Source organism: Paenibacillus sp. PsM32, assembly GCF_030433815.1.
Classification (GTDB): Bacteria; Bacillota; Bacilli; order Paenibacillales; family Paenibacillaceae; genus Saccharibacillus; species Saccharibacillus kyungheensis.
Genome location: NZ_JARUWY010000005.1, coordinates 173,015 through 230,685, shown reverse-complemented (window position 1 = coordinate 230,685; position 57,671 = coordinate 173,015). Strand labels below are relative to the sequence as shown.

The window sequence follows — 57,671 nt, the reverse complement described above, 5'->3', positions numbered from 1 at the left end:
TGCAGGAGCGGGCTGGGAAGATCAGCGTGTGATTGATGGATTTGCTACATCGAAAGATGTTTACTTTGATTACCTTACGCAAATTATGATGTCCACATGGTCAGAAGGCAGAGTATGTGTTACCGGTGATGCGGCTTGGTGTGTGACTCCTATAGGCGGTGGCGGATCATCGCTCGCATTGATCGGCGGATATGTTCTTGCGGCATTCCTATCACAACCTGAATCCAATGAAGCAGACGGAATAGCTATTTGTCTAAACAAGTATGAACAATGGATGCGCCCTATTGTAGATAAAGCACAGCATTTGCCTCCTGGAGCTCCTGATCTATTTTATCCTAAAACCAAACTTGGAGTCGGCACAATGCAGACCCTTGTACGAATCGCTAGTATGGGTCCTATTCGCAAACTTGCTTCCCGTATCGGTCATGTAGCCCGTACTGACCAACAACTGCCTGATATCAGACTTGTACAGACAACAATATAAGTATTTTATTTAGAAAATTCTCTGCACACATAAAATGGATATTATAATTGTATTGACCTGATGTTTAGCCTTCTTCATGTACAGGTTATCTCCTATAAAAGATACAGAACTTTGCTTTCTGTCCAATCTCTTATAGGAGAATAATGTTGTATATAATCAAAGTTTAGAATTTTTCTTGAGGTACTCCGGTTATTTTTTCGATTATTTGAGGATCTAATTTTAATTCTATCATTTTCCTCATCAAATTATCTCTTTCAGTCCATATTCCAAATGCTTTCCCATTTATAAATCCATCGTCTCTGGCTTCTTCAATATCTTTTGAAACATCCATATACTCACTAGTTAATTCACCGCACCACGAAGATTGCTCTTGATCATACATAATTTTCGCTTCTACCTGAATATCCTCAGCATATAAAATGATTTTTTTCTCCATCGATAAGTTCAAAATAGTTCATATCAAAAGCAGGGATTCTTATTCTATTAGGATTAGGGTTATTAAAATCTGTACATATCTTTTTCATATTGTTCTCCTTCATTTGCCGGATGTGTACTTAGCCATTTGATCATAAAGTCAAAAAGTTCTATCGAGTATCTATGTTTATGAGTACAATATGGCAATTCATTTCTAATCTTTTCTATATTACTCTCAATATCGACTGATTCGATAAAATATACCAGCCCCGGACAAAAGTCATTTAATGCTTTAAAATATCGTTTGTGCGGTTCAATAAATTGCAAATTCAATTCAAACCCTCTTCTTAACCGAGTAGAATCACCTGCTTTGCGTTGTCTGAGATTAGCTTCATCCGTATAAAGAACAAAATAGGTATCTGGAAATCCTAACTTCTGTTGCTTTATCAAAGGACGATAAAAATGCTCTACAAAGTCCAAACTTTGCCCATCAAATAAAGTAAAATCAAAAGACCAGTTATACCAGAATGGTTGAAACAGATCGATATCAATAATAACTTGTGTATGTAATTCCTTCTCCAGCGCAATATTCCATCGATCCAGTTGTCGCTCAAAAAACCATTCAGGATATGCTCGTTCTGGCTTTTCCCACCAAACCGCAACTTCAGGAATATGAAAAGCTTTGTTTGCTCTAGCAAGTGCAGTCGAAGTAGCCGTTTTTCCTACGGCACTTGCGCCTTCAATACTTATAATCGTCATAACCTATCCTTTCTACGATTTTTTAACATGCTTGGATGCAATAAAATCATAATAAACTATAATACAATCATATATAGCTCGATATTCATTCTACAAGATAAGTACAAAAAAGAACTGATCATTGAAGATCAATTCTTTTGTATAAAGCATAGATACAATAACTATATCGCTATCTTTCCTTTTCTATTCATGATAGAAAGCCAATACTTCCTGATTGACCTTCTAATCAACTCGTCCACTGCTTATATCCCATAACTGAAAAATGGTTATTTGTGCTATTCACAATAATGCGAAAATTTTTATAATCGTTTTTAGATAATTTCAAATGTTTTTTCTGGATTTTGGAATAAGGTTGGAATGGTGTTACAAATACAGGTTCCCATCCTTTGTCTGTCTGAGCTTCTAGACTAAAAATAACGACTTCTTTGTTTTGACCTTCGAAAGGAAAAATAGTAAATTGTACATCTGTTATTCCTTCCGCATTGATATTATCCAAAATACGTGGTGTAGAACTAGCCACGAATGTATAAATAATATAATAATCCAGGTCAGGTACAGGATCTCCTGGTTGTGGTGGTTCTGGTATAATGATCGGTGCTGCTTGCGTACTACTAGAAGGCGTTTCTGCAAAAGCAGTAGACGATTGACCCGCCAAAGCCCCTACAGATGCGAGACTTAATGTTAAAGGAATAACTAAAAGATTTTTTAAGAAATGATTAGAAATTTTCATCATATCTTCCTCTCGTTATTATTATTGACTTACTGTGCATCTATCTGCTTCTATATTGCTGATCATCCTCCTTGTTTTATTTGAATATAATTAACCTATTTAGTTAATTTATTCCATTTGAAATATATCATATTTAGAAATAAATGGATATAAAAAATAAAGAAATAAAGGTTATTTATTTCTGACTGAGATTCACAGCACATCACAAAAAAAAGATCGCTCATAGAGCGACCTTTTTGTATTATTTCCCCACTGAAGCAATAAACTTCTCCAATGCTGTAGTATCAGCAATATTATGATTACATTCTTCATGATCTATGCAAATATACTGACCTACAGAAGCAATATTATCTGGTGATCCACTTGCTTTGATTTTCACATTAAAAAATCCCAGCTCACGATGTCGATTACAAAACATACAGAATCCTTTTTTGTTCATCGAAGTCATCTGTCCTTCAATCCCCACCATCTGATCTTGATACGGATATACGATATACAGACGGTTTGTAGCAATATCTGTCCATCTTAAATACGTAGTATGTGTATAATCAATCATTTCTAGATTAGGTGTTTTTAGCTTTTTGGCTTTGGGAAATAGCTTCTGAATTTGCTTCAATGATACTTGTGGAAATGGAATCACATAAGCATCCAGTTCATCCAGATAATTTTCCAGATCATGCGTTGCTTCATACGTAGACAACTGTTCTAACAGACTTTTTTGTTCTGGAGTCAAATGTTCAAAAGCTTGTATAACGTTCATAACAGTAGTTTCTCTGACTGTTTCTAACACTTTGCGATCGCCAACGCTACGCATCGTTTTCAACAGAAAGTCTGCCTGTTTTTTAATAAAATTTAATTGATCATTCTGAATAAATGGTGTTTGCATTGCTTTCAGCCCCTTATATTTATTAAATCATTCATAAGGTGCAAAGCCTACGTATACCCACATACGTTAAAAACCGGGCGATATCATTACATTTATCGCGCCCTACACAAAGATATGCGCCCCGTTTAGGCTTTGCGTAAGGCCTTTGTAGTGAACGAGCAATCTAGCACTGCTACCAACATTGCCACGGTATGACCCCCAATTCAATAGTATATGAAAAGTATAGCAGTAATTTGAATTTATTGACAAGCTATCGTCTAGCCTTGTTTTCAATTTACCTTCGTTTTTAATGATTTAATAATTGCTCTATCCACTCTTCTAATTGCTTCTTATTGCGTATAATCACAACGTTTTGATGTTCTTTGACTTGCTTCAATTTTTCTAGTGTTTTAACTCGATTTCTTTTCCTATAATTCCATACCCATTTGATAAATCCAATATCAAGCTTTTCCGGGCAATCTTTATTAAGATCAGGTCTTGTTCTGCCATGATACTGTATTCTTCGCTTCATAATCCGATACATACATAACCATCTAGGCATATCCAAAAAGACAATAACATCGGCTCGCCCGATCCGTATATCTAATGTTCTAGAGTAATTTCCATCTATAATCCATCGATCTGTCAGCGCAAATTCTGTGACTTTCTGATCCCATGCTTCCTGCTCGGTTGATTGCCAGTTCGCTTGCCAGTAATAACGGTCTAGATGAATAATAGGTAATTGTAATATTTTATGTAGCTTTTGCGAAAGAGTCGACTTTCCCGAACCTGAACAACCGATCACTATCACCCGATCCATGATATCTCCTCCTTTTTCCAGATATTGATTTTATGTTGGAAAATTAATGATATTCATAGCGCTCATATCACTTTGTTACAATTCAAATGTTTCTATAATCAGTTGTGCCACCGTATCTGCGGATAGATTACTGTTATTGATTCGTACATAATGTTCATATCATTTAATTATGAGATAAAATGTGTTAAATACCACCATACTACTTTGTGATAGCCCATTAACTTAGAAGGGATTTCTTCTAAGCTGTGAATACTATATTTATTCAAATATTCATAATCACGATCATAAATGTAATACGTTCCATCTAAAGGTATTTCATTTCTATATTTGTATAAAGCAACTACATATTTTGAATCATCATTACTATCGTCATTCGCCAAATCATTTCTAGTTATTTCTTCTATATGAGTTATCGATCTTATTGTATTTTTAACTTGAGTAGTGACATGAGGACCAGACTCTTGTGGATAAAAAGCTATTGTTATACAACTCGTAACACATACCACTATTATAATTTTAACGATATTCTTCCATATTTTTTTGTGCACGATGAACATGGAAGCGACAACTATTATAATATTCACAATAAAAGTTGCAGGAACAGTTAAAATTCTTCCCAGACCTGTATATGGAAACCATTTAATTAAGAGCATAGTCCAAATAACAGTGGGCAACAGTAATAATAAAAAATACCATAATGGTTTTAATTTTTTCATTAGTATTCTCCAATTTTATGATGTAGTCTTTTAGTTAATCTGATTTAGAAAATGTTATTCATATCCCCTTGTGGGATTAGTCAACCTTTTATATTACAATTTCACCTAGATAGTTTACAAATATTAAATTTTCTTTTGGAGAAACGCTCCATTTAATTATTTTTTCAATAAAAGAAGGTGTAATGATATCATCTTTCCAAACCGGTGTAAGCACTCTCTGATAACCAGTACGACTCTGCGCAATTCCTGCAAATTCTAATCCTTGTATAACAATAAAAGGTTTTGTTTTTTGTATTTTAGTCTGACCTACTTCATATACAACGATAAACTTTTTATCTTCTGAAATAATATGTACATTAACCTTACCTGCATCCTCCCAATCTGGCTTTACATACCAATAGAAAACGCGATTTAAGCAAGTAATTTTTCTTTTACTCTTTCTATTCATTCCCATTTGTTCACCTCCTTAACGATATATAATAATATTTAATATTGTTGAGAACATATTCGGCTTGATCTAAATCAAAAGAAAATAACAGTGCAACGTATAATGTACTTTTGATCAAGTATACAACTTAGATTTTCCCTGTCTAATATAGTATAGAGTTGGACATATTTTTTTCTCCTTCAAGCCATTATAATATAACCAATAAATGAATGATTAAAAGCGCTGATCAATCAACCATTTATCATTTACTTTAATAATTGCATAGCTTACTTGATCTGTATCTCCATTTTCCCATGTTCTTGTAACACGTATATTGACAAGATCCTTATCGATTTGATCTATTTTATCGATATTGCATTCCGCCAAATCTAACGTGCTCTGATTAATTTCAAAGTAACTATTCTTCATTTCTTCGATTGTTTTGCTATCGCTCGTATCTCCCGAACATAACGAATACGCTTGCTTAATAAAATCATTTGTCGCAACATTACTCCATTTATGTATATCATTAAAATCGTGAAAATAATTAGCAATCGTATAGTCTAATCCTGGAATAGTAGCACTTTGATTCCGACCATCGATTTTCACTACTGATTGAGCATCTACACTACAGGAACATAACAAAAGTAATATGATAAGCAGAACAGCAACCTTTAGAACATTCATCTTACACCTCTTTTATTGTTTTTCTATCTATTCTTACTCATTAACTTGTTATACTGTTCCCACTCAAAATAAAAAGGGCCGATAGGTATAGTTCGATTATCTGGCTCTAGCTTAAAATCTCTCCATACGATTAAATCTGCTTCTTTTTCTATCAAAACGGAGATAAATCCGCATTCTTCATCCCCACACCAGGGACAGACTAATAGTGGATATCTATAATATAGATCAGGATGCATCTGTTCTAATAACAAATAATCTAAGATTTGCTTTTGATACTCTTCACCTCCCCATCCTAACGCGGGAATCCTATCATATTGTTTTAGCATAGTATACAGAGATTGGCCATCGATTACAAAATCAATAAAAGTCACATTTTTATTTCCCTCTTGCTGAGGATCGAACTCATCGTATCGCTGTGTACTTTGTAGCTGTAAATGATTGATATTGTGCATAGATTCTCCTTATTATGTATTTCTTTATTTAGTATATCAGCCCTTTTACCAGTTCAACATGCTCTTTTTTGTACAAATAAGATATAAGACACTTTTCTATCTATTTATTCGATCTCTAATCTTAACCAAATCAATGAACTAAAGGAGAATCATTATGCAGCTTACAGGGAATACGATATTGATCACCGGTGGAAGTGCAGGAATTGGACTTGCTTTTGCAGAGCGTTTTTTGAAAGCAGGTAATAAAGTGATTATCTGTGGACGACGTGAAGAGGTTCTGCAACAAGCAGAGCAACAATATCCAACATTAATTACACGTGTATGCGATGTGGAAAATGAAGCTGAACGGATTCAACTATTGGATTGGGCCACAACTCACTATCCAGAAGTAAATGTGCTCGTTAATAATGCAGGTATTCAGCAACGCTTAAATATATTAACAGCAGATGCTAAGAACCATTGGAGTGATTTTAGCAAAGAAATCACGATCAATATTGAAGCACCTATTCACCTTTCGATGTTGTTTGCTCCTTATTTTGTGACTCAACAAAATGCTGCTATTGTTAATGTTACTTCGGGATTAGCTTTTACACCATTTGTGATTGCTCCTATCTATTCAGCAACCAAAGCAGCACTCCATTCATTTACGATGAGTCTTCGATACCAGTTAGAAGATACATCGATTGAAGTGATCGAAATTGCACCTCCTGCTGTAAATACAGATTTAGGTGGAGCCGGACAACATACTCAAGGCGAGCCGTTAGATGCTTTTGCAGATGGTATATTTGAAGGATTAGCGGCAGGTAAACAAGAAATTGGTTACGGTTCTTCGGTAGATCGCCTACGAATGTCACGCGATGATATCGATAAATACACCAAGCAAATGTACGAGATGACTAAAGGCTTTTTGAAATCATAAAATTTTTATAGTCCTAAACGTAGTACAATTACGCAATAATCATTCCAATAAAGCCCATACTATTAAATCCAATCATATTTTGTTCTTTGTAGTACTCAAAAAAGAGTCCCTCTGTAGTTTATACAAAGGGACTCTTTTTATTTTGTTTTACTTGTAGTAGTTCTTATTTAATTATAATAATTTATGCTTATTTAGATCATTACTTGTATGATATTTTGGATGTATCGTTATTGGGTATACCCATTTCTTAATCAATCATCATGCTATACTTGCTACGCTAACTTATGAATGAATACTTTTATTTTTCTCATAAAAACGCGCATTATGAGAAGACACGCCTGCCATATGAGAAGCATCCGGTTCTAGATACAATTTGGCTGCATTGACCGCAAGTACAGCATCATTAAATGCTCCAGCGATCAGTCTAACTTTGCTTCCATATGTGATACAATCTCCTGCACCAAATACGCCTTGAATATTTGTACGCATACGTGCGTCTACAGATACTCCGTAATCTTCCCGTTCTAGGCCCCATTCCATCAGATTACCGAAATTACGATCGTATCCATGATTGACGATAACTTCATCTACTTCAATGTGTTGCAGTTCGTCCGTATGCATATGTGCAATTTCAACATATTCGATCTTATCTTGTGCACCATGTAGATGAGCAATGCGATAAGGGGTGTGTACATGGGCAAAAGATTTCATCTGAGCAACAGGGTGTTCATGCCCTCCAAATTCATCCCGTCGATGAACAACAGTCACCTCCTTCGCTAATCCAGCCAATTCATTTGCCCAATCTACTGCCGAGTCTCCACCACCAGAGATCAATACCCGTTTACCGGCAAAGCGAGAAAGATCGGTTACTGTATAGTGTAGATTAGTCAACTCATACTGATTCGCGCCTTGAATATCTAGCTTCTGGATCTGAGTCATTCCTCTACCGATACATAATACAATCGTGCGTGTATAATGACGTTCACCGGTTCTGGATGTCAGCATTAATACACCATCTTCAAGACGTTCCAGATGAGCAATTTCCTGACCAAAGACAATTGTAGGTTCAAATGTTTGAGCTTGTTTCTCCAAAGATTGTATAATCTGCTCACAACGGGTAGGCTCAATTCCACCCACATCCCAGACTAACTTTTCAGGATACGTACGCATAAATCCACCAAGTTCATGCTTAGCTTCAATAATCTTCGTACGCATCGCCCGCATGCCACTGTAAAAAGCAGCATACATTCCCGCTGGGCCGCCACCAATAATCGTAATATCGTAAATATCGAGCGGTTGAGTATTCATCTTATTTCACCAACTTTTCGACAACATTATTCATTAACAATACTGAACCAACAGGGCCTACTCCATGGACAAAATCACTTGTTTTCAACGGGAAAACATGATCGTTTTTGACAGCAGTTAGACTTGCCCATACTTTGTTTTCTTTTAACCTTTTCATCGATTCGGTATTATCGTGATCTTTCAAAATCCGATCTTCGACAAAAATATAATCAGGATTCATATCAGGTAAAGCTTCGAGTGATATTGGAGAAAACCAATCGGTCGAGTCTTTGATCGCTTCAGGGCTATGTAGACCTAGCGTTTGATAAAAGAATGCACTACTGTTCGCAGCTTTGGGCCCCATTACACGATAACGTTCGGATTCAACACGCAAGATCAATACCGTTTTATCACCAATCGCTTGTTGAATTTGCTCTCTAGCTTGTTTGGCTTTGGCATCGAATGTGGCTAATACCTGTTGAGACACTTCTGTTTTATCGAAAATAGCTGCCAGATCAGGCATGGCTGTTTTCATTTCACTATCTGCATTAATCGCTACAGTTGGTGCAATTTTGGATAATTCTTCGTACGTACCCGGCTCCATACCAACACCAATGCCTACGATTAGATCAGGAGATAATGATAATAATTGCTCATAGTTGTATTGATATTGCTCTGCTTGAATCATTTGCACGCCATTCTTTTCAAAATAAGGTGCACGATAATCCGGCTCTACCTCAGGTACAAAAATAACCATCTGTGGCGGAACACCCATTTCAATCAAATACTCTGCATAGATCGAACTAAGCACCAGTACATTTTTGGGATGCTGTGGAATCGTAACTTCTCCGAAATAATCTTTGACTATTTTGGTAGCTGTATCTTGCTCAGTGGCTTTTGCTGTATTAGCTTCTGTATTCGAACCGCTAGCACAAGCGGATAACAACAAGCTGCATATCATAACTAGTATTCCCCAACTTAACAACCGACGCGACATATCTGTATCTCTCCTTATATGATAATGATTATTATTATCATATAGTATCAGACAACAACTCTTCCTTACATGGGGAATCGTGCGTATTGATTTGAATTATTGTGCACTCTTTTATAACTCACCTGTCAAATTAGTCACAATTTCATCTAATATCATCTTATATCCTGTGATACCGCGTCCTTCTACCCAGAGACGTGTATCCATATCGAACACTTGATGTTGTTGAACAGCCTTTAACTGTTGCCATACATCACTTTCTAGCAATTTTTGCATACTCTCATCGGTACTGAACTGCTCTATCATCCTTTTCTCTATAAACAGATAATCAGGATTGGCTGACAATAACAGCTCTAATGTACAAGGATTGAACCATGACTTGCCTTCTTGTAATACTTCGGGTGCACTCAATTCCAATTGACTATATAGTAACTTTGCTACACCAACAGCATCTACACCAAGATAACGATAACCGTAAGGCTCTATTCGCAAAACCATAATCGTCGCTTGCGCATCAATGATCGGTTGAAGCTTTTGTCTGGCGATCTCGATCTCTTGTTCTAAATGGAATTGAATCTGCTCTGCTTCTGCTTGCTTGTGAAATATAGAAGACAATTGTTGCAGTAACGTTAGCACATCAATACTCAAGTTCGTAATAAAAGGGGCTATCGCACGTAACTGTTGTCTCACTTCTTCAGACCATACATTACCGATCAGCAATTCTGGATTTAGTTGCTGAATCTGCCCAATATCTTGTTCATACTGTGCCATCTCTACGATCTTTACACCATGTGCTTCAAATTGTTGCAATTGATGAGGTGCTAACAGAAGCGGCGTTACCATCACTGCATAAGGGATAATACCGAGATTGATCATGATATCGGCGCACGTTGCAGAAAGGCATACTATTTTACGAGACGATAGACTTCCTGCATACAGACTTGGCGATACACCGACAACCTGCTTGAATCGTCGGCTAAAATAATGCGTATCTTCAAAACCAGACTGTTTGGCAATGTCTTGCGAATTGGTCTGGGTAAAGATCAATTGTTCTTGCGCACGATACATACGGAACGAAGCCAGATAATCAAGCGGTGGCTTCCCATATCGTTCACTAAATTTACGCGAGTAATACCAGGGGCTTACTCCGGCAATTTCTGCTAACTGCTTACGGGTGATCACTTGATCATAATGAGTATGCATATATTCAGCAGAACGGATAATGCCTTGCGTTAGCGTTTGCTGATCATCAGTTATATGATGTTGAGCTTGATATATATAGTTGAGCAATTCATAGATAACAGATGGATATTTTACCGATAATTCATATTGTAGATCCGAACTTTCTTTACTCAAATGTTGACTGATATTCGCAACAACCCCACCTGTTAATTGCACTTTCTGATAGGTGCCTTCTGCTGGAACAGACCATAGATAAGGACTCCATGTTGACGTATTTTCGGTCAGCACATATGTATTAAATTCAATGCACCAACCGGACAGATCAAGTTGACCACCTTCTAACACTTCAATCAACGAATATGCTTCTACTGCAATCAATTGACCAAATGATACTTGAATACGTTCACCGTTTATTTTCCAGATCGCTTGTCCATCTATAATAAGAATCAATGATGGATATATAAAAGAATGGAATGCTCCTACAGACATCCATTGATGTGTTAACGATTGAGTCGATTTCCATTGTACAATCCACTGATTTTCAACTGACATTCTAACTTCCCTCACGATCATTCGTATAAGCTTGCTGTTATGACTAATTGATTTGAAGCTCAACTTACTTTTTTGTGTATTGTATCATATGCTATAAAAAAATAAGCCTACCTCTACAGCATCGTTCACTGTACAAGCAGACTTATAGGTGTATCTATATAGTGGTTATATTATGCTTGATTTAAAATCTCGCGGAATCCTTCTTGAAGTGGTGTATTCGGATGACCTAATACTTTTTCGAAATCTTGACTTTCTACAGCGAGTGAACCTTCGCGGATCGCTGTTTGGATACCCACTACAAAAGGAAGTGCATCAGCAGGTACGCCTGCTTCTTTCATGACTTGTTCATACGTAGCATCATCTACTTGTTGAACAGGAATATCTTTTCCGCTCACTTCAGCCAAAATGGCTGCTAGTTCTTCTTGTGTCAATAATGGGCCTGATAATTCATAGACTTTATTATTATGACCTTCATGAGTTAACACATTTGCTGCTGCTTCTGCATAATCACGACGAATCGCCCAGCCTACTTTACCATTTCCAGCAGATGTTAACCAGGGAGCACCTTGTAATGCAGCTTGAATCGTACCCATTTCATTTTCCAAATACCAGTTGTTACGTAGAATAGCATATGTGATTCCTGAAGCGACCAAAGCATCCTCAGTTTGACGATGATCTTCGGTTAAAAAGAATGTACTTTCCTGTGCATTCGGTGCACTGGTATAAGCGATAAAGCTAACGCCTGCGGCTTTGGCGGCATCGATAGCAGCTTGATGTTCAGCAACACGATTTCCCGGAGATGTAGAGATCATAAGCAATTTATCAACACCTGCAAAAGCGGAAGCTAACGTTTCAGGACGGGCAAAATCACCTTCTCTAACTTCTACACCTTTGGCGCTCAAATGCTCTGCTTTTTTCGGATCACGTACACTTGCCACGATATCACTAGCAGGAACCGATTGTAACAATTGCTCAACAACAAGTGAACCCAATTGACCTGTAGCTCCAGTAACTAGAATTTTCATAAGTGTAACCTCCATCAAATTTAGAATCGTAATCTGCTTTGTTATCAACTTGCCTATTCATCATAATCAATAATCCGTATAAATAACATGACATTCAGTGAAATAAAATAGTTTTGATCCAATGATCTTCAAAACTCATTTTATTTACTTTATGTAAGTTAGTATATTTAAAATATAAAGTTTCGTCAAGTAACTAAATAAAAAGCAATTATTTGTCGTCTTGTATATCGATATGCGAATACTGATGAGTGGCTACACTGGATTCTCGTACGATTAATCTAGGCTCAAATTCTACCCTTTCATATGCCGATACATTCGGTGACTGAATGCGTTTGAGTAGTAATTCTGCTGCTAATCTGCCTACTTCATTCCCCATGATAGATACTGAACTAATTTGCGGCGTTGTGATCGTTGTCCACAAATTGTTATCGATTCCTACTACCGCGATATCTTGTGGCACACGAACCCCTAACTCTTTGAAACGATTCACAATTCCAATCGCGACCATATCGTTCACTGCATAGATTGCATCAGGCATATGCTTCAAATGGTAAAAGTAATTAGCCGCTTGTCGTCCGGTCTCAAATGTAAAATCTTCCCCAAAATACACCAGTGAAGCGTCTACCTGTCTAACCGATTGTTCATATGCTAGATAACGCTCTTCAATTTTATCTTTCGGTGCACCCGCATAAGCAATACGGGTACGTCCAATCTGAATAAGATGTTCCATAACCAGCTTACCTTCTTGTCTGGCAAGACCGACAATATCAGCTTTGAGATCAGGGCTTAGCGTTTTACTATAATTTATAACCGAGATAGGAATGCCCGCTTGATTGATCATACTTTCAAGTGACTTGGGATAAGCAAGTGGCATCATCACTAATCCATCTACATGAAGTTTTTTGATTTCACGTAACGTTTCCAACTCCAATCTTGCATTACCCAGTGTATTAATCTGTACAACTCGATATCCATGTTGCTTGGCGGCTTGCTCTACTGCCCAAGCAATATCAGGAATAATAGCGTTACGAATATCAGGAACAGCAAGAGCAATCTGACGGGTCTGACGGATTTTGAGACTTTGAGCAGATGTATTTGGTGTAAAGCCCATTTCATCAATAATTTGTAGTATTCGTGCTCTGGTGGCCTGGCTAATTCCTGTACTATTATTCAAAGCTCGAGATACGGTAGCAATACCTACCCCTGCTTGCTTGGCTACATCTTCAATCGTTACTTTTTTTGAACGCATATATTAATAGTCCTTCCTAATCGGAATCGTTTCCATAATAATGTGAAATATTTCATGATTTACATCCATTATATCATGGGCAATGCTATACAAGCTTGATCAAGCTTTGGGAGACCATCTGGATTCATCATTTTTACTATTATTGTTTCTATATGTTTGATAGCGATGACATGTCAATGTAAAAAGATCATATTGTTTCAATGATGATGATCACTTTTTTTAGTGAAATCATTTGACTTTATGTCAATAATGTGACATCATATTTTTCGGAAACGTTTCCCAAATTATTTTATACTTAACTTTGAAATGATACATTTTAGACTAGGGAGATGACAGGAATGCAAGCATTAAGATGGCATGGTGTTAAAGATTTAAGAGTAGAAACAATTGAAGAACCACAAGTAACAGCAGGTAAAGTAAAAATTAAAATAGAATGGTGCGGTATCTGCGGTAGCGATCTACATGAATATGCGGCAGGACCTATCTTTATTTCGCAAGGTACGAATCATCCGTTAACAAATGAACAAGCACCTGTAGTGATGGGTCATGAATTTTCCGGACAGGTAGTTGAAGTCGGCGAAGGTGTTACCAAAGTTCAAGCTGGCGACCGCGTAGTGGTAGAGCCTATTTTTGCATGTGGAAAATGTACAGCTTGTAAGCAAGGTAAATATAACCTTTGTGAACATATGGGATTTTTAGGGCTTGCCGGTGGTGGCGGTGGCTTCTCTGAGTATGTAGCTGCTGATGAACATATGGTGCACAAAATTCCAGATAGCGTATCATATGAGCAAGGGGCACTTGTTGAACCTTCTGCGGTTGCTTTGTATGCTGTCCGTCAAAGTCAATTAAAAGTCGGCGATCGCGCTGTTGTATTCGGTGCAGGTCCAATCGGTCTACTTGTGATTGAAGCGCTCAAAGCATCAGGAGCGGCAGAAATCTATGCTGTTGAATTATCAGAAGAACGTCGAAGCACTGCTGAATCATTAGGTGCTATCGGACTTAATCCAGCTGAAGTCGATGTAGTTCAAGAGATTCATCGTCTTACTAATGGCGGTGCAGATGTTGCTTATGAAGTAACAGGGGTGCCAGTAGTCTTAACTCAAGCGATTCAATCTACCAAGCTTAGCGGACAGATTATGATCGTTAGTATTTTTGAAAAAGAAGCACTTATTCATCCTAATCAGATCGTTATGCAAGAACGTAATATTACAGGCATTATCGGGTATCGTGATGTATTCCCTGCGGTTATCAGTCTTATGAGTCAAGGATACTTCTCATCCGAGAAATTAGTCACCAAGCGTATTGCTTTGAATGATATTGTAGAACAAGGATTTGAAGCATTGTTAAAAGAAAAAAATCAAGTCAAAATCATAGTTTCTCCTAACCAATCTTAATAGATACGTGTATATCTTTCTTTTTTTGGATTGCTTAATATAGGTGTATATACCTTCTATATATAATGTAGTGAAAGACCTCTTTTTACGAAAAGAGGTCTTTTTGTAATTATTTCTAGAAATGTGGACAAACTAAGAACCATCACCTACTACTGTATGCTTGGGGTAAGAACATGATATAATCATAGAAATACTATAAGAGAGGGGGTAGTCCAATTGGGAAGGCGATATTGCAAATGGATCAAGTTGCTCAATTAACAACATATCATACTGTAATCAAAGTTCTTTGTAGGCTACCTTTTCTATACGGATGTATCACACAAAAAATGAACAAGGCTTTTTACAATTCTGGAGGTGAATCCCTTTTTTAAGGGAAATAATTGGACATTATTACGATCATTAATTTACTCATACTTGCTGTTTTAATCGTGTTAACTGCGTTTTTTGTTGCTTCTGAATTTGCTGTTGTAAAGATTCGGATGTCCCGGATCGATCAATTGATTGCAGAAGGTAACAAAAAAGCTCATTTGGCTAAAAAAGTAGCAAGCGATCTAGACTATTACCTTTCTGCATGTCAGTTAGGAATTACAGTAACAGCACTTGGACTTGGAGCTATCGGTAAACCTGCTGTAGAACGATTAATGTATCCTGTATTTGATCTATTGAATGTTTCAGCAGCTACCGCTTCGTTAGCTTCGTATGCGATTGCTTTTGCTTTAGTCACCTTTTTGCACGTCGTTATCGGAGAAATGGCTCCCAAAACGTTGGCGATTCAATTTTCGGAAAAATTGACGTTAATGCTTGCTCCTTATTTATACTGGTTCGGTAAAATTATGAACCCGTTTATCTGGGCTTTGAATGGTACTTCACGCGTGTTGCTACGCTCTTTTGGTGTAAAGCCAGCAGGTCATGAAGACATTTATTCTGAAAGTGAATTGAAGATTATTATGACTCAAAGTTTCCAGGGTGGCGAGATCAATCAGACCAAGCTGGATTATATGGAAAATGTGTTTTCCTTTGACGAACGAGTAACACGCGATATTATGGTGCCACGTACGGCACTGGTGACTCTTGATCTGAATATGACCGAACAACAGATTATTGCTACGCTGGATGAAAATTATTATACTCGCTATCCGGTTACTCAAGCGGGTGATAAAGACTTGATTCTTGGTGTAGTCAATGTCAAAAAAATGTTGCCTCATATTGTTGCTGGTCGAGAACATCAATTACAACAATTTGTGCGCACTCTTCCTTCGGTACAAGAAGCAACCCCTATTCAAGACGCTATGATTCGCATGCAAAAAGAACGTGTGCATATGGCGCTTGTGATTGATGAATATGGCGGTACTTCAGGTGTCATTACAATGGAAGATGTGTTGGAAGAGCTAGTTGGTGAGATTCGAGATGAATTTGATGCTGATGAAGTGGCTGATATTCAACCTATCGACGATACTACGTATTTAATCAATGGACGTACTTTATTAGATGAGCTTGAGAAGCAGTTCGGTATGACTTTTGAAAATGATGAAGAGATTGATACGATCGGTGGTTGGATTCAACATTATAAAGGAACCGATGTGCAAGTCGGTGAAGTATTAGAACAAGATGATTATGTATGGACGGTAACGGAGAAAGATCATTTACAGATCAAACAAGTACGACTTTATCGAGCATAATCTTTACCTATTTCATATGTATGGTTCGCCAAATTATAATTATACGGAGGTGAATCCCTCTTTCTGAGGGAAATCATTGGACGGAACAATTGGTTTAAATTTATTTTTAGTAGCTGTATTTATCGGCTTAACTGCTTTTTTTGTAGGAGCAGAATTTGCTATATTGAAAGTCAGGATGTCTCGAATCGATCAGTTGATTGAAGATGGTAACAAAAAAGCAGTACTCGCTAAAAAAGTAGCTCATGATCTTGATTACTATTTATCGGCGTGTCAGTTAGGTATAACGATTACAGCGCTAGTATTAGGTGCTCTTGGTGAGCCGACAGTAGAGAAAATACTGCACCCGTTATTTGATCAATTACAGGTTCCGGCGGCGCTATCGACTGTTCTTTCATATGCGATTGCTTTAGCTATTATTACTTTCTTACATGTGGTTATCGGTGAATTAGCACCCAAAACGTTGGCGATTCAATTTGCTGAAAAAATGACGTTATTGTTAGCTCCTCCACTGTACTGGTTCGGTAAAGTGATGTATCCGTTTATTTATATTCTAAATACTTCGGCTACCCTTCTACTGCGTATCTTCGGAATCAAGCCGGCAGGTCATGACTCGGTCTATTCTGAAGAAGAATTACGCTGGATTGTAGATCAAAGTTACGAAAGTGGCGAGATTAACAAAACCGAATTAAGTTATTTACAAAATATATTCACTTTTGATGAGCGGACATTAGAAGAAATTATGATTCCCAAGTCTCAAATTGCTACACTTGCTAAAGAAATGCCTCTTGCCGGGATTATCGAGATATTGGACGAATATGAATATACTCGCTACCCTGTTATCGACTTGGATAACCCGGATCATTTTATCGGATTTATCAATACCAAAGAATTATTAACAGCAGTAGCCGCAGGTCGCGATTACAAAGTAGCTGATTTTATTCATACGATGCCTCATTTCCCATCCACTTCTTCTGTTAAAGATGTATTGATTAAAATGCAACAAAGTCGTGTGCATATGGCAATTGCGATTGACGCATCCGGTCAAACGGTGGGTCTGGTGACGATGGAAGACATTTTAGAAAAAATTGTCGGTGCTATTCGAGATGAAGCAGATACAAGTGATCTTGTATTTGAACCCAAATCGATCTAATCTTGATCTGTAATACTGATACAAAAAAGGTCTCTAGCTCGTATAGAGACCTTTTTCTTTGTTTATTTATGATAGACATTAGAGAGTTGAATTAAATGATAATCAAGATCATATACATACATAGACAGTCGGTTCGATATTTTTGACTGTGAGTACAAGATGATATAATAAGCAATAATCACTAGCGACCGATCAAGGAGGTTTTACTTTGCATCCACATATTGAACTTTTGTTATCAGAAACATGGTCACAGCTTGAACCATTATATCTAGCTGAAAAAAAGCGTATTGATGAATTTCCAAGATACAGCCCATTACAAGCAGGGCTGCGCGATTATTTCAAAGTCGGGTATCGCAAAGGCAAATCCAGTTATAAGCAAGGTTCATTTTTTATCGAAGTGGAAGAACCTTTTTCATGGAGCGACTCCGCCTATACATGGGAAAGTGAAGTTTTTATTGATGATCTCTCCCCTACACTTTTACAAGAAGAATATGCACCTGCACTCCAACAACGTCTGCATACTTTATTTATGTCCGATGAATATGGTAGTCACTTTTTTGATTATCGTTTTACAGTCTCATTTGCATTTGAAAATGAACAAGGCGAACCGCTGTATGTACATACTGAACAATGGATCAATCCAGACAAATTACAATCGCTTCAACAAGCTCTGAATGATTTTATAGATCGTAAAATTAAGTCTGATCTGCCGGTATTGCCTCAAAAAGAAGATTTATTCTTTTTCGCTAATCTGATGTTAAATCAAGATGTAGTGCCGCTTGATGTACAGAATGTTTCATCGCTATTTGAGCATACAGATACAAAATTAATTACTTTCCGAGAATTATATAGTGATTGGCAATCCACTTCTAGACTGGCATTACTTCACTGGGCGAATGAAATCTTTTTACCGCGTTATTTCGATATCGAAAGTGAATATAATACGACATTACATCTCAAATCAGAAGATATGCTTCCTGCTATCGATGCAAAAGAATTGGAGTTATTGATCTATACGGCACTACGTATAGGTAAAAGTAATGCAGATCAACGCCAAACGTATCTAGAATATGCAGTTCAGTTACATTCAGACCAAGCAGAGATTTATCTTCGTCAAGGTAGTGGAACGATCGAAAGTGAACGAAAAACCGATCTTTTTCATGGCAAAGCCAATGATATTTTACAGACGATCCAGATCAAGTTGACTACAGAAGAGGAATCCAATTATCGGGAAGCATTAACTTATATTTGTGATCTGTTGCGTACAGGGTTCCCGCATGAATATCAATTAAAATATAGCAGTAAATCCAAAAGTTTGTTGCCTGTAAAAGGATTAGCCAAATCTCCTTCACATCGTTTTTTTGCTAATGCGTTGCAGTATCCAGCACTACATCCGTTAATTGCAGAGTATGGAGAACTGGCTATGCAGGAATTTGCATGGTATAGCGATGTAGAACCCGGTGAGAAGTCAGTGATGCCTGGAACATATGCTATATTAGGTCTGGGATTGTATAGTAGCGATTACTTTCCTTTATTGATCCAATATATGCAAATGGTCGATACAGAACATCAATCTGCACAAGATCATTATGCGGAAGCGTTAGTAGAGGCGCATGGAATGGATGTATCGCTTGTACCTGTGCTTATGTCTATTTTAGTAGCAAGCGGTCAATCTGCTAAACCGATTAAAGCTTGGACAGCATATATAGAGCGTCCTGAGATCATTCTAGCGTGGGATCAACAGCTTCAAACGATAGAAGATTACCAGCGTGATCAGGTGTTATACCGTTTGTGTGGTAGTGCCGCCAAGCAGAAGTCATTTATACAAAAAGCCGAAAAACTTCGTCCATCTAAAAGTTAAGTTATTTGGAAATCACTAGCCGACAGTGATCAAGAGGTAGCATCTATACCTATTCTAGCTTCTGTAGCGGTTCCGCAATCCTCTTCTCTATAATTGCTTAATATATAGTAGCTTCGAGCATAAGCCTGTACTTTCTTTGATCTAAAGAAGTACAGGCTTTTCTGTTCGATACTATCGTTCTCGGTACATGGTCTTGATAGATAATCTGGATAGCTTGATACATAGAAAAATCTTTATACCTAACGATTGTGAGTGTTCTCTTGTAACCTTGTAATAACGAGGTACACTATATCTAGATGCGATAACTATTTGAATAAAAAGGAGCAGACTTGATGATCTATATTGCTTTGCTACGGGGCATTAATGTCGGTGGGAATAACAAAATCAATATGAAAGCACTCAAAGTCACATTTGAACACGCAGGAATGAATCATGTCACTACTTATATCAACTCTGGCAATATTATCTTCTCCCACGCTACGCTGACTCATCATGAATTGTCAGAGCTTTTGCAACAAGCGATAGCGACAGATTTTGGTCTACAGATTAAAGTCATGATTCGAGATATCCTGCAAATACAAATCGTCATAGAGCACCTACCCGAAGCGTGGAGTAATGATGATCAGATGAAAAGTGATGTCTTTTTTCTCTGGGACGAGATCGATGATGAGTCTATTGTAGAGAAGCTTCCTCTCCAAGCTGGTGTAGGCACATTGATATACATACCGGGCGCTATTTTATTCGCAGTCCCTCGTGAAGATGCTGCCCGAAGTCAGATGAACAAATTGGTAAGCTCCAAATTATATCCGTTAATGACGATTCGTAATGTGAATACTACCCGCAAAATACTAGAATTCATGCAAGCCGTACAAGAGTAAGATTAGGATACACTTGGCTTATTTACTCGGTATATCTTACTATTTCTTTACTATTTATCATGTGATCCAGACTGTTTAGAGTCATACGGGAAATCAGACCACCAACTTTCGTTTTGGTTGGTATATTCTTGGAATGTATTTTTTTTACCGTATTGATGTAACAATTGATCAAATGCAGCCATTTTTTTAGGATTTTTCAAATGGGCATATGCTCTTTGTAGCGATGAATTACGCATAAGTGGTTTATAGGATGATACTTCCATTTCCCATGCTTCACGATGAACCCATTCAACTAGTGCCGGAGCATATTCAAGTGTCTCCAGATTTTTCAACTTTTTCATGCTGACTAATTCGATTTTTCTTAATTTGTTCAACTCTGTGAATGTAGGGAGTTCAGTAATATGAGGTAACCCTTCTAGATATAAATATTGTAATCCATACATAGCAGAGATCGGTTGAATATCATCTAACCCTTTAATTTGGGACAACCGCAAATATTGTATATCGGTCATCTTCTGCAATGCTTTCAGATTTCTTGTACCACCCCATATGATACCAAGAGACAACAATCGATAGAGATTAGTTACAAAATCTAATTGTGGCACTGAAATAGAATGTAATCCTAATCGTTCTAATGTGGTTAATTGCCCGATCACTTCAATATTTTTGTGATGACCATTGATAACTAATTCGGTTAGATGAGTAAAGCGTTCTAACACTTGTAGATCGGGCTTACGAGAAGATGTTTTGCCTAGTGTTAACTGTTCCAAATCTTCAGGGATTTCTTTTAAAAAATGAAATTGATCTAGCCGGTATATATTTATATGGAGTTGCTTCAATTGTTGAAGTGTTGTTATCGATTCGATATGAGCCATTTCCCCTGTACAATCAATCGATAAATTACGTAAAGCTGGCATTTGTTCGAGAAATTCAAGATCGCATACCTCATCATAAAATCCATATACTCGCAAGGTAATATCAGAGCGATCGGCAAATATTAGATCATTTAACTCGGTATACGTATCTGCCACTAGTGAATGATTATATTGAATGATTCGCAGTTCAGGCATATGTTGAAGTTGTTTTAACTCGGCGGTGGTTAATTCTTTTTCTACTTCAATAACACCTTCTCGAATTGTGCTATACACCGATCATCACCTCAGCTTAGTATTCAAGTTGTTCATACTCTGTTGCTGTCGCATAGCCATATATCCAGTAATCGTGCTCTTTTTTCACATATGGAATACGTAGCCTTTGCAATAAATTGACCCATTCAGCTTCAATAGTTAACGTATTCGGCGCTGTGTACTTTCCTGTATGTTCAAGTAAGCGAGGCTTCGCTCTTACCCATTCGACATTGTACCAAGCTGTGCTCAAGCTTTCCCAATCTCCTAGATAAAATACATCTTGTTCAAACTCTAACGGATAAGGTTCGGCTTCCAGTATATATTTACTCTGAAATGCGGGTGCAAACGCAAGCTCACAATAAATAGCTTCTGTTAAACTGTTCCATTTTGTATTGTTCATCACCGAAGTTAGTGAGCGCTGTTCTACTTCTGCTATCACTTTTTGCTTATGCAATTGTTGTGGATTGTCTCTCATCTAGAGATTCCTCCTCGTTGTGTAGAGATTATTGCTTATATTATCGCTATCTATTTCTTATAAATATTCGCCAAAATAATATGTTAATGCAGACGATGAGTACCGATCTTCACCTTGCCACATGGCTACTGCATTAAAGTCACCAGAACCTCCACGTAATTTGCGTGGTGTATCCAAAGGAACCAGCAAGCCAGCATATCCCCATATTTCCATGATCACATCACGTTCATGTTTATTAGCCGGAAAAAGGTCTTTCCAGCGCTTTTCTAATTTGCGTGCACCTTCATCTTCATTACATTCTTCTATAGCCTGGATCATCTGCTTTAGAATATGTACATCTTCCGGTGTAACCGTGATTGCTGAATGATAGTGTTCTACAAATAATTTCAAATCTAGCCAGCAATATAGTAAATGATTCAGACGGATACCACCCCACTTGATCCGTTCAAAATTCAATACATTGATATCAACATTAGTATACTGATCATCGGACATCAATCGGTTAAAGTTACAATCTCCACAACTGCTCGTATTTGCATGTACAGCGCGTCTTTCTTCATAAGTATGTAGCGGTAGATGAACGGTTAATGCCCAGCTAGATAATATACTACGCAAATGAGTTTGACGTGTCGAAAGACTATGTAAAAAAGCTTGCACTACCTGTTCTTTGGTAATCACTTCTTGATGCAAGCGATAGATGTCTTGAATAATAGCATCATGAGTGATAGAGAGCGGATCAAACATCATGCCTTTACTTTTAGCATAGTCAAATTCTTCACCTGCAAACGATGTAGGTGCTGATTTCCATCCTTGTGCTGACCAGTATGTGTTTACCAAAATCTTTTTCGCTTTTTTATCCATGATGTTCTCCTTTGCATTCACGATCTAATAATAGAGCCAGTTCTTTCCAGCGCGGATATTCTTCGTGTTCAGCTAGTTCCTGCTCTTCTTTTGCAAGCCAGTAGTCTGCTTCTAGTAATTCGTACATATCTAACTTAGTAATAGACAAACATAACGGATGCTTAGCAACTGTCAACATCGGTTCTGGACCATCATCCCAATTATATTGATGAACTATCGCATGCAATATAACCGAAGAATCGAGTTGTTCTATTTTTCTACATGCTACCGCCATATCTTCTTCATACAAAATAGAATCAAGCTGTTGTTCTTCTTGTGCTAGCAAAATAGACCGTACTGATCCCACTGTATCTAGTAACATATCCGCAATACCGGAATGATGTTGACGTGCAAAATTCCAGGGTGTCGCTAAAATACCTTGCTCTGAATCTAATCGTGCTCCTGCTTGAATCAAGGCAGTTATCAAAGCACTTTGTTTGAATTTAATCGCTTTTTTTAGAGCGGTATGTCCAAGTTTATCTTCTATTTCCAAATCAGGTTGCTTTTCCAACAGAAGCTGAATCGCTTCCAAAGACGAACGATTGGTAATCAATAACATCAGCGGAGTTCGACCACGTTCATCTTTTTGATTCACATCTAACGTCTGTACTGCTTGACGAAGCTGTTCTATATCTTGACGTTTTATTATGTCTTGCCAGTTCAATATCATATGCCTCCCTTGATGTAATAAACTATGTTGGTGAGATATACATAAATAAAGTATACATCTATAACACAACAGAATTGACAGCAGCTTGAGCGCATTGGAGTAGCGCTGTATACAACTGTTCTGAAAGGTCACGATATTGTTGTTCTAACTGATGACTATGCGCGCTATTCGCTGGATCGTCATTCCAAGATCCCATTCCTCCAAATACCCATGCTTTGTATACAGCATTCAGTAGACGATATGCTTCTTCGGCATACACTTCTGGCAATTCAAAAGCAAGCTTAGGAGCAGTCTGAGACCCTTGCAATATTTCTATCGCAGGATTAAAAAATTGCTGTTGCCAGAATGTCTGATCAATCTGCTCTGCAAAGATAGAGATTTGTTGCAATATATGGTGTAAATGAGCTTTATATTCGCTCAGCGGCTTAAATGCATATTGTTCTTGCCTGATGGCTTCATAAGGTTCTGCTGTATACGATACGTCCCACGTGACTTTAGAAGGCAGACGGTGCACCTGCCAGTTCGGTCTCCATACGATATCAAGTGCAGTTCCGATCGTTCTTACACCTATCGGCTTACCTCCGCCTACTAATCCACTACTTTGCCAGGATGAAGAGGGTGCCTGACTACTGACTAGCATTAAGCGCTGATATCCTGATTCTCGTAAATAATCTAACCATTTGATCCATAACAAGCTGTGCTCCTGATATTTAAATTGAACATGCATACTTTCTTGATAGATCAGCTCGGGATGAGAAGCATCTATACCCCGTATTAGATAAGCATTCCCTAATGCTGTAATCAATAATTGTTGATGAACTTCACCGTTCATATCCAATCTCCTTTAGTGTTTGATCATCCAACAGTCACAAGCAAGCAGTTATTGATTTGTTTCTATTTCAAAGGTATATTATCGCACAAAATAAGCCCACGATAAACGTGGGCTAGGTGACTCTTATCAAATCAAGTTATTGAACGGTAATGATCACACGTTGATAGTGTTTAAGTTGATGTTTGCCATGATCTTGTACTTCAGCAATCATATGAATCGTATCGCCTGCTTGAGCATCTGTAGGAACAGTGAACCCTACTGTATTCGTATCTTTACCTGTCAAAGCAATCGTATCTACTTGTTCACCTTTAGCTAACTTTTGATGTAGACCAAGCTGTAGATCGCCCGCCATAGTCGGTTCTACTTTTTCAGGTGTTCCTGTAAAGTCTTGATACGTATCGGCTTCAAAGTATCTCCACCACTTGTAGGTCAATTGATCACCGTCAGGGTCTGTTCCTTCAGCATGTAAAGTCATATGTTGACCCGGCATAGCCGTAAGATTTAACCCTTCTTTAATCGTTAATGTAGGATTATGATTCGCATCTGCATATTGATCCGCTACCGCCCAGTCTGCACGAGCTGCAAAATCATTTTGAATATCATCAAACCAACGCATTAATGAATATTCAGCTTCATATTGCTTGGTATAGATATCATAATCAAGAACAGTATTACGGTACAATGTGTCACTAACTTGTCCAAAGCGACCGCCCCATCCACCATAGCTAGGGTCTTCCATACTGCGTAGACCATTATCGATTAGATAAAAGAATGAAGGTGAATCACCTTCTGATATAAAGTCATACTTTTTGTACTGTGGATTGTTAGCTAAATAATCTGTACTACCACGTTGTTCTTCTGCAAGTTCTCCGTCGATCATTTTACCATCGCCCATCAGTGCATACATATCAAGCAATTTGCCATGATCCTTCTGAATATTTTCCACATTCCATGATCCTTGCAATTTGTCATTTACTTTATCGGTATGCATTTTCCATGCATAAGCGAAATGCCAGAAATTCGATTGGTCATTGATAATACGAATATTGGGCCAGTTTTTGGCAATATATTGGGTATAGCTATCATCTTGATCAAGAATAATATAGAGCACTAATTTATCGCTTACTTTTTTCTGAATATCTGCCCATTCAGCTGTATCTTTGTATTTCTCTTCAATCGATTGAAGTGCTCTTGCTGTTGTATTTGTTCCACCCCATGTCTGTACATATAGATCACGTCCATCATCATCTAAAAATAACTGTTCAAGAAATTCAGAACCTTCGGTTACTTTTTTCATTTCGCCTTTATCTGAGATATTACCAATCTTCGTGACACTGCGAATATAGTCAGGCGTAGGATAACCCTCTGCTTGTTTGCTCAAGTTAGGATAAATCTTTTCATAAGCATCTATCATATCAAATACCCATTGTGTACCTGTCCAGCGAAAAGGCTTAATTCCTGCTTGCTTATCTCCTGCATAATGATACACAGAACTGGTCAATACGATACCTTCAAGATCCATTTCATTGGCATATAATAAAAAGCGAATAACCGAGTTCATATCATCCACTTCACCATCTGTAGTGATCACTGTTCGAGCTTTAGTGGCTTTATTTGCGGCAGGTGTAGTTACTGTAGTCTCTGTCTCTGATGTGGTCTGCTGATTGGTGCTTGCTTGAGGTGTTGCTTGATTACAAGCAGTTAATGTCCATACGCATAGAAGACTAACTATTCCTACTTTGAGCCAGTTTGCTTTTTTCATCATAAATCCCCTTTTCTAATTGCTGATCGAATCAGTTGCCTGAGAACGAAAAAAAACCTAAATACATGTATCCCCCATACGTATGGGCGGTACATATACTTAGGTTTTGCCTGCATCATCAGTCACAATCCGTATCCGTACAATATCATGTTCATTTCTAAATGTAAACGGTTTATTATATAGACAATAAAAAAAGCTCCTTTGCTATCAAAACAAAGGAGCTTGCTTATTATACTTTTGCTTTGCTTACTTTGATACGGTTGATTACAAATGTAATGGCGAATACTACAACCAACAGAACAAAGAATGTAGCATGTCCCATATGATAAATGCCTGCTGTGTCTAGAATCATTTTAAGCCCGATAATCGCGATAAGTACAAATGCTGCATTCTCAAGTTCAGGAATTTTATCCATCAACTTCAGAATGAATCCAGCGACTAGACGCATCATCAAGATACCCAATAATCCACCCGCAATCAGAATCCACGGGTTAGGAGATACAGCAAACGCTGCTAGAATTGAATCGATAGAGAATGCGATATCCATCATCTCTACAGTAATGATTGTACGAACAAAAAGACTCATACCGGTCTTAGCAAGTAATTTCTGTAGACCGCCTTCTTCTTCACTTTCATCATCGCCGTCTTTACTTTTGAATTTATCCCAAAAGTGTTTGAATGCAATCCAGAGAAGATACGCTGCACCGATATATTTAACCCATGCGATCTGCACAAGATAAATACCGACTCCAATAGCGATAATACGGAAAATGTAAGCTCCCCACAAACCATACAATAGCGCTTTTTTACGCTGGTGAGCAGGTAGTTTGTTAACGATAGCTGCTAATACCAATGCGTTATCCGCAGATAGCAGACCTTCGATAATCACAAGGGATAGAATAAATCCCCAGCCTACAGGTGTTGCGAATGCTTCTAAAAATGTACTCATTTCAAACAAATGACTATACGTCATTACCGCACAACCCTCTCTCTTTTCTAAATGTTTTCAAAAAATCAGATGAAGAAAAATAATTTTCTTCTATCACGCACACTATATTGTATTTGCTACTCCTATAAACTCATAAATATACTACATATTTCCTTGTTGTCAATCTGTCAATATGAACAGACATATTATCCAAATCGTGTTATCCAAGTACAAAAAAATGAATATATTATGCTATAGTCTGAAGCAAATAAAATATCATTTGAACTTACGTTATATGGATCTGATTCTTTTTACATATAAGAAATGCAACTTTTTGAATAATACGTTGGAGAAGGCAAATGGTTTCTTTTTTATTTCAAAAAGAATCTATATCCTTTTTTTCGAATGTCATGTAGGTAGATATGAGCTAAAACACATGATAAAACCTCTATGCCTATACAGATGTATAAACATAGAGGTTAGAAGATAGAGATTATAATAATGCTGGAGATCGATTAACGATTAGTTGCTGATTTTTTAAATAATAATCCATCAACAGACCAGCTTCTTGTATTCGCTACAGCCAAGTAAAGAGCAATTACGATATAAGTGATATCTAATTCGTATCCTGCCATTTGACCATTGCCCATCAGACCTGCGGATAACTTCGCTGTAAAAATAGCACCTAACAAAATAACAATAAATACGATAGAGATATAACGTGTCAATAGACCAATAATCAACATAATACCACCCACAACTTCGATCGTACCTACAACGTAAGCCATAAATCCTGGAATGCCTAGACTTTCAAAAAATCCAGCTACATTGCCGAATCCCATTTGTACTTTGCTAATCCCATGTGCTAGGAACAAAATTCCTAGTACGACTCTCATAATTGTTGTAACGACGTTAATTTTCATCATTAACAGCTCCTTTTTATTTTCTAATAGTTACTTTTATACTGTAACTTTTATTTTGTAACTATAAAGCAATATAAACATAACTGTCAACAAAAATATTATTATTATAAATAAAATATTTCTATAACTAATAAAAATGTTTCGTTTTTAGTTGCTACGGTTTATTACTTGTTGTTACAATAATGCGTAATATACTGTGAAGAAATGTGAGGAATTGGTATGAATATAGGGGCTATGATTCGTTCGATTCGTAAGCGTAAAAATATAACGATTGCTGAAATATGCAAAGAAACAGGATTGTCTCAAGGATTTATGAGTCAGGTAGAAACCAACAAAACATCCCCTTCGATCAATACATTGGAACATATTGCGCAGACGCTACAAGTGCCTTTAAGCTATCTGTTATTACAGCAAGAAGAACGGATGACTGTCGTTCGTAAAGAAGAACGAGAATTAACTTCAAGCGGCCCTGACCAACTCAAAGTCTCTCATTTGGGTCATACCTCGAATATGCAAATGATGTTAGTCGAAGTGCCTCCAGGAACGTCTACAGGAGAAGTGCCGATAGCGCATCAAGGTGAAGAAGTGCATCTGGTCGTTAAAGGAACGATTTATGCAGAACAAGGCGAAGATCAATTCGAGCTACATGAAGGCGATTCATTTAGTTGGAACGCTTCTGTACCGCATCGGGTGAAAAATATCGGCGAAGATACTGCTATCGTGCTTATTTCTGTATATAAAGAGAAGTAAAAGAAACATTATTTTATACAGCGTTAATACCCTACTAACATATGAAGTCTATAATTTAGCTTATCAATACTCTTGCTGAATATTTACATTTTTTTGTTATGACTATGTAAGTGTTCAACAAAATCTACTACTTTGATGTAGCTAAAGGATGGCTTATGTTATGGGAATTCATGCATATTTTCGATCACTCAATGAATTAGAACGTATTATTCGTTGCCCGGGTAAATTTAAGTTTGAAGAACACAGTGTATCTGCTCATTCGTGGAAAGTAGTACAATATGCCAAAACGCTGGCTGATATCGAAGAAAAACATGGTGTTACTGTCGATTGGAAAAAGTTATACGAGATTACCAGTAGTCATGATTATGGTGAAATTTTTATCGGAGATATCAAAACACCGGTCAAGCACTCTTCGATGGAACTGCGTAAATTGATCCAACAGGTAGAAGAAGGTATGGTACAGCATTTTATCGAGGAACATATTCCGGAAGAATTCAAAGCGATATTCCGTCAGCAATTACGTGAAGGTAAAGACGAATCAGTCGAAGGTTTGATTTTGGAAGTGGCGGACAAAATGGATCAGGTCTATGAAGCTTTTGCAGAATTGCAACGTGGAAATACCGAAAAAGAATTTATCGTCATGTATCGCAATGCACTCGTCAAAATCAAGCATATTGAATTACATTGTGTTGATTATTTTCTCAATGAGATTTTGCCGGATATGGTTAACGAAGAATCATTATCTCCGATTGATATCAAACGCATTACAGAAGAAGCACTGGCACTATAACCAGCACTTCCCCCTGCTCTCTTACTCTTATGAGAGTTTTTTGCGTTGTATACATATAACATTCTGTTACGTGTAGGTAATACTTATCGAAGAACTAGCAGAACGAGGATCATACGATGAACTAATGCTGCCATAGGCTACTTTATATTCGATATAAGGATAAGGTTTGGAGCGCCGAACATCTGGTTTACGTTCTAGTTCTTGGCGGAGCAAAGCATCATGTTCTTGCTTGCGTTGCAACTCTTTTGCTTCTGTCCAATCGTCCCAGGATTGACCATACTTTGGATGAGAAATGCTCATCATCGTCATGCGAAATACTGAATTTTCGAATAACAAAGACACTGAGAATACATGAGAACTAATCGGCACGTCTTGAAAATAGTACCATACATAACCATTATTCATATCTCGAATTTCTGTAAAATAATCGTTATACCATTGAGATTGTAATACTTGTTCTAACGTCAGTGCTGGATATATTGCTCGTTCTTGATTCACCTCTAACTCGCCTGCAATCCAATTGCTCATCAATAGACTCCTTTCTCTATACTGTACATGTTCACTTTGATTACCAGCGTAACGGTTGTTGATCTTTCCAGAGAATCCAGCGGCTCTGCTCACGAATCGGTGCTGTCCCAATCGTATACTCATCTTTAGAGCCACTTTGTAAATCAATCCAGTGTGCCATTCCACCATGTGTGCCTACGACCAGCCACTTTTTATCAGGTGATACGACAATACCTACTATCGTACTGCCTACAAAATAACGCCATATTTCTTGTCCATCATGATCGATCAAGCGCAGATATCCATAAGCATCGCCTACAATATTACCTGATTGTAATGAAGCCCCTGCATAGACACGCATTTCTTGATCCATAAGTGGTAATTCATCTTCTTCGTTGAGCACATCTTTTTGAATATCGTTAAGATCTACTTTGATCGTTGCTCCATTATAAAAATGACAGGCATTGTACCATACACTTTGATTATCCTGCGTAAATAGACTGTAATGCGGATAACTGGAAGCTGGCTCAAATTTGTGTATTTTCTGCGTATACGTATCTAACAAGTAATGCTCACTCATCTGGCCACCGTAAGCAATCCAGCGACTGTCTGAAGAGACCGCTCCATGCGCCATATCCACCGATATCGTCGTATAGTCCTCTCCGTACGACTCTACCTCTTCGATTTCAGGATATAACAGATGTACTTGTTCGCCTTCGATCATATAAATACCATATGCACTGATCAACAATACTTTGGTTCCTGATGCAAACGGAATAATATCGATCAGAATATCTACAGGGGATATACAATCAGCTAGCGATTCCCAACGTGCTAATTTCTTTTTAAGTGTCTGCTGAATATGTTCCCAACTAAAATAAGCGGTATGATCTCCATGTAAAGCAAGATCGGGGTTATGTACAACACTAATCCCTGCTGTCGTGACTTTGGCTATATACTGCTGGTCTGGAGACATGCCGATACGCAATACATTTTTAATTTCGATCAGTTGCTCTGTATTGGCTAAATACAATCGGCGATGTTCACGCGTATTGCCTGCTTCGACTACAACATAATCTTGAATATATCCTACCGGGCATACCGGTTGTAAAGATTCTTCAAATTGTGGAGTCAAAGGTGAAGATGCTGGAGGCACCTGTTCATGTAGACGCTCTATATCATCAGCTTGATTCGCTGCTATAATCATTTGCATAATATCTGGTGCTAACATAGGACGCTTGTCTTCCTCCGGTTCTGCTTGGGCTTGTTGCCAATCACTTGCTATACCTATACGTACAAATTCATTAATAGCATGTGCATATGTTTTACCTTCTTGTCGCCACTCTGATGCTACTTCTGGTTGTAACCAATCCATACTACTCATCTCTCTTTCTATTCATAATCTTATTATTATCTCAAAGTTTTTCACAAAATAAAAATAGCCCTAACTATTATTAGGGCTGGACTATCAAAATGCATATCTGAACTGTCTACTATATTCGCCTGGAGACACTTTGCTATATCATTTAAAATACAGTTTGGAAGACGAAGAAGATTCTTTGAATGCTTGAATAAACAAAGAAGGATCATCACGAATCATATATGAAAATACGCCCTTGCGTGTATGCAAATAAAAGAATCCTTCGCCATCGCTAAATGTGCGATACGACATATCAAATACATCCAAAATAGCAAATTCTCTTCGGTGGGTCGTTACTCGATCATGATATAAAATAAGCATCCGTTCATCGATCCAATGCTGTTGTTCTTGTCCATCGATTTTGCGCTCTACTTTGTAATAAGGTTGTACCGCAATTTGATTCATGTCAGCCCTCCTTATCAATATCATAAAGCTTATGGTATCTATTACCCAAAGTGTGCCAAATGATCAGTCAATTGGGTAAGGAAATCATAGATATAGCCAATAAAATAGTATTATCTGTATGGACTTCTTTGGTGTAAACAAAAAGCCGCTTTGCTTTCCTGTACTGACAGAATAAGCAAAACGGCTATATAATCATAGTATTCATGTATATTGATTGGATTAGTTCGTAAATGTATGTTGACCTAAAGAAATCACTTTAGGACGTGCAATACTCCAGCTGGATGTCGCAATCTTAGGATTGTAATAGTACAGTGAACCGTTAGTCGGATCAACCCCATTTAATGCTTGTCTTGCTGCATCATAAGCCATCTGATTCGGCTTCATGCCATACTGTCCATCTTGAACAGCTGTAAATTGCCCTGGTTGTAGAATGACAGCAGAGATCGAATTAGGGAATTGATTGGATTGTACACGATTTAGCACGACTGCGCCTACCGCTACTTGTCCGCGGAATGATTCACCACGAGCTTCAGCATAAATAATTTTAGCTAGCATATTGAGTGAATGATTGCTCACTTTACCGGATGGATTGAGCTTCGCTAATGTAGCAGGGCCAGCGACTCCATCTGCAATTAGACCATGGTCTCTTTGGAAATTTTTAACGGCTTTGCTGGTAATTTGACCGTAATAACCGGTAACGCCAACATGAAAATATCCGCGTGAAGCCAGTTGCTCCTGTACCTGACTTACATGTTCATTTTGCATACCTTGTGTCAGCATTAATGCATGGGCTGGCGTAGCCACCGTAGCTGTACCGAACAAACATGCACAAGATATAAGAAGAGCGGGTAATTTTTTCATCTTTTGAGATAACCTCCACTTTGATTTTCTGACCGGTCCTATATGCCGGGCTGTCCATCCGAGAGACGTTGATCCGCCTGAATCGAATATACACGCTCCAAACGGAGAATGTAACGCACTAAAGGAGTGGGACTAAGCTGTATTAAAGCATCGGTAGGATTCTAGCACATATTTCTGTGAATAGCAATTTAGTTGCTAAAAAGAGGAATGGAAGCAATATAAAATGCGTTATTGTGAACTTCTGCTATTACCTTATTACAGTCAAATTTGCTCCTTGAATCACTTTTTGATCATGATATACTTTCGTATAGTTAAGAAAGGAGATTACAAATGGACATTCAAGTGTATACATTAGATGCTTTTTCGTATCAAAATCAAGGCGGTAACCCGGCAGGTGTGGTGTTAGAAGCAAGTCATTTATCGACTGTACAAATGCAATATATTGCCAAGCAATTAGGATTTTCTGAGACTGCTTTTATTCTACCTTCTACTGTTGCTGATTATCGGATTCGTTATTTTACACCCAATCATGAAGTCGATTTGTGCGGACATGCTACGATTGCTAGCTTTTACTTAATGGTAACGCAAAATCATATCGTTGCAGGTCATTATCGCATAGAAACGTTAGCAGGCATACTGGATGTGCATATTGAAGATGATCATCATGTCTTTTTGACACAGACACCGCCTCAATTTGATATCGAAATCAATCGACAAGAGATAGCAGATTCGTTAGGAATCGCTGTAGACGAATTGCATGCAGAAGCACCTGTACAGATCGTATCGACAGGATTACGTGATATTATTGTCCCTATCCGTTCATTACATACATTACAACGTATAACTCCCAATTTTGACCGTATTAAGCGTATTTCTCAAACGTATAATGTTGTCGGATATCATCTATTTACACTGGATACGCATAGTGATGCTATCGCACAATGTCGTAATTTTGCTCCACTATACGATATTCCCGAAGAGAGTGCTACAGGAACATCGACAGGGGCATTAATGTGTTATTTGCATCAATATAACTTGATTCCGGCCACAAGTACTTCACCCTTTGTATTTGAACAAGGATATACGATGAACGTGCCTTCACAATTGCTTGTTACTATACAACTGCATGATGACGGTGCTATTAAGCAGGTACAAGTAGGAGGTCTTGCCTCCAATATGCAGCAACATATTATGACTGTGGAGACGTAAAATGGTGAGTATCGATCCAGACTTGAACAGCTGCAAAAAAATCACTTTTACGCTCTGCATAACAGACTAAATGTCCACTATTAGGTACAATAATCACTCTGGTATCCGGTGTGCCTACATGTTCTGCTAGATAAGAAGCACTTTTCATTTTAACAAGATGATCTTGATCTCCCTGTACAATAAGTGCAGGGATTTTGATATGAGGATAGATCGTAAATGATTCGTGAACAATCCGGTAAAATTCACGTGTTGCTTTAGAAGGCACAACAAACAAATTACGGATATAAGCTTTCACCATCGGCCATTGATACAGTGTTCGAATAATCTGCTGTGGATTCAATGGAAACACAGGCGTCGATAACATTGTCAACGAGCAAATATGATTCGGATATTTCACCACTAAATGAGCCGCAATTAATGCCCCTGTTGAAAAGCCGATCAGGTGTATTTTAGAATATGTAGTTAACAATTGCTGTAATTCAACTTCAGCACTATCGATCCAATCAAGACGAGTGGCATTTCTAAGATCCGCTTTACTGCCACCATGCCCTTGTAAGGTAAACATTTTGACAGTATATCCTTGCACTTCTAAATACTCAGCTAACGGAGAGACTTCATGTTCTCCTCCTGTGAACCCATGAATAAGCAAACATACTTTCACAATAAGCTCCTTTGGTCTTGATAAATGTAAAATATTGTAGAATGCGCTTATTATCCCAAGCGCTAGATTCTTATCATAACTGGTTATGGTACACTATGAAAAGTCTGACAAAGGAGGATAAGTAACTTATGAAATTAATATCTTGGAATGTAAATGGACTGCGTGCCGCCGTAAAAAAAGGATTTAATGAGTATTTTGATCAGATGGATGCTGATATTTTCTGTATCCAAGAATCCAAGTTGCAAGCCGGTCAGATTGAACTGGATCATGGGGATCGGTATCAACAATACTGGAATTATGCTGTCAAAAAAGGATATTCTGGCACAGCTATTTTTACCAAAATCGCACCTCTTTCTGTTCATTACGGGCTAGAAGAGAATTTTGAAGAAGAAGGTCGGATGATCACGTTAGAATTTCAACATTTCTATCTTGTGAATGTCTATACCCCTAATGCCAAACGTGATCTAACACGCCTTCCGTATCGTTTAGAATGGGAAGATCGCTTTCGCCAATATGTTCAGCAATTGGATCGGGTCAAGCCGGTTATTATTTGTGGCGATCTCAATGTGGCTCATCTTGATATCGATGTCAAAAATGCCAAGTCTAATCACGGCAATTCAGGCTTTACGACTGAAGAACGCAGTAAAATGACTGAATTGTTGAACACTGGCTTTATCGATACATTCCGTTATTTCTACCCAGATACTACTGATGTATATAGCTGGTGGTCGTATATGTCCAAAGTACGTGAGCGTAATATCGGATGGCGGATTGATTATTTTCTAGCTTCTGCACGTCTAGCTCCTTATCTTGCTGATGCTTCAATAGATCATCAGATTATGGGTAGCGATCATTGCCCGATTATTTTGCAGATAAATGATTTTACAGATGTGCTTGCAAACTCTTCAGTACAATAACTGCCAAGCTGACAATAGGATGCACACAGAGTGGTGAATAGGATTGTAAAGGAGGATTTGGATTGAAAAGAGACAGAGTTGATCATTTTTTTGCAAGCTTTGGAGCTATTTTAGCTATACTATTTCTAGCTGTTGTAGGATTGGTGGGAGTTGCACTATTTAGCAATATGCAAAAGTTTTATATCCCTTTTATTATAGTGATCGCAGGTCTTATGATTATCGCAGTCATTCTTAGCAATATTCAGCCGATTGCTCGCCATAGATTTTTTCCAATAGGGGTCAAGCTTTGTCTGGGACTATTTGTTGTGATTGCTATTGGATATCATGTGGATCGTGCTTATGATCAACATCTGATTGTGAGTGAACAAGATGTGAATGTAGATGATTATCGTCCGTTTGCAGATCATAGCAAAGTATCAACACTGGACAACCCTTCTACCTATACATTGTCTGCTCAGGATCAATTACCGGTGCTTGATGGTGCAACTGCTCTATATCCACTCTACTCTGCATTTGTCAAAGCTGTGTATCCTGCTCAAGATTATGAGCCTGATGATGCCAAAAGTATTGTTCGGATTACAGGGACAGGCAAAGCATACCAACGCTTAATCAATCAAAATGTAGATATGATCTTCGCTGCTGCTCCATCCAAAGAACAGCAGAAATCAACTCAAGCTAAAGGATTACAATTGAATATGCAACCGATTGGGCGAGAAGCTTTTGTATTTTTTGTACATAAAAATAATCCTGTACATAGTCTGACTTCTACACAGATCAAGCAGATTTATACCGGTGAAATTACCAACTGGAAGCAAGTAGGTGGCAATGACGATCCCATCCGAGCATTTCAACGTCCTGAAGATAGCGGAAGTCAAGCAATGTTACGACGCTGGATGGGTGATCAGCAACCGATGACTCCGATTGTCGATGATGTGGCTTCAGGAATGGGCGGTATTATCGAACAGACCGCAGATTATCATAATTACAAAAATGCAATTGGTTATTCATTTCACTATTTTGCAACACAAATGAATGCTAATGATGATATCCGTCTACTCGCTATAGATGATGTGTATCCAGATGTAGCATCAATTCGGGATGAGAAGTATCCGATTATTACTCCTTTTTATGCGATTACTGCTTCGTCTCGTAAAAAAGATACACCATCTTCGGTTAATCCCAATATTCAACCTTTTATAAATTGGATTTTATCCGAGCAAGGTCAGCAATTGGTGAAAAAAACAGGCTATTTTCCGATTCGATAAAGGTGCTCTCCCTCTATTTTAAGAAAATATACAAGTTCTCTCTACTTTTCATTGTGATGATGTGCTTTTAAAGATATACTATCGATGAGGATGATAATCATTGTCAACAACTTGGTGGAGGGAACACACAAATGAATCGAAAGACTGCTTACTCTGCAACAGCTATTTTATTAAGTCTGGTGTTACTATTAAGTGCTTGTTCTTCAAGTACATCTACAACAGCACCAGCAACAAGTACTGAAAACACAGCCACTACAGAATCAACTGCTACAGAACGGACATTAACAGATGCGATCGGTAACAAAGTCACTATACCTACTAATCCGCAACGTATACTGGCTTCTTACCTTGAAGATCCTCTTGTAGCTCTAGGCGTTACACCTGTTGCTCAATGGGCGATTGGCGAAGGCAATACACAAGGTTATTTGCAAAAGCAGTTAGCTAACGTTCCACCGATTGATTCTACACTTCCTTATGAAGCTGTACTGAATACCAATCCTGATCTGATCTTGATGGATAGCGCAGAAATGGTAGCTGGCGATAAATATGCGCAATACAATCAGATTGCTCCTACGTATGTAGTCGGCAAAGCGCAAAACAACGATTGGCGTCAAGAGTTACTAACGATTGGCGATGTACTTGGCAAAAGCGATCAAGCTAAAAAAGTATTAGCTGATTATGAGACCAAAGCCAAATCTGCCAAAGAACAATTGCAACAGCAAATCGGTAGCGAGTCTGCTGCGGCTCTATGGGTAACTGGCAAAAGTATCTATGTAGTCAGTCGTAATTTATCCAGTGGAGATGTACTTTATAACGATCTAGGCTTAACCGCTCCTGCGGTGGTAGAGGAAATTTCCAAATCAGGAGAAGCGAACTGGCAAGCGATTTCGTTAGAAAAGTTAACAGATTTGGATGCTGATTATTTATTTTTGATTAATAGTACTGAAAAGTCTAAAGAAGAAATCACTAGCCCTGCAGTATGGCAAAACATCCCTGCTGTTAAAAAAGGGCATGTGTACGATTTTAGCGCTGATTCTAGCTGGTTATATACAGGTGCTATTGCGAACGGTCAAATGATCGATGACGTGCTTGCAAGTGTACTGAAAAAGTAAAAAAAGAAGAAGCAGATTTGTTCTGCTTCTTCTTTTTTTATAGTTTGTCGTGTTTATATGATCCAATGTTTAATTCACTCGTTCAAAAATCCACTGTTGTATCGTATTATTCAGATCGCTCCATTGTTTGACATCGCCACCATCATCCAGACTTCCATTGGTCACATCTAGTAATTTGCCACTATTACGATTTTTAATTTCAAAATATTGATTCTGTGTCGGGGTAAAGCTCCATTGTTGACTGGTCGCGCCTGTTGAAGCAAATTGTGCAACATCTGCTCCGTCTGCTGTGCTTGCTCCGCTTACTCCAGCTAACCGCCCACTATGACTGGCTCGCAAGTTAAAAAATCCACCAGATACAGGATCAAGCGCCCATCGTTGATCTCCTGTACCATTGTATGTCCATTGCAGAATATTAGCGCCTTCTGCGGTAGAAGCATTGAATACAGCCAATACTTTACTGCTGTTTTTATTTTTAATACGGTACAAAATATCGCCTGTACCTTCACCAGAAGGACGAGTAACTGCTATAGCAGAACTTACCGGTGATCCCAACACAGGAGTATCTCCATTCCAACTTATTTTCTGAATACGAGTCGTTCGTTGTTCTGCACATCCTTGACCTGAACCATCATTGGCATGGTAGACGATCCAATCTTCTTTGCCGTCTGGGGATTTGACAAAGCTATTATGACCGGGTCCAAAAACAGTATTTGTTTTCTGAAAAACAGGATTAGCACTTTTCGTCCAGTTGCTAGCGACGGTTAGATCAGCAGTAAGATTAGCACTGAGTAGACCTAACTTGTAATCATCTGTCCAACATCCACTGGCTGAAAAGGTTAGATTGACTTTGGAGCCATGCGTAATAAAAGCAGGAGCTTCATTCACTGTTCCACCGGAAGTCTCCCATGCATACGTAGGACTAGAAATAATAGTCGCTTTGCCTTGAATCGCTGTAGGGCTACTCATTTTGGCAATAGCGATCTGTTGCGGTTGATTCGGAGCGATCTGTGACCATGCGATATATAATTGTCCATTGATGTTAGCCACCGTATGGTCGATCGACCACCAATCATTGCTATCTTTCAATTTAATCGGTGCCGACCATGTGCCTTGTAACGGATTCGCACTGGTATTTTTAATCACCCACATCCGTTGATTCGGTGTACCTGTTTCACTACTTCCTGCTGAAAAATATAGATACCATGCGCCATCAATATAATTTAATTCCGGTGCCCAAATATTGCTAGAATAGCAATTAGCGCCTGTACAGTTCGCTGTTGATCTGGTAAATACTGTTTTGCGCTCTCCATTGCCGATTCCGCTTAATGAAGAAGAACGAGTAATATCTATTTTGTCCCAATTCTGCGACGTATGCACAAAATAATAATAACCATCGGTATGCTTCATAACAAAAGGATCAGCCGATGAGTAAGGTGCTACTGGATTAATAAATGTGGTCGATGCAGCTTGCGCTTGAACAGGTAAAACCGTTAATAGAAGCAAAACAAACACTAATACAGATACTATATAAACATTCTTATTTAACATTAATATTCCCCCTTATTATTTAATCTTTTATATTGTAAGCGCTATCATCAATTCATACAATATAAGGATATGGCACTACATATTTAAATTCATTTCTCATGCTCACATTCTGGTGTAATATAGATAGTCTGAACGAACGATATATATAGAGTGTGTGTATTTATGAAGGAGGATTGGAACGTTGAACGTCAAAGAAGAAGCTTCATTGCAAAAAAAATTACGTCCACGTCATATTACATTTATGGCTATGGGTGGCGTGATCGGAACAGGGATTTTTAAAGGAAGTAGCGAAACGATAGGATTAGCAGGACCTGGGGTTATTTTCACCTACATTTTCGCAGGTATATTGCTATTAGTAGTAATGGGTGCTATTGCTGAAATGGCTACCGTTTATCCTAATATGAATATGAAAGACTTTATCCGCCAAGCGTTTGGCGAACGATTATCTTTTATTGTGGGCTGGTTGTACTGCTTTATGTGGTTATCGGTCTGTGTGATAGAAGTTATTGCTGCGGGTAGCTTTCTTCAGTACTGGATGCCTGATGTACCACTCTGGATACTCAGTCTAGCAAGTGCTGTTTTTATTTTGTTAATTAATACGATGAGTGTTGGTAATCTAGGCGAAGTTGAATTCTGGCTTGCAGGGATCAAAATAGGAATGATTATTATTTTTATCGTACTAGGTGGTTTGTTGTTATTTGGTATTATTCCTAGTGATCCTACACCTTACTTGAGCAATTTTACAGCTCATGGTGGATTTTTCCCTAACGGGTGGACAGCTATTATATCTGCTTTGCTCGTCGTCATGTTCTCTTACGGTGGCTCTGAACTGATCGGACTGACATTAACCGAAACAGAAAATGCAGATAAAATTTTACCTAAAGTAGTAAAAAGTTTTATTTTGCGTGTTGTTTTATTTTATACTTTACCGATTCTTGTTATCTGCGGATTGATTCCGTGGAACCAGCTTAGTGACCAGACCAGTCCATTTGTACAAGTATTATCTTCTACAGGGCTACAAGGTGCAGCTCATATTATGAACTTTATTCTGATTACAGCTGTATTGTCTGCTGCTAACTCTGGAATCTATGGAGCAACGCGGATGTTACATTCACTGGCTACGAATAATGAAGCACCCAAAGCACTTGCCAAAACATCTGCAAAAGGAGTCCCTATCAACAGTCTGATTTTGTGTGCTGTTGTGCTTTTAGGTGGATCTATGCTTGCTTATGTAGCACAGGATCAAGTATTCGGCATTTTGCTTGCAGTACCCGGCTTTGTCGTATTATTAGTATGGATTAGTATCTGTCTATCTCAATTAAAATTAAGACGTTCTTATCCGACTCAACCTACATTCCGTATCTGGGGTTATCCTTATATTACAGGGATTACTACGCTGTGCCTGATGATTATTGCAGTGTTGTTTATATTTGATGCTAATAATCGAATCAGTATTGGAGCTTGCTTGATCTTCCTGGCTTTCCTGATTGTATGGTCTATCTTTAAGTTCCGCAAATCTGCTCATTAAGTAGAATTGAACACGATGTAAAGATACATTAGACTAAAAATACAATATTTTGGCTGGCAGGTGTCATACCAATGTATCAATCTTATCTGTTTCCGATTGTCTATGCTTTTATCGCGTTTCCGTTTGTAGCTGCTTTATTTACATTGCCATTTCTGATTGTACAGTATCGCAAATATGGTTATATTCACAAAGTACGTGCGATTACGCTTTATTTGCTGTTACTGTATCTGATGAATGCTTTTTTTCTGGTGATTTTGCCTTTACCTTCTTCACGTCATAATCCGGCATTGGCTAATGGTGATCTACAATTGTTGCCATTGCAATTTGTATATGACTTTTTGAAAGAAACATCAGTTTCGTTTGCGCATCCTTCTACTTACTGGCATATGTTTGTCGAGCGAGCTTTTTTACAAGTGATCTTTAATATTTTGCTGACTATACCGTTTGGAATGTTTTTGCGTTATTACTTTAGAGTGCGCTGGGTTAATGGATTGATCTTATCGTTTTTATTATCGCTTTTTTTCGAGACGACTCAATTGACCGGAATCTATGGTATTTACGATCATGCTTATCGGATATTCGATGTGGATGATTTACTATGTAATACGCTAGGCGGTATGCTTGGATTTATGATTGCGGAATGGATTGCGAAGCGTCTACCCCGTATTGAACATCTAGATCTGCATATTGATCGCTCCAGTAAGCGTGTATCGTATACTCGCCGTGCTGTTGCTTTTATGATTGATCTATTCATCTGGTATACATTGATGATCTTGCTGACACTTAATGATGTTCCTGTACCTTTTTGGATATCTAGTGGTATCTACTATATTCTTATTCCTTATTGGACACATGGAATTACGGTAGGAAAATGGATCGTCCGTATCTATGTAAGTAGCACCCATCCTGATCATTCGAGAGTGTCTTTGTTAGCTTTGACGATTCGATATGGTCTGCTGTACTGGGTATTTCTTGGACTCAATAATATTCTTAGTGATACGATTGTGTTGCCAGATATTCATACTTTTTGGCGTGCGCTATGTAGTCTACTTTTATTTGTAATCGATATTAGTTTTTTGATGCATCTAATGTCTTGTTTTTTCCGCAAAGGATCATTGTTATTTTATGAAAAGCTCAGTCATACCAAGCAACATATTCAGTGGCCAGAGTTAGAGCAACCTTCTGCTGATATCCAAAACAAACCAAATAGTTAACTGCACTATAAAGACAGCTTGATATCATCGATCATTGGGATCTGTGTATATCTGAGCTGTCTTTATTTGGGTGGTTGGTTTTATGATCGATACAACCATGTTACAATACATTTAATTATCTAAGTAGATTCTAATGGATTGTGTCTCTGGTGCGCAATAAAGAAGGCGGTTGATCATTTTTGATTTATATTATTAAGTTTCTGTATAGTTTTGTGCTTCCTCCCGGACTTTTTCTAGTCTTGTTGTTCGGTATTGTAGTCTGGTTATGGAGAAGCCAGTTTAATGTAGCGATGGTGTTACTCGCTATTACTGTATTGTTATACATATCTTCGATTAGTATTGTTAGTAATTTGCTCATTGGCAGTCTAGAACGTCAATATCCACAACCTACTATTGCTGAACTTCAAGGAGATGTGATCGTTGTACTGGGTGCTGGAGCTTCCAAAGGTACACCTGATATCGATGGTACAGGTAATATGTATGGATCAGCAGGCAACCGTCTGATTACAGCTGCACGTCTACACCGGATTACAGGGTTACCGATTTTATTTTCAGGTGGTCAGGTGTTCTCAGATAGCGGTAATGAAGCTGATATTGCGAAGCGCCAGCTTTTGGGAATGGGTGTAGAAGAAAGTAAACTTATGGTCGAAAATCGTTCACTTAATACCGCTCAGAATGCTAACAATACGGCTGTTATATTAAAAGAAAAAAGATTGTCGCATCCGATATTGGTCACCTCTGGATTCCATCTGCCACGCTCTGTGATGCAGTTCAAGCGTGTAGGATTAACGGTGCAACCTTTTCCAACCGATTATTGGGTAAGTCAGCCTTCGTCAATGTATTTCAGCAAATTTTACCCGTCAGCAAGCGCAATGTCTTCTACAGCTACAGCGATCAAAGAATATCTAGGTATGCTAGCTGTAAAAATAAAAAACTAACATTATCTTATATCAAGCTAGTTTATTCTAATCAAGCTACTTTGGATTCAAACCACAGCAAAAAACCTCCTTGCACTGTATACGTGCTGAGGAGGTTTTTTCGTTTAGCTTATTTAGTATTCACATCTACGTGGTAGACGATTATTTCCACTCTGCTACTTTTTCTACAGGAAGACGACCTGAACCGTGACCTTCGCTGTCTGCTTTACCCATAGACAACAACATCACCGGTACATAACGATCTTTTTCCATACCAAATGCTTCAGCAATTTTGGTTTTGTCATATCCACCGATAGCATTTGTATCATAACCATGAGCACGAGCAACCAACATCAATTGCATCGCTACAAGACCGCTATCGATCAATGCGATATCTTTACGTGCAGCATCTGAAATATTTTCATAATATGCTTTAGCAAACGGAAGTTGTTGATCTCTTACGTCAGCAGGCATATGACCCGCTTCTACAGCAGCATTGAAGATTTCATCTGCATTTTCTTCATGACGAAGATCACCGAAAATAGCAATAACCGCAGAAGCTGTTTCTACTTGACGTTGATTAAACATCGCAAGTGGCAACAATGTAGCTTTAGCTTCATCACTTTCGATCACTAGAAAACGCCAAGGTTGCAAGTTGATCGAAGATGGTGCACGTGTAGCTTCTGCCAAAATTTCAGTCATTTCTTCGCGGCTAATTTTTACAGTTGGATCGTATTTTTTAATCGAACGACGCTCTAAAGCAATTTTGTTAAAATCATTTGTTTTTGTAATTTGGTTTACAGTATTCATGGGAAAACTCCTTTAAATGTAAGTTATAATTATATTTTTTATTTACATCTCGCTCATATTTTGATTGAGACGACGCAACATATTCAATAATTGCTCTTGTTCTTGCTCTTCAAAATTCTGAAGCATCTCTTTAAGAAATTGTTCTTTTTCTTTGGTGTATGCTAGAATTTTTTGCCGACCTTCTGCGGTTAGCTGTACCAGTGTAAAACGATTGTCTTCAGGACTCATGCGACGTGTCACCATTCCCGATATTTCCAATTGCTTCAAATGTCGAGTGACAGCTGCACTATCGATACCAAGTGTTTTTTGCAAAGAAGTCTGACTGATCTCTTCCACTTGATAAAGCTGATGTAACAATTGTAGGCGTGACGCACTTATGCCAGCACATCGTTCAAAAACACAACTGATCTGACGATGTAGCCCTTGCAACTGGTTAAAAATATCTTCAGACGATGAATGAAGCACAGCGTCCCTCCTTGTCCAAGACCAACCATTTATATAGAAATGCTATCAGATAGCATGTTCTCAATTGAATTACTTCTTATTAATTGACCCATCAACTATTGAGCACTCAACTAATATAACACATTATACATATGCTTGCAAATACTATTCTAAAAATTAAATAGTGCGAAATGATAAGCATGTAAAACATAGATTTATTATTACTTTTTATATTTTACTTATCCGCCATATATAATTCTAAAGAAGTAATTTGATTTTGTTCATCTAAATTTGCAATTAAATCATATTTCCCAATAGAATACATACTATATTTTTCATCATCTACTTCACTAATATCTGTTTCTTTTGGTTGACCGAAACGTTGATTTAGTAATGATATAGTTATTTTCATACCGTCTGTATCTAACATCAATTTGGCTATCGGATCACTATCTTTAATATCTTCCGGTAATCCTTGAGGAAAAAAGAAGATCATTTTATGATTGTATTTATAATAAGCTCCTTCATAATTTCCAGTAAGATCAGGTTTACCTAATTGATCAACAACTTCTTTTTTTGTATTACCGAGTCCCAATGAATCATCATTTAAATGACCAGTCATCAGATTTTCTTTGGTTAGCCATGGTAAAACAATATCTTTATTTGTGTTATTTTGAGAAGACTTTTTTTGCTGAGCTTCTTTAGAGATTGTAGGTACGATTTGGTTTGCTGTTTTATTTTTCATTAGATACGTAATACCACCTATAACTACAATCACTGCAATCATAAATATAATGACTTTTTTCACTTCAAATTCATTCCTTTGAAATATGTATTAAAAACCGATGTAAGTTTAACACTCACATCGGTTGCTTTCAATCTTTTTATTGTATTAGGATGATGCTTTCAGATCAGAAGCTTTTACTTTCAAAATCTTGCCTGCTGATTCAGAGACAGGCTTGGTATCTGTGCCAAGACCGAAGTAGAAATCACCATTCAATTCTTCAAATGATTTGGCGTACGTATCTTGTTTGAATTGTAAGATTTGAGTCCATTTCTTGAGGTTCTTGGTCATATAGACACGATTGATATAAGAACCGTCAGCTTGCTTGGTGTAGGTCAATACATATGTTTTGTTAGGACGTGTAATAATATCTGTAGGCAATGCTCCTGCATCTGCGAAAGTCACTGTACGTGCAGGATCAGTTATATTTTTGGTGACGATTAGCGCTTTGGGAGCTAATTGAGCATCGTTATATACATCCCCTACAATATAAGCCAGTTGCTTTTTAAAGACCACCGTTTTGCCCATTTTCATATACGGCGTTTTGCCTGCTGTCTGTACATATGTCATACCAGGTAACAAATTAGCACCGGATACTTGTTGTTGGGTCACGTTAAAGTTTTTATCAATAGCCAGCAGATGAGTCTGATCTTTCCAAATATTATTATTTGGCATCAGGATAGCGGCTGTATACAATGTTCCTTTAAATTCAAAAAATTTGTAGGCTCTTGTACCAATACCTTTGATCTGGGCTAACTCTTTCCAGTTGGCTCCATTATCTTCTGAAATCAATACTTTTGGTGCACTATCTGTACCAATCGCTGCAAGTAATTTGCCATGATAATAAGCCATATCATACACATGGATACCATCCGGTAAATTGCGATACTTGGTCCATTGATCTCCATCTAAAGTGTAAAAGTTACCAAAGTTCCATTCTTCACTTTTGGAATCGTTACCTGGGATATACAGTTTGCCTTTCAGAATTTTGAACGTATCGATCTGCTCTTCATTTGTTGCATCTTCTGTACTTTTTTTGCCTGTTTTGGGATCGGTATATGTGACTTTTTGCGTTACAAATTGACTGGTCTGGGGGTTATAATAGACAATAGGAATCGGCCCTGCATTAGGTGAAGGCTGTGCATTACTACTGTTGCCATGACCTAGATAAATTTTGCCATCAAAGACTTGCATATCCCACACATTGCGCGCGTAAGCAGGTGTCGAGAAAGGTTGTCCTAGCAATTGTAATTTGGATGTAACATCGGTGCTCTGGTCTGCTTTGCTACTTGCGGCGCTTACGACCTGTGTCGTAGCTGCTGGTAACGATAATGAACTTCCACTCACCAGTAGTCCTGCACATGCTGTACAGATTAAAGAGAACTGTACTATTTTCTTTTTGGTAATCATTATATTCCTCCACTCAGTTAGTGAACTATAGATTTTTAATAATCCCGATTTACGGGTATTAAAGCATATCAGCGTATACGGTTATCTAACCTCCTTATGAATGTACGATAGAAAACGTTTGACGATGTAGAAAGGAATCACAGAAATCTTATGAAATTTTTAGTAGGTATGCGTAACCTCAAAACAGCACTAGCTGTTTTTATTTGCATTATTATCTCACAACTTCTGCAATTAGAGTATCCTTTCTATGCTGTGATTGCAACTATCATTGCGATGGAAAACTCGGTCACCAATTCGTATACTGTCGGCAAAAACCGAATGATGGGTACATTGGTAGGTGCAGCTATTGGTTTTATTTTCGCTTGGATTGATCCGCATAGCGCCCTCTTTTCAGCGATAGGAATTGTGATTGTAATTTATATTTGTAACTTGCTTCACTGGAACAAATCGATATCGATTGCAAGTATTGTCTTTCTGGCGATTATGTTGAATTTACGTCCCGGAGAGAGCCCTTTTTTGTACGGTATGCACCGGGTAGCAGATACATTGATCGGTATTGGCGTAGCTGTAATCGTCAATTATCTTGTTTTCCCACCGGATCATGAACGATTGATGGAGCAAATGCGCAGTGTATTACGCAAACATTTAACCAAGCTTGCTCATGAATTACTGCGTGAAGGTGGAATTATTCATATTAGTCCGCTAAAAAAAGATATGGCTAATCTGGAAAAAGCGTATGAGACATATGCTTCTGAATTCCATCTCAAAAAGAACAAACAAAAAATGCTAGCACATCTAGAACAAGAAATTGATGTGTATCATAATACGTATTCTCATATGCGGATGATTCGTCTATTGACTGATGAATTGCCTACACATCATCACTGGGATCTGCCAGAGCAACACCATAGTCATCTGATGGCTCAATTGCCACTGGATCTATCTTCTCAGCAGATTATTTATAATTATCATGTAAGTTGTATTTTGCAAGAAATGAGTACGCTTGGCTTGCTGATTCCTGCTCATATTGCGCAACCATTTACAAAGTCATCCACATAAAATAAGCGATGCTATCCTTCTATTGATAAGGAAAAAGCATCGCTTATTTATTTTTTATAATATAGGTTTATGCCAACTGATTTTGATTAGAGGCAATGCACAATATTGAATACATCTAATAATAACAAAACATCTTGTTTTGATACGAAAAAGGGCTCTATTATTCTTTATGCAACAATTGCTCGCCTGCAATACCCGGTTCTGTCATTTGATAAGGATCGAGAATAATATTCAATTCTTCTTCTGTCAGTACGTTATAAAGTAAGCACAGTTCACGTACAGGCTTACCGGTCTGAATCGCTTCACGCGCAATCCGTGATACCACTTCATATCCTAGATGAGGATTCAGCGCTGTAATCATCCCTACACTACGCTCTACATATTCACGACAACGATCCACATTCGCTTGAATACCATCGACACAATGCAGACGGAAAACAGTGAATCCTTGCTTCATAATTTCTAAAGATTGCAATAAATTATAGACCAATACTGGCTCCATTACATTCAGTTCCAATTGACCTGCTTCTGATGCAAGACAGATGGTATGATCATTACCAATCACTTGAAATGCAATCTGATTCACTACTTCACACATTACCGGATTGACTTTACCCGGCATAATAGAAGAACCCGGTTGGCGCGCTGGCAGTACCAATTCGCCCAGACCTGCGTATGGCCCAGATGCCATTAAGCGAATATCGTTAGCCACTTTGGACATATTCATCATACAGATTTTGAGAGCAGCCGATACTTCCGTATACGCATCGGTATTTTGAGTAGCATCTACCAGATGATCAGATGCTACTACAGGAAATCCACTAATATCAGCCAGTATTTCAGCTACACGCACAATATAACGCGGATCAGCATTAAGCCCTGTACCGACCGCTGTTGCTCCCATATTGATATGCAGTAAGTTTTCTTTGGTTGCTTCCACACGGCGAATATCCCGTCCTAATACACGAGCATACGATTGAAATTCTTGCCCTAAGCGGATCGGTACCGCATCTTGCAAATGAGTACGTCCCATTTTGATCACTGTATCAAATTCGTCTGCTTTGACCTGAAAAGATTGTTGTAATTCACGCATCGCTACAAGCAATTTTTCGATCATCGATAATGTTGCGATATGAATTGCTGTTGGAAAAGCATCATTGGTCGATTGTGCCATATTCACGTGATTATTCGGGCTAATATCCACATAACTTCCTTTGTCTTTGCCCATAATTTCCAATGCACGATTAGCGATAACTTCATTGGTATTCATATTAATTGATGTGCCTGCTCCACCTTGAATCGGATCAACGATAAATTGATCTTGCCATTGTCCGGCAATAATCTCTTCAGCCGCTTGTACCATCGCTTCCCCTTTAGGGCCATATAGACGCGACAATTCCATGTTTGCAATCGCCGCTCCTTTTTTGACGATCGCCATAGCACGAATTAATTCAGGATGTAGACGTTGTCCGGTAATTGGAAAATTCTCTACCGCACGCATCGTCTGAATACCATAATAAGCTTCATCTGGCACTTGTTTCGTACCCAAAAAGTCTTTTTCTATTCTCACAATTCATTCCTCCGACTGTTTGCCTTTTGTTAAAAACGTCATAGTTGTTCTACATTGACTATTATATGCTTCCATTATAATATACGCCACTACATTCAACCCTTATTTTGTAAACGTTTACAATTTGAAAATAAATCAAACAGCACTGCTTCTTGTTAAGAAACAGTACTGCTTTGAGATCAAGATATTTAGATTTGAATTATACAACCAATAACCATAAGTACAATCCAAGCAATGTAATAAATAACGTTGGAATAGTCAAAATAATTCCGATTTTAAAGTACGTTCCCCATGAGATTTTGATTCCTTTGGTAGCTAATACATGTAACCATAATAACGTAGCTAACGAACCAATCGGTGTAATCTTAGGACCTAGATCCGACCCGATGACATTTGCATATACTAGCGCTTCGCGAATCGGCTCTGAAGTTACCGTCGCTTTGACTGCTAATGCATTAATCAATACTGTCGGTAAATTATTCATGACAGATGATATGATCGCTGCAATAAAGCCCATCCCCATAGTAGCTGCTAACATTCCATGATCAGCAATCTTTTGAATAAGTATCGCTAACAGATCTGTTAAGCCTGCATTACGTAGCCCGTACACCACAACATACATACCGATAGAGAAAAATACGATCGACCACGGAGCATTTTTGAGTACTTCTTTGACAGGCACAATAGGGCTTTTGCGTGCCAGAATTAAGAAGATAATGACTATTACACCAGCAACAATAGAGACTGGAATTTTCAAAAATTCACTCACAAAATATCCGATTAACAATACGATTAATACAATCCATGATAATCGAAACATCCGTACATCTTTAATTGCATCCATAGATGGTTTTAGATGAGTAGTTTCAAACGTACGAGGAATACTTTTGCGGAAATAAAGGTACAATACACCGATACTTGCAATCAATGCGAATAGATTAGGCACTATCATATGCCCTGCATATTGCATAAAGGTAATGCCAAAATAATCAGCAGACACAATATTTACAAGATTACTCACCACTAATGGCAAAGACGTTGTATCTGCTATAAACCCGCCTGCAATAATAAAAGGAAACACTTTACGCTCATCCAGATTCAAAGCCCGTACCATCGCCAGTACAATAGGTGTTAAGATTAAGGCTGCTCCATCATTTGCAAATAATCCGGATACAATTGCTCCTAGAATACCTACATAGATAAACATCCGTACACCGTTACCACGGGAGATATGAGCGACATGCAGTGCTGCCCATTCAAATAATCCTACCCGATCCAAAATAAGCGAAATTAAAATAATACCTACAAATGCTAGCGTAGCATTCCAGACGATCATGGTCACATCCCAGACATCATGAAAGCTAACTACACCTAAAAGAAGCGCAAGTACTGCTCCTCCACAAGCAGACCAACCAATCGATAGATTTCGTGGTTGCCAGATCACAAATGTTAATGTGATTACAAAAATAAGACACGATAATATAACCAAAACCACGTAGTTAGCCTCCACTGTACATCATTCTTTATCTAATTATTCAAGTTGATAGTGATCCAATACATACAAAGCTTCTGCGATAATTCGTTTTTCTTTTTTGATCACTGCTTTGCTCATCACTTGTTCTAATAATACACGCACACTTTCTATTTGTTCAACTGTGTCAAAAGTTTGCTTCAATTCTGTTTGTTTGCCCAGAGCAGAAATAGCGATTTGTTGATGTACATTTTTGCTTTGTAGCCATTCTTTATAATCGTCACTATGAGGACGAGAAGCTGCAAATAGATCATCCCAACCATCATATGGAAAATTCACTCGATCTTTGATCCAACGAATCACTTTACGACTGTGAAAATTCTTCAGCCCTGTGTTAGCTTCATATCCATTGAGTTTGCGTCCTTTTTCCTTTTCTTTTTCTTCGATCTTTTGCCATATCCGCTCTAGTCCTTCATCTTCTGGTAAACAGATTGCTGTCAGATACGCTAGAATATACGAATTGATACGTTGTTCTTCCGGTAAATTCCATAACTCACGCACCCAATCTGCCGCATGATGACGGTTGATTAAGCCTGTATATTCCAGTAACCCATCTTTGATAGATTGATTATGTTCGGTATGAAGCCGTTCAAGCCATGCTTGTAATACATCATCTGGACGGTACTCTGAGAAGGCTTGAATTATAGTATCGTCTACTCCATTCAATTCGGTATAACGAATCAATTGATGAAGATTTTGCTTTGCTTCTTCAAATGTAAAATAAAGATAATCATGAATCCATTGCTTCCACTTCTTCGATTGTTGACTATAGAGATTAAGACCACAGTTATCGATAAAAGGAGTGTATTGCCATTCCTCTGCACCGATTCCACTCAACTCTGTGACTTTATTTAAAAAGTCTGTGAGCGATACTGCTAAAATGCGAAATTCACCTGTCTCATGTCCCCAATGAAATACCATTGGACGCTGAGGATTACTATACAAATCTAACAGCAGTTCATCTCCGTTACCAGCATGATAAAAACATAAATAACGCTTTTGATCGATTTGCTCATCGTCTCCAAAGTCTGAAAACATAATACTTTCGATATTCCAGCCTATATCTCCTGATAGATCAAAAGCTGCTGTCTGTGGATACGTAATCTGCCAGTACATAGTGACTTTTTTACCACCGTCTTGTAACAGACTTCTTAATTCTTCTGGTAAAGTCACTTCTAACTCTTGTTCCATATCAGTGATTTCTTGATCAGTAGCTGGTTCTTCCCACAGTAATGCTGTAGATGCTCCTTTCTGCTCCAACTGGTGCAGTAATTGCTTCCATTGTTGTTGCCATTCGATTAGATTCTGTTGCAGCATTGCTATGTCATCCTTTCCATACTAAAACATTTGATTTTATCATATATGCTTACAAAGAATCTGTAACTGATACAGCTTCTTTTTAGTACCCATTTTAATATAGGCTTAACGCAAACAAAAGATCGCAGACTCATCCTCTGCGATCTACAATGTATAACCTATGAAGAATGAGATGCCATAATTTCAGATTTGATCGAGACATCAATCAACTTTTTGTTTTTGAGATACTCTTCCATCTGACCTTCTGCTTCAATCATAACCTGCTGAATCGCACACTGAGCATTGTTATTTAAGCAACCGGTGAATAAAGAGTTCACCCCTTCAATTGCATGAATAACTTCCAGAAATGAAATGTCTTCACCCTTGCGCTTGAGTCGGTAACCTCCATTTGCACCTGACGCTGATTCGATCAATCCGGCTTTAACCAATTTGGTCAAAATTTTGGACAGATATGTGGGCGATACTGAGAACGTTTCAGCGATTTGTTGAACACCTAACGATTTGTTCACTTCATTTTGAACAAGATATACCATCGTATGCAGTGCATAATTCGTTGCTTTTGAAAATTTCATAAAGACACCTACTTCCAGTGTTTAGCATCATATATTCGTTAGTTTGAGCTTGTTTATTTTTATTACATATAATCAAGATGTATGATGTCTTTTATTTTAACGAACGAAAGAATGACCGTCAATCTGTCTGCTCTTATACCTATAATAAAAACATCCTTTACCTCTAAATCTATAACAATGTTTTACATCATCATAAAGATATAGAGGATAAAAGGATGTGATTGAATGCTATATATGATTTGTTAATCTAACGCATAAAAAGATTCTAATTGACGTACTATCTCTGCTGTATCATGCTCTACTACTTCTTGATATTGAGGTTTGGCGAATAGTTCTTTGATTTCTTCAGGGAACTCTTGCTCAATCTCACACAAGATAATCGCTTCATCAAATTTAGCTGGATGAGCAGTAGCCAATGTAATACAAATCTCATCATCACCTTGATATTTCTCATAAGCTGTAATACCACAAGCGGTATGAGGATCAAGTAGATAATCATGATCGCCTTTGTATTTCAAAATCATATCCAGACATTCCTGATTCGATGCGCCATAAGCTGCAAAGTCACTTTGTACTTTGGCAAGATCATCGCCTGTCATTACGATTTGTCCTTCGCTTTTTAGTACATTCATATATTCAGATACTTTAGCTGCATCTTCCCCTACAAAGTAATACAGATAACGCTCAAAATTACTAGCCACTTGAATATCCATAGAAGGGCTGTACGTACTTCTGAAATCACCAGGCTTGTACTCACCTGTCTGTACAAAACGCTCTAAAATATTATTTTCATTCGTCGCAATAATCAACTTGTTAATCGGTAAGCCCATTTTTTGAGCCAAAAATCCTGAAAAGATATTACCAAAATTACCAGATGGTACGCTAAAGTTGATTTTTTTCAATTGATGCTGTCCTTGATCGATATGCAAGTAAGCATAGAAGTAATAAACCGTCTGTGCTAGAATCCGCAAAAAGTTAATCGAGTTGATTGCACGTAGATGATATTCTTTTTTAAATGCAAGATCACCGAATAGCTCTTTAATGATTTTTTGACAATCATCAAAATTACCTTTTACCGATAAGTTCAGTACATTTTGATCATCTACTGTTGTCATTTGTAATTCTTGTACACGACTAACTTTCTCATGTGGATGCAAAATACAGATTTTAATTCCTTCTTTACCACGTACCCCTTGAATCGCAGCCGCACCGGTATCGCCAGAAGTAGCTCCCAAAATATGAATAATTTCGTTTTGCTTTTTGGATACATAGGAATAAAATTCACCCATAAATTGCAATGCAACATCTTTAAAAGCAAAAGTAGGTCCGTGGAACAATTCCATAATATACAGAGAATCATCAATCTTAGTAATCGGTGTAACTTCAGGATGACGGAAGTTCGCATAACTACGAGTCGCTAAATCTCTCAAATCGTCTGCGGGAATCTCATCATTCGTATAATAAGAAAATATAGTAAGGAATAAATCTACATAACTTAGACTTTTCCATTCATTTAACGTCTCAGGAGCAATCACCGGAATATGCTCGGGTACCATAAGACCGCCATCATCGGCAAGTCCCATCAAAACAGTATCAATAAATCCTTTTGGCTCTACTTGTCCTCTAGTACTGATATACTTCATGCTTCTCCTCCAGTAATAACGAATTCGTATTTTTATTGTCTATCATACCCTGTCACAGTGTCGCATCCAAGCATTAATTTCAAAAAACATATTTTCTAGCTAAATATTAATTTAAATTTGAAATAATTATAGATTCCACAATAAAATTTTATAAACGAAGTTCTACGATTAACCGATATAAGAAAGGAAGTTATTTATTTTGGGATTAGAGAGGAATAGGAGAAGTATTATGAGAAAAAAAACATTTCTGTCTGGATTTACAGCTTTGATCGCAATCATGCTTTTATTAAGTGCTTGCTCTTCTCAGCAAGCGACCACAGAAGCAGCAACAGCGACTACCAAAACTAAAGTAGGTATCGTGCTATCAGATATTGGATTAGGTGACCAATCTTATAGTGATGCGGCTTTTCGTGGGTTGATCAAAGCACGAAATGAAGAAAGTATTATATTTGATTATAAAGAAATTTCTCAGACCAAAACGTATGATGAAGCTTTTAACCAATTAACGAAAGAAGATAACGATGTTATTATCGGACTTGGTTACATCATGAAAGACAGCTTAGAAAAAGCGGCTAAAGCTAATCCCAACAAACAATTTATTATCGTGGACGAAACATCAGAATTGCCTAACGTGGCATCGATTACTTTTAAAGAAGAAGAAGGTAGTTTTTTGGCAGGTGCTGTAGCTGCTATGGCAAGTACATCGAACCGTATTGGATTTATCGGTGGTGTTGAATCCCCGCTATTACACAAATTCCAATCTGGATTTGAACAAGGAGCGCGCTCTATCGATCCTAATGTTTCTTTTGTTACGAATTATACAGGTGATTTTGGTAATCCCGCTGTGGGTTCCAAAGCAGCTAAAGATATGATTGAGAACGACAATGTCGATGTCATTTATACAGTTGCTGGCTTGACTGGAGTCGGTGCGTTACAAGAAGCCCAGACTCAAGGTAAATACGCAATTGGTGTAGATAGTGATCAATTTTTTGTCGCTGAAAAAGCAGTACTGACTTCGATGATCAAAAATGTCGATGTTGCTCTTTATAGCGCATTACAATCGTTTGCCAAAAACAATCACACCTTTAAAGATAAAGATATGGTATTTGGTCTAACCGATGATGGTGTAGGCTTAACTGATATTCATGTTATTCAATTAACCGCAGAACAACAAAAACAATTAGAAGACTTGAAGAAAAAATTAATTTCAGGCGAAATCAAAATCGATTTGACTTCTTAATTAATGAGTACATTATAGCTCCTTAATTTCAAGTAACTACGTGGAGGAACTTATGAAAATACAAGGTAAATTAGTATTAAATGCGATGATTTCGCTAATTGCTTCCTTAATTCTTGTCGCATATATCATTTTCCAATTACTCAATATCAATTCACAAAATAATAATCTTGTACCAGCGATGCTAAATGTTAAACAGCTAGACGGCAATATGGTACAGACTGGGCAAGCTTTGGCTAACTTCTCCTTTACGATGTCAGCTAGTAACAAATCGATTGTAAATACACAGTTGAATCAAACACAAGCTACTATTGATACATTATCAAATGGCATGTTACAGACACCAGAAGAGCAAAAACGTCTGTCCGCAATCGTAACGAAATTCAAAGAATTAAGCGACGCTTCTCAACAAGCATTAACAAATAATGATAGTGCAGAAGCGAAACGTCAAAGTATTCGTATTGAAGGTGTTCAAAATGATATTTATATTTTGAATGAAATTACGCAAGCACGTTATAACGAATACACGAAAGATTTAACCAACAGTATTGATCTAACGTGGCAAATTGCTTTGATCGGTGCAATCTTCTTATTGATTGCTGTCGGTGTATTCAATACATGGACTGCTCGCAAATTCGCACGTCGTACTCAACAAATGAATATTGCAGCACAACGAATTGCAGATGGTGATCTTACAATCAAATTAGCAGAGACTAAAGGTAAAGACGAGTTGGATGATCTGAATCGTTCTTTCCATATTATGATTGATAACTTGCGTAGTATCGTGACTTCGATTGATCAAGCAGGAGTTCGTGTAGACAATATGGCTCAAGATATTGACCGTAGTAACGATGTGATGCAAGAAATTGTGAATCAAGTTGCTACTTCTACTGAAGAGCTAGCTATCGGTAGTCAAAAGATTGCAGAAGATCTTAGCACAACTGTTATGGTTGTCGATGATATGCAACAGAAATTTTCATCTAATCTAGAGACTACTACTGAATCAGCAGCATACAGCGAAGAAGCAATCCAAGCGATTCAACAAGGTAGTCTAGTGATGAAGCAACAATTACAGCTCGTTGCTAACAATCGTTCTGCAATGGCTGAAGTGGAGAAAACGGTCACTGAACTCGAAAAAAATGCAGAACAAATTACAGATATGACCAAGTTAGTCTCTGAAATTGCTTCGCAAACGAACTTGCTTTCCCTTAATGCTTCGATTGAAGCGGCTCGTGCAGGTGAAGCAGGTAAAGGTTTTGCTGTAGTTGCAGATGAAGTGAAAAAGTTAGCTTCTCAATCTGTCACAGCTGTACAACAAATCTTCGCTGCTGTGGATAGTATTACTATTGCTATGAACAAAGTAAAATCTTCTGTCGCTCAAAGTATTGATCTGTTCCAGGAGCAAGAACAAGCTACCAGTTCTACTGATGCTTCATTCGCTGCGATCAGCCAAAAAGTAGGACAGATTGCTGAGCATGTAAGTAAACTCGCTACAGATATGAAAGTGTCTCAAGATATGAGTAATCAAGTGCATCAAGCGATAGAAAATATCAGTGCAATCACTGAACAATCTGCTGCAGGTAGTGAAGAGATTACTGCTTCTACTGTTGAACAACAACGTTCGTTCTTGGAATCCAGTGAAAAAGTGAAAATGCTTCGTCAGATTCGTGAAGAGATGCAACATGAACTGAATCGTTTTCAAATTGATATAAGTGCTGATGAATCGGCTAATACTGAGACATCAAACAATGTTGAACCTATCATTCAACCTTCACCAACTGATTCTACTACGCATAATGAGAAAACTTCTGCTTAATCAGTAACAGATCGTATACTATGCTGTTAAGTAATCTATTCACATCAAAAAAGAAGCATGACCGTATAAACGCGGTTCTGCTTCTTTTTTTGATGTATAACATACAATATTAATGTTTGATATGAACAGTCGATCCGCTCAATCCTTGCTCATGATAGTTGTTCGTATCGCTGACTGCTTCAGGAGACATACTAGCTTCTGTTGTATATCGATACGCTCCGAAATATGCC

Annotated in this window: 57 protein-coding genes (2 of these 57 running past the window's edge); 19 read left to right on the top strand and 38 right to left on the bottom strand. The window is 37.8% G+C overall.

The window, feature by feature from the left end; genetic code table 11:
* Positions 1–484, top strand: the end of a protein-coding gene (locus QCD85_RS12620) for an FAD-dependent monooxygenase (RefSeq protein WP_301262828.1). 731 nt of this gene lie to the left of the window's left edge; 484 of the gene's 1,215 nt are visible here — the last part of the coding sequence; the start codon falls outside the window, past its left edge; it ends in the stop codon at positions 482–484.
* Between the two features lie 163 nt (positions 485–647).
* On the opposite strand, the gene QCD85_RS12615 is transcribed toward QCD85_RS12620, so the two are convergent.
* From QCD85_RS12615 to QCD85_RS12575, 9 genes are all read right to left on the bottom strand, one after another.
* Entirely contained in the window at positions 648–920 is a 273-nt protein-coding gene (locus QCD85_RS12615) for a hypothetical protein (protein ID WP_301262827.1), read from the bottom strand.
* Positions 921–982: 62 nt separating this feature from the next.
* Positions 983–1,657, bottom strand: a complete 675-nt coding sequence (locus QCD85_RS12610; protein WP_301262826.1) for a hypothetical protein — start codon at positions 1,655–1,657, stop codon at positions 983–985.
* A gap of 226 nt (positions 1,658–1,883) precedes the next feature.
* Positions 1,884–2,387 (bottom strand): hypothetical protein, encoded by a 504-nt coding sequence (locus tag QCD85_RS12605; protein ID WP_301262825.1) that lies wholly within the window; start codon positions 2,385–2,387, stop codon positions 1,884–1,886.
* Positions 2,388–2,628: 241 nt separating this feature from the next.
* Positions 2,629–3,273 carry a FusB/FusC family EF-G-binding protein gene (locus QCD85_RS12600; protein ID WP_301262824.1) on the bottom strand — a complete coding sequence of 215 codons (645 nt, stop codon included), beginning with the start codon at positions 3,271–3,273 and terminating at the stop codon, positions 2,629–2,631.
* A gap of 286 nt (positions 3,274–3,559) precedes the next feature.
* Positions 3,560–4,072, bottom strand: coding sequence for a DNA topology modulation protein (locus tag QCD85_RS12595; RefSeq protein ID WP_301262823.1), 513 nt, complete (start codon positions 4,070–4,072; stop codon positions 3,560–3,562).
* A gap of 167 nt (positions 4,073–4,239) precedes the next feature.
* On the bottom strand, positions 4,240–4,788 hold the full coding sequence (locus QCD85_RS12590; protein WP_274172171.1) for a hypothetical protein: 549 nt from the start codon (positions 4,786–4,788) through the stop codon (positions 4,240–4,242).
* 88 nt (positions 4,789–4,876) lie between these two features.
* The gene (locus QCD85_RS12585) at positions 4,877–5,242 is read right to left on the bottom strand and encodes a hypothetical protein (RefSeq protein WP_274172170.1); all 366 of its coding nucleotides are present in this window, start codon (positions 5,240–5,242) and stop codon (positions 4,877–4,879) included.
* Positions 5,243–5,449: 207 nt separating this feature from the next.
* A complete protein-coding gene (locus QCD85_RS12580) occupies positions 5,450–5,902 on the bottom strand; it encodes a hypothetical protein (protein ID WP_301262822.1) in 453 nt (150 codons plus the stop codon).
* A 23-nt stretch (positions 5,903–5,925) separates the two neighbouring features.
* Positions 5,926–6,354, bottom strand: coding sequence for an oxidoreductase (locus QCD85_RS12575; RefSeq protein WP_301262821.1), 429 nt, complete (start codon positions 6,352–6,354; stop codon positions 5,926–5,928).
* Positions 6,355–6,508: 154 nt separating this feature from the next.
* On the opposite strand from QCD85_RS12575, the gene QCD85_RS12570 reads away from it, so the two are divergent.
* Complete coding sequence (locus QCD85_RS12570; RefSeq protein ID WP_301262820.1) at positions 6,509–7,273, top strand: SDR family oxidoreductase; 765 nt, start codon at positions 6,509–6,511, stop codon at positions 7,271–7,273.
* Positions 7,274–7,555: 282 nt separating this feature from the next.
* Here QCD85_RS12570 and QCD85_RS12565 read toward each other — a convergent pair whose 3' ends face one another.
* From QCD85_RS12565 to QCD85_RS12545, 5 genes are all read right to left on the bottom strand, one after another.
* Complete coding sequence (locus tag QCD85_RS12565) at positions 7,556–8,581, bottom strand: NAD(P)/FAD-dependent oxidoreductase (protein ID WP_301262819.1); 1,026 nt, start codon at positions 8,579–8,581, stop codon at positions 7,556–7,558.
* Position 8,582: 1 nt separating this feature from the next.
* A complete protein-coding gene (locus tag QCD85_RS12560) occupies positions 8,583–9,557 on the bottom strand; it encodes an ABC transporter substrate-binding protein (RefSeq protein WP_301262818.1) in 975 nt (324 codons plus the stop codon).
* A 111-nt stretch (positions 9,558–9,668) separates the two neighbouring features.
* Positions 9,669–11,288 (bottom strand): helix-turn-helix domain-containing protein, encoded by a 1,620-nt coding sequence (locus QCD85_RS12555; RefSeq protein WP_301262817.1) that lies wholly within the window; start codon positions 11,286–11,288, stop codon positions 9,669–9,671.
* Positions 11,289–11,458: 170 nt separating this feature from the next.
* Positions 11,459–12,313: an SDR family oxidoreductase gene (locus QCD85_RS12550; protein WP_301262816.1), complete on the bottom strand. Its 855-nt coding sequence runs from the start codon at positions 12,311–12,313 to the stop codon at positions 11,459–11,461.
* 208 nt (positions 12,314–12,521) lie between these two features.
* Positions 12,522–13,562 carry a LacI family DNA-binding transcriptional regulator gene (locus QCD85_RS12545; RefSeq protein WP_274172162.1) on the bottom strand — a complete coding sequence of 347 codons (1,041 nt, stop codon included), beginning with the start codon at positions 13,560–13,562 and terminating at the stop codon, positions 12,522–12,524.
* Positions 13,563–13,900: 338 nt separating this feature from the next.
* Here QCD85_RS12545 and QCD85_RS12540 point away from each other — a divergent pair, with 338 nt between their 5' ends.
* From QCD85_RS12540 to QCD85_RS12520, 5 genes are all read left to right on the top strand, one after another.
* Entirely contained in the window at positions 13,901–14,956 is a 1,056-nt protein-coding gene (locus QCD85_RS12540) for a 2,3-butanediol dehydrogenase (protein WP_301262815.1), read from the top strand.
* Positions 14,957–15,336: 380 nt separating this feature from the next.
* The gene (locus QCD85_RS12535) at positions 15,337–16,635 is read left to right on the top strand and encodes a hemolysin family protein (RefSeq protein WP_301262814.1); all 1,299 of its coding nucleotides are present in this window, start codon (positions 15,337–15,339) and stop codon (positions 16,633–16,635) included.
* Positions 16,636–16,711: 76 nt separating this feature from the next.
* A complete protein-coding gene (locus QCD85_RS12530) occupies positions 16,712–17,785 on the top strand; it encodes a hemolysin family protein (protein WP_273613207.1) in 1,074 nt (357 codons plus the stop codon).
* A gap of 208 nt (positions 17,786–17,993) precedes the next feature.
* Positions 17,994–19,646 (top strand): DUF6138 family protein, encoded by a 1,653-nt coding sequence (locus tag QCD85_RS12525; RefSeq protein ID WP_301262813.1) that lies wholly within the window; start codon positions 17,994–17,996, stop codon positions 19,644–19,646.
* Between the two features lie 332 nt (positions 19,647–19,978).
* Complete coding sequence (locus QCD85_RS12520) at positions 19,979–20,524, top strand: DUF1697 domain-containing protein (protein WP_301262812.1); 546 nt, start codon at positions 19,979–19,981, stop codon at positions 20,522–20,524.
* 50 nt (positions 20,525–20,574) lie between these two features.
* Here QCD85_RS12520 and QCD85_RS12515 read toward each other — a convergent pair whose 3' ends face one another.
* The 8 genes from QCD85_RS12515 to QCD85_RS12480 all read right to left on the bottom strand — a co-directional run bounded on the left by QCD85_RS12515 (position 20,575) and on the right by QCD85_RS12480 (position 28,144).
* Positions 20,575–21,672 carry a hypothetical protein gene (locus QCD85_RS12515; protein WP_301262811.1) on the bottom strand — a complete coding sequence of 366 codons (1,098 nt, stop codon included), beginning with the start codon at positions 21,670–21,672 and terminating at the stop codon, positions 20,575–20,577.
* A 16-nt stretch (positions 21,673–21,688) separates the two neighbouring features.
* Positions 21,689–22,126 carry a DUF6678 family protein gene (locus tag QCD85_RS12510; protein WP_301262810.1) on the bottom strand — a complete coding sequence of 146 codons (438 nt, stop codon included), beginning with the start codon at positions 22,124–22,126 and terminating at the stop codon, positions 21,689–21,691.
* Between the two features lie 57 nt (positions 22,127–22,183).
* Positions 22,184–22,987, bottom strand: a complete 804-nt coding sequence (locus QCD85_RS12505; RefSeq protein WP_274172155.1) for a hypothetical protein — start codon at positions 22,985–22,987, stop codon at positions 22,184–22,186.
* Complete coding sequence (locus QCD85_RS12500) at positions 22,980–23,696, bottom strand: DUF4274 domain-containing protein (protein ID WP_301262809.1); 717 nt, start codon at positions 23,694–23,696, stop codon at positions 22,980–22,982. The genes QCD85_RS12505 and QCD85_RS12500 overlap by 8 nt, the downstream gene beginning before the upstream one ends.
* 58 nt (positions 23,697–23,754) lie before the next feature.
* Entirely contained in the window at positions 23,755–24,528 is a 774-nt protein-coding gene (locus tag QCD85_RS12495; RefSeq protein WP_301262808.1) for a hypothetical protein, read from the bottom strand.
* Between the two features lie 136 nt (positions 24,529–24,664).
* A complete protein-coding gene (locus QCD85_RS12490; protein ID WP_301262807.1) occupies positions 24,665–26,290 on the bottom strand; it encodes a DUF1593 domain-containing protein in 1,626 nt (541 codons plus the stop codon).
* 229 nt (positions 26,291–26,519) lie between these two features.
* Complete coding sequence (locus QCD85_RS12485; protein WP_204823128.1) at positions 26,520–27,263, bottom strand: TerC family protein; 744 nt, start codon at positions 27,261–27,263, stop codon at positions 26,520–26,522.
* Between the two features lie 470 nt (positions 27,264–27,733).
* Positions 27,734–28,144, bottom strand: a complete 411-nt coding sequence (locus tag QCD85_RS12480; RefSeq protein ID WP_274172150.1) for a DoxX family protein — start codon at positions 28,142–28,144, stop codon at positions 27,734–27,736.
* Between the two features lie 216 nt (positions 28,145–28,360).
* Here QCD85_RS12480 and QCD85_RS12475 point away from each other — a divergent pair, with 216 nt between their 5' ends.
* Both QCD85_RS12475 and QCD85_RS12470 read left to right on the top strand, forming a co-directional pair.
* Complete coding sequence (locus tag QCD85_RS12475; protein ID WP_274172149.1) at positions 28,361–28,891, top strand: helix-turn-helix domain-containing protein; 531 nt, start codon at positions 28,361–28,363, stop codon at positions 28,889–28,891.
* Between the two features lie 160 nt (positions 28,892–29,051).
* Entirely contained in the window at positions 29,052–29,681 is a 630-nt protein-coding gene (locus QCD85_RS12470) for a YfbR-like 5'-deoxynucleotidase (RefSeq protein WP_301262806.1), read from the top strand.
* Positions 29,682–29,747: 66 nt separating this feature from the next.
* Here the strand turns inward: QCD85_RS12470 and QCD85_RS12465 are convergent, their stop codons facing one another.
* The 4 genes from QCD85_RS12465 to QCD85_RS12450 form a co-directional block, all read right to left on the bottom strand.
* Positions 29,748–30,209 carry a hypothetical protein gene (locus QCD85_RS12465; protein ID WP_301262805.1) on the bottom strand — a complete coding sequence of 154 codons (462 nt, stop codon included), beginning with the start codon at positions 30,207–30,209 and terminating at the stop codon, positions 29,748–29,750.
* Between the two features lie 40 nt (positions 30,210–30,249).
* Positions 30,250–31,563, bottom strand: a complete 1,314-nt coding sequence (locus tag QCD85_RS12460) for a hypothetical protein (protein ID WP_301262804.1) — start codon at positions 31,561–31,563, stop codon at positions 30,250–30,252.
* 147 nt (positions 31,564–31,710) lie between these two features.
* Positions 31,711–32,013 (bottom strand): hypothetical protein, encoded by a 303-nt coding sequence (locus tag QCD85_RS12455; RefSeq protein WP_273613222.1) that lies wholly within the window; start codon positions 32,011–32,013, stop codon positions 31,711–31,713.
* Between the two features lie 219 nt (positions 32,014–32,232).
* Positions 32,233–32,874 (bottom strand): cell wall hydrolase, encoded by a 642-nt coding sequence (locus QCD85_RS12450; protein ID WP_274172147.1) that lies wholly within the window; start codon positions 32,872–32,874, stop codon positions 32,233–32,235.
* A 330-nt stretch (positions 32,875–33,204) separates the two neighbouring features.
* Here QCD85_RS12450 and QCD85_RS12445 point away from each other — a divergent pair, with 330 nt between their 5' ends.
* Entirely contained in the window at positions 33,205–34,083 is an 879-nt protein-coding gene (locus QCD85_RS12445; protein ID WP_301262803.1) for a PhzF family phenazine biosynthesis protein, read from the top strand.
* Here the strand turns inward: QCD85_RS12445 and QCD85_RS12440 are convergent.
* Positions 34,064–34,744, bottom strand: coding sequence for an alpha/beta hydrolase (locus tag QCD85_RS12440; RefSeq protein WP_301262802.1), 681 nt, complete (start codon positions 34,742–34,744; stop codon positions 34,064–34,066). The two genes, QCD85_RS12445 and QCD85_RS12440, sit on opposite strands and share 20 nt — an antisense overlap.
* Before the next feature lie 128 nt (positions 34,745–34,872).
* Here QCD85_RS12440 and QCD85_RS12435 point away from each other — a divergent pair, with 128 nt between their 5' ends.
* The 3 genes from QCD85_RS12435 (at position 34,873) to QCD85_RS12425 (ending at position 38,038) form a co-directional block, all read left to right on the top strand.
* A complete protein-coding gene (locus QCD85_RS12435; RefSeq protein WP_301262801.1) occupies positions 34,873–35,661 on the top strand; it encodes an exodeoxyribonuclease III in 789 nt (262 codons plus the stop codon).
* A 62-nt stretch (positions 35,662–35,723) separates the two neighbouring features.
* On the top strand, positions 35,724–36,926 hold the full coding sequence (locus QCD85_RS12430) for a PstS family phosphate ABC transporter substrate-binding protein (RefSeq protein WP_301262800.1): 1,203 nt from the start codon (positions 35,724–35,726) through the stop codon (positions 36,924–36,926).
* Between the two features lie 131 nt (positions 36,927–37,057).
* The gene (locus tag QCD85_RS12425; RefSeq protein WP_301262799.1) at positions 37,058–38,038 is read left to right on the top strand and encodes an iron-hydroxamate ABC transporter substrate-binding protein; all 981 of its coding nucleotides are present in this window, start codon (positions 37,058–37,060) and stop codon (positions 38,036–38,038) included.
* A gap of 69 nt (positions 38,039–38,107) precedes the next feature.
* Here QCD85_RS12425 and QCD85_RS12420 read toward each other — a convergent pair whose 3' ends face one another.
* Positions 38,108–39,589 carry a family 43 glycosylhydrolase gene (locus QCD85_RS12420; RefSeq protein WP_301262798.1) on the bottom strand — a complete coding sequence of 494 codons (1,482 nt, stop codon included), beginning with the start codon at positions 39,587–39,589 and terminating at the stop codon, positions 38,108–38,110.
* 181 nt (positions 39,590–39,770) lie between these two features.
* Between QCD85_RS12420 and QCD85_RS12415 the strand changes: the two genes are divergently transcribed.
* The 3 genes from QCD85_RS12415 to QCD85_RS12405 all read left to right on the top strand — a co-directional run bounded on the left by QCD85_RS12415 (position 39,771) and on the right by QCD85_RS12405 (position 43,269).
* On the top strand, positions 39,771–41,117 hold the full coding sequence (locus QCD85_RS12415) for an amino acid permease (RefSeq protein ID WP_301262797.1): 1,347 nt from the start codon (positions 39,771–39,773) through the stop codon (positions 41,115–41,117).
* 71 nt (positions 41,118–41,188) lie between these two features.
* The gene (locus tag QCD85_RS12410; RefSeq protein ID WP_301262796.1) at positions 41,189–42,331 is read left to right on the top strand and encodes a VanZ family protein; all 1,143 of its coding nucleotides are present in this window, start codon (positions 41,189–41,191) and stop codon (positions 42,329–42,331) included.
* Between the two features lie 179 nt (positions 42,332–42,510).
* On the top strand, positions 42,511–43,269 hold the full coding sequence (locus tag QCD85_RS12405; protein WP_301262795.1) for a YdcF family protein: 759 nt from the start codon (positions 42,511–42,513) through the stop codon (positions 43,267–43,269).
* 141 nt (positions 43,270–43,410) lie between these two features.
* Here the strand turns inward: QCD85_RS12405 and QCD85_RS12400 are convergent, their stop codons facing one another.
* The 4 genes from QCD85_RS12400 to QCD85_RS12385 all read right to left on the bottom strand — a co-directional run bounded on the left by QCD85_RS12400 (position 43,411) and on the right by QCD85_RS12385 (position 46,696).
* Positions 43,411–44,058, bottom strand: a complete 648-nt coding sequence (locus QCD85_RS12400) for a nitroreductase family protein (RefSeq protein ID WP_273613232.1) — start codon at positions 44,056–44,058, stop codon at positions 43,411–43,413.
* A 42-nt stretch (positions 44,059–44,100) separates the two neighbouring features.
* The gene (locus QCD85_RS12395; RefSeq protein ID WP_273613233.1) at positions 44,101–44,523 is read right to left on the bottom strand and encodes a MarR family winged helix-turn-helix transcriptional regulator; all 423 of its coding nucleotides are present in this window, start codon (positions 44,521–44,523) and stop codon (positions 44,101–44,103) included.
* Between the two features lie 214 nt (positions 44,524–44,737).
* Positions 44,738–45,310, bottom strand: a complete 573-nt coding sequence (locus QCD85_RS12390; protein WP_301262794.1) for a DUF4309 domain-containing protein — start codon at positions 45,308–45,310, stop codon at positions 44,738–44,740.
* Positions 45,311–45,394: 84 nt separating this feature from the next.
* Positions 45,395–46,696: a hypothetical protein gene (locus QCD85_RS12385; RefSeq protein ID WP_301262793.1), complete on the bottom strand. Its 1,302-nt coding sequence runs from the start codon at positions 46,694–46,696 to the stop codon at positions 45,395–45,397.
* A gap of 150 nt (positions 46,697–46,846) precedes the next feature.
* Between QCD85_RS12385 and QCD85_RS12380 the strand changes: the two genes are divergently transcribed.
* On the top strand, positions 46,847–47,755 hold the full coding sequence (locus QCD85_RS12380) for an FUSC family protein (protein WP_301262792.1): 909 nt from the start codon (positions 46,847–46,849) through the stop codon (positions 47,753–47,755).
* Positions 47,756–47,915: 160 nt separating this feature from the next.
* On the opposite strand, the gene aspA is transcribed toward QCD85_RS12380, so the two are convergent.
* The 5 genes from aspA to thrC form a co-directional block, all read right to left on the bottom strand.
* A complete protein-coding gene (aspA, locus tag QCD85_RS12375) occupies positions 47,916–49,325 on the bottom strand; it encodes an aspartate ammonia-lyase (RefSeq protein ID WP_273613236.1) in 1,410 nt (469 codons plus the stop codon).
* Positions 49,326–49,524: 199 nt separating this feature from the next.
* Positions 49,525–50,820: an arsenic transporter gene (locus tag QCD85_RS12370; protein WP_301262791.1), complete on the bottom strand. Its 1,296-nt coding sequence runs from the start codon at positions 50,818–50,820 to the stop codon at positions 49,525–49,527.
* Between the two features lie 36 nt (positions 50,821–50,856).
* Positions 50,857–52,173, bottom strand: coding sequence for an SMI1/KNR4 family protein (locus tag QCD85_RS12365; protein ID WP_301262790.1), 1,317 nt, complete (start codon positions 52,171–52,173; stop codon positions 50,857–50,859).
* A gap of 158 nt (positions 52,174–52,331) precedes the next feature.
* Complete coding sequence (locus tag QCD85_RS12360) at positions 52,332–52,745, bottom strand: Rrf2 family transcriptional regulator (protein WP_273613239.1); 414 nt, start codon at positions 52,743–52,745, stop codon at positions 52,332–52,334.
* A gap of 242 nt (positions 52,746–52,987) precedes the next feature.
* Positions 52,988–54,388 (bottom strand): threonine synthase, encoded by a 1,401-nt coding sequence (thrC, locus tag QCD85_RS12355; protein ID WP_274172134.1) that lies wholly within the window; start codon positions 54,386–54,388, stop codon positions 52,988–52,990.
* Positions 54,389–54,617: 229 nt separating this feature from the next.
* On the opposite strand from thrC, the gene QCD85_RS12350 reads away from it, so the two are divergent.
* Both QCD85_RS12350 and QCD85_RS12345 read left to right on the top strand, forming a co-directional pair.
* On the top strand, positions 54,618–55,628 hold the full coding sequence (locus QCD85_RS12350) for a BMP family lipoprotein (RefSeq protein WP_301262789.1): 1,011 nt from the start codon (positions 54,618–54,620) through the stop codon (positions 55,626–55,628).
* 52 nt (positions 55,629–55,680) lie between these two features.
* The gene (locus QCD85_RS12345; protein ID WP_301262788.1) at positions 55,681–57,441 is read left to right on the top strand and encodes a methyl-accepting chemotaxis protein; all 1,761 of its coding nucleotides are present in this window, start codon (positions 55,681–55,683) and stop codon (positions 57,439–57,441) included.
* 109 nt (positions 57,442–57,550) lie between these two features.
* On the opposite strand, the gene QCD85_RS12340 is transcribed toward QCD85_RS12345, so the two are convergent.
* Positions 57,551–57,671 carry the 3' portion of a formate/nitrite transporter family protein gene (locus tag QCD85_RS12340; protein ID WP_301262787.1) on the bottom strand. Its footprint extends 737 nt past the window's final position, so the window shows 121 of its 858 coding nt (coding positions 738–858); the start codon falls outside the window, past its right edge — the gene reads right to left on this strand; the stop codon is at positions 57,551–57,553.

Bases quoted from the DNA above. Each gene is read 5' to 3' on its own strand.
- QCD85_RS12610 (WP_301262826.1), bottom strand. From the start codon at position 1,657: ATGACGATTATAAGTATTGAAGGCGCAAGTGCCGTAGGAAAAACGGCT.
- QCD85_RS12350 (WP_301262789.1), top strand. From the start codon at position 54,618: ATGAGAAAAAAAACATTTCTGTCTGGATTTACAGCTTTGATCGCAATC.
- QCD85_RS12550 (WP_301262816.1), bottom strand. From the start codon at position 12,313: ATGAAAATTCTAGTTACTGGAGCTACAGGTCAATTGGGTTCACTTGTT.
- QCD85_RS12595 (WP_301262823.1), bottom strand. From the start codon at position 4,072: ATGGATCGGGTGATAGTGATCGGTTGTTCAGGTTCGGGAAAGTCGACT.
- QCD85_RS12585 (WP_274172170.1), bottom strand. From the start codon at position 5,242: ATGGGAATGAATAGAAAGAGTAAAAGAAAAATTACTTGCTTAAATCGC.
- QCD85_RS12545 (WP_274172162.1), bottom strand. From the start codon at position 13,562: ATGCGTTCAAAAAAAGTAACGATTGAAGATGTAGCCAAGCAAGCAGGG.
- QCD85_RS12450 (WP_274172147.1), bottom strand. From the start codon at position 32,874: ATGAAAAAATTACCCGCTCTTCTTATATCTTGTGCATGTTTGTTCGGT.
- QCD85_RS12540 (WP_301262815.1), top strand. From the start codon at position 13,901: ATGCAAGCATTAAGATGGCATGGTGTTAAAGATTTAAGAGTAGAAACA.
- QCD85_RS12470 (WP_301262806.1), top strand. From the start codon at position 29,052: ATGGGAATTCATGCATATTTTCGATCACTCAATGAATTAGAACGTATT.
- QCD85_RS12480 (WP_274172150.1), bottom strand. From the start codon at position 28,144: ATGATGAAAATTAACGTCGTTACAACAATTATGAGAGTCGTACTAGGA.
- QCD85_RS12365 (WP_301262790.1), bottom strand. From the start codon at position 52,173: ATGCTGCAACAGAATCTAATCGAATGGCAACAACAATGGAAGCAATTA.
- QCD85_RS12495 (WP_301262808.1), bottom strand. From the start codon at position 24,528: ATGAACGGTGAAGTTCATCAACAATTATTGATTACAGCATTAGGGAAT.
- QCD85_RS12580 (WP_301262822.1), bottom strand. From the start codon at position 5,902: ATGAATGTTCTAAAGGTTGCTGTTCTGCTTATCATATTACTTTTGTTA.
- QCD85_RS12600 (WP_301262824.1), bottom strand. From the start codon at position 3,273: ATGCAAACACCATTTATTCAGAATGATCAATTAAATTTTATTAAAAAA.
- QCD85_RS12500 (WP_301262809.1), bottom strand. From the start codon at position 23,696: ATGATATTGAACTGGCAAGACATAATAAAACGTCAAGATATAGAACAG.
- QCD85_RS12380 (WP_301262792.1), top strand. From the start codon at position 46,847: ATGAAATTTTTAGTAGGTATGCGTAACCTCAAAACAGCACTAGCTGTT.
- QCD85_RS12615 (WP_301262827.1), bottom strand. From the start codon at position 920: ATGGAGAAAAAAATCATTTTATATGCTGAGGATATTCAGGTAGAAGCG.
- QCD85_RS12510 (WP_301262810.1), bottom strand. From the start codon at position 22,126: ATGAGAGACAATCCACAACAATTGCATAAGCAAAAAGTGATAGCAGAA.
- QCD85_RS12385 (WP_301262793.1), bottom strand. From the start codon at position 46,696: ATGATTACCAAAAAGAAAATAGTACAGTTCTCTTTAATCTGTACAGCA.
- QCD85_RS12425 (WP_301262799.1), top strand. From the start codon at position 37,058: ATGAATCGAAAGACTGCTTACTCTGCAACAGCTATTTTATTAAGTCTG.
- QCD85_RS12590 (WP_274172171.1), bottom strand. From the start codon at position 4,788: ATGAAAAAATTAAAACCATTATGGTATTTTTTATTATTACTGTTGCCC.
- QCD85_RS12465 (WP_301262805.1), bottom strand. From the start codon at position 30,209: ATGAGCAATTGGATTGCAGGCGAGTTAGAGGTGAATCAAGAACGAGCA.
- QCD85_RS12400 (WP_273613232.1), bottom strand. From the start codon at position 44,058: ATGAATACTGTAAACCAAATTACAAAAACAAATGATTTTAACAAAATT.
- QCD85_RS12560 (WP_301262818.1), bottom strand. From the start codon at position 9,557: ATGTCGCGTCGGTTGTTAAGTTGGGGAATACTAGTTATGATATGCAGC.
- QCD85_RS12565 (WP_301262819.1), bottom strand. From the start codon at position 8,581: ATGAATACTCAACCGCTCGATATTTACGATATTACGATTATTGGTGGC.
- QCD85_RS12490 (WP_301262807.1), bottom strand. From the start codon at position 26,290: ATGAAAAAAGCAAACTGGCTCAAAGTAGGAATAGTTAGTCTTCTATGC.
- QCD85_RS12570 (WP_301262820.1), top strand. From the start codon at position 6,509: ATGCAGCTTACAGGGAATACGATATTGATCACCGGTGGAAGTGCAGGA.
- QCD85_RS12605 (WP_301262825.1), bottom strand. From the start codon at position 2,387: ATGAAAATTTCTAATCATTTCTTAAAAAATCTTTTAGTTATTCCTTTA.
- QCD85_RS12475 (WP_274172149.1), top strand. From the start codon at position 28,361: ATGAATATAGGGGCTATGATTCGTTCGATTCGTAAGCGTAAAAATATA.
- thrC (WP_274172134.1), bottom strand. From the start codon at position 54,388: ATGAAGTATATCAGTACTAGAGGACAAGTAGAGCCAAAAGGATTTATT.
- QCD85_RS12575 (WP_301262821.1), bottom strand. From the start codon at position 6,354: ATGCACAATATCAATCATTTACAGCTACAAAGTACACAGCGATACGAT.
- QCD85_RS12485 (WP_204823128.1), bottom strand. From the start codon at position 27,263: ATGACGTATAGTCATTTGTTTGAAATGAGTACATTTTTAGAAGCATTC.
- QCD85_RS12460 (WP_301262804.1), bottom strand. From the start codon at position 31,563: ATGGATTGGTTACAACCAGAAGTAGCATCAGAGTGGCGACAAGAAGGT.
- QCD85_RS12520 (WP_301262812.1), top strand. From the start codon at position 19,979: ATGATCTATATTGCTTTGCTACGGGGCATTAATGTCGGTGGGAATAAC.
- QCD85_RS12345 (WP_301262788.1), top strand. From the start codon at position 55,681: ATGAAAATACAAGGTAAATTAGTATTAAATGCGATGATTTCGCTAATT.
- QCD85_RS12445 (WP_301262803.1), top strand. From the start codon at position 33,205: ATGGACATTCAAGTGTATACATTAGATGCTTTTTCGTATCAAAATCAA.
- QCD85_RS12360 (WP_273613239.1), bottom strand. From the start codon at position 52,745: ATGAAATTTTCAAAAGCAACGAATTATGCACTGCATACGATGGTATAT.
- QCD85_RS12435 (WP_301262801.1), top strand. From the start codon at position 34,873: ATGAAATTAATATCTTGGAATGTAAATGGACTGCGTGCCGCCGTAAAA.
- QCD85_RS12420 (WP_301262798.1), bottom strand. From the start codon at position 39,589: ATGTTAAATAAGAATGTTTATATAGTATCTGTATTAGTGTTTGTTTTG.
- QCD85_RS12505 (WP_274172155.1), bottom strand. From the start codon at position 22,987: ATGGATAAAAAAGCGAAAAAGATTTTGGTAAACACATACTGGTCAGCA.
- QCD85_RS12555 (WP_301262817.1), bottom strand. From the start codon at position 11,288: ATGTCAGTTGAAAATCAGTGGATTGTACAATGGAAATCGACTCAATCG.
- QCD85_RS12455 (WP_273613222.1), bottom strand. From the start codon at position 32,013: ATGAATCAAATTGCGGTACAACCTTATTACAAAGTAGAGCGCAAAATC.
- QCD85_RS12410 (WP_301262796.1), top strand. From the start codon at position 41,189: ATGTATCAATCTTATCTGTTTCCGATTGTCTATGCTTTTATCGCGTTT.